Origin of the sequence: Sphingomonas sp., assembly GCF_045810705.1 — a bacterium.
In the GTDB taxonomy this organism is placed as follows: Bacteria; Pseudomonadota; Alphaproteobacteria; order Sphingomonadales; family Sphingomonadaceae; genus Sphingomicrobium.
This window is the reverse complement of record NZ_JBJMVI010000013.1, coordinates 1-56068: the sequence shown is the minus strand read 5'-3', so window position 1 is coordinate 56068 and position 56068 is coordinate 1. Positions and strand designations below refer to the sequence as shown.

General features: G+C 65.6%; 51 protein-coding genes, 1 tRNA gene and 1 pseudogene (1 of these 53 cut by a window edge). 32 read left to right on the top strand and 21 right to left on the bottom strand.

What is annotated here, in order from left to right:
• Window positions 1-2, top strand: a 2-nt sliver of a protein-coding gene (locus ACJ8FR_RS06920; protein WP_407827894.1) for a sulfotransferase. 1777 nt of this gene lie to the left of the window's left edge; only 2 of the gene's 1779 nt are visible here; the start codon falls outside the window, past its left edge; its stop codon straddles the left edge of the window (only 2 of its three bases are visible, at window positions 1-2).
• 143 nt (window positions 3-145) lie between these two features.
• Window positions 146-3448, top strand: coding sequence for a TonB-dependent receptor domain-containing protein (locus tag ACJ8FR_RS06915; protein WP_407827893.1), 3303 nt, complete (start codon window positions 146-148; stop codon window positions 3446-3448).
• A gap of 76 nt (window positions 3449-3524) precedes the next feature.
• Here ACJ8FR_RS06915 and ACJ8FR_RS06910 read toward each other — a convergent pair whose 3' ends face one another.
• Window positions 3525-4490: a 2OG-Fe(II) oxygenase gene (locus tag ACJ8FR_RS06910; RefSeq protein WP_407827892.1), complete on the bottom strand. Its 966-nt coding sequence runs from the start codon at window positions 4488-4490 to the stop codon at window positions 3525-3527.
• A gap of 98 nt (window positions 4491-4588) precedes the next feature.
• On the bottom strand, window positions 4589-8185 hold the full coding sequence (locus tag ACJ8FR_RS06905) for a TonB-dependent receptor domain-containing protein (RefSeq protein ID WP_407827891.1): 3597 nt from the start codon (window positions 8183-8185) through the stop codon (window positions 4589-4591).
• Between the two features lie 230 nt (window positions 8186-8415).
• Here ACJ8FR_RS06905 and ACJ8FR_RS06900 point away from each other — a divergent pair, with 230 nt between their 5' ends.
• Genes ACJ8FR_RS06900 through ACJ8FR_RS06880 form a run of 5 tightly spaced genes read left to right on the top strand, consistent with a single transcriptional unit; the run spans window position 8416 to window position 15805 of the window.
• Entirely contained in the window at window positions 8416-10770 is a 2355-nt protein-coding gene (locus ACJ8FR_RS06900) for an ATP-binding protein (RefSeq protein WP_407827890.1), read from the top strand.
• Window positions 10767-11201, top strand: coding sequence for a tRNA (adenosine(37)-N6)-threonylcarbamoyltransferase complex ATPase subunit type 1 TsaE (gene tsaE, locus ACJ8FR_RS06895; RefSeq protein ID WP_407827889.1), 435 nt, complete (start codon window positions 10767-10769; stop codon window positions 11199-11201). The genes ACJ8FR_RS06900 and tsaE overlap by 4 nt, the downstream gene beginning before the upstream one ends.
• Window positions 11186-12184: an aminoglycoside phosphotransferase family protein gene (locus ACJ8FR_RS06890; RefSeq protein WP_407827888.1), complete on the top strand. Its 999-nt coding sequence runs from the start codon at window positions 11186-11188 to the stop codon at window positions 12182-12184. The genes tsaE and ACJ8FR_RS06890 overlap by 16 nt, the downstream gene beginning before the upstream one ends.
• Window positions 12181-12939, top strand: a complete 759-nt coding sequence (locus ACJ8FR_RS06885) for a nucleotidyltransferase family protein (protein WP_407827887.1) — start codon at window positions 12181-12183, stop codon at window positions 12937-12939. The genes ACJ8FR_RS06890 and ACJ8FR_RS06885 overlap by 4 nt, the downstream gene beginning before the upstream one ends.
• A complete protein-coding gene (locus ACJ8FR_RS06880) occupies window positions 12932-15805 on the top strand; it encodes a PD-(D/E)XK nuclease family protein (RefSeq protein ID WP_407827886.1) in 2874 nt (957 codons plus the stop codon). Before ACJ8FR_RS06885 ends, ACJ8FR_RS06880 begins: the two co-directional genes overlap by 8 nt.
• A gap of 2 nt (window positions 15806-15807) precedes the next feature.
• Here ACJ8FR_RS06880 and ACJ8FR_RS06875 read toward each other — a convergent pair whose 3' ends face one another.
• Entirely contained in the window at window positions 15808-15957 is a 150-nt protein-coding gene (locus ACJ8FR_RS06875) for a hypothetical protein (RefSeq protein ID WP_407827885.1), read from the bottom strand.
• Window positions 15958-16004: 47 nt separating this feature from the next.
• Here ACJ8FR_RS06875 and addA point away from each other — a divergent pair, with 47 nt between their 5' ends.
• Entirely contained in the window at window positions 16005-19385 is a 3381-nt protein-coding gene (gene addA, locus ACJ8FR_RS06870; RefSeq protein WP_407827884.1) for a double-strand break repair helicase AddA, read from the top strand.
• A 67-nt stretch (window positions 19386-19452) separates the two neighbouring features.
• Window positions 19453-19806, top strand: coding sequence for a thioredoxin TrxA (gene trxA / locus ACJ8FR_RS06865; protein WP_407827883.1), 354 nt, complete (start codon window positions 19453-19455; stop codon window positions 19804-19806).
• Here trxA and ACJ8FR_RS06860 read toward each other — a convergent pair.
• Window positions 19803-20249: a GFA family protein gene (locus ACJ8FR_RS06860; protein ID WP_407827882.1), complete on the bottom strand. Its 447-nt coding sequence runs from the start codon at window positions 20247-20249 to the stop codon at window positions 19803-19805. The genes trxA and ACJ8FR_RS06860 overlap by 4 nt on opposite strands.
• A 118-nt stretch (window positions 20250-20367) precedes the next feature.
• On the opposite strand from ACJ8FR_RS06860, the gene secA reads away from it, so the two are divergent.
• Both secA and putA read left to right on the top strand, forming a co-directional pair.
• Window positions 20368-23100 (top strand): preprotein translocase subunit SecA, encoded by a 2733-nt coding sequence (secA, locus tag ACJ8FR_RS06855; protein ID WP_407827881.1) that lies wholly within the window; start codon window positions 20368-20370, stop codon window positions 23098-23100.
• Window positions 23079-26258 (top strand): bifunctional proline dehydrogenase/L-glutamate gamma-semialdehyde dehydrogenase PutA, encoded by a 3180-nt coding sequence (gene putA, locus ACJ8FR_RS06850; protein ID WP_407827880.1) that lies wholly within the window; start codon window positions 23079-23081, stop codon window positions 26256-26258. Before secA ends, putA begins: the two co-directional genes overlap by 22 nt.
• A gap of 205 nt (window positions 26259-26463) precedes the next feature.
• Here the strand turns inward: putA and ACJ8FR_RS06845 are convergent.
• Both ACJ8FR_RS06845 and ACJ8FR_RS06840 read right to left on the bottom strand, forming a co-directional pair.
• A tRNA-Asn gene (locus ACJ8FR_RS06845) sits at window positions 26464-26538 on the bottom strand.
• A gap of 115 nt (window positions 26539-26653) precedes the next feature.
• Window positions 26654-27418, bottom strand: a complete 765-nt coding sequence (locus tag ACJ8FR_RS06840) for an NAD kinase (RefSeq protein ID WP_407827896.1) — start codon at window positions 27416-27418, stop codon at window positions 26654-26656.
• A 229-nt stretch (window positions 27419-27647) separates the two neighbouring features.
• Here ACJ8FR_RS06840 and ACJ8FR_RS06835 point away from each other — a divergent pair, with 229 nt between their 5' ends.
• Window positions 27648-28478: an EAL domain-containing protein gene (locus ACJ8FR_RS06835; RefSeq protein WP_407827879.1), complete on the top strand. Its 831-nt coding sequence runs from the start codon at window positions 27648-27650 to the stop codon at window positions 28476-28478.
• Here ACJ8FR_RS06835 and mfd read toward each other — a convergent pair.
• Both mfd and ACJ8FR_RS06825 read right to left on the bottom strand, forming a co-directional pair.
• Window positions 28475-31960, bottom strand: coding sequence for a transcription-repair coupling factor (gene mfd, locus ACJ8FR_RS06830; RefSeq protein ID WP_407827878.1), 3486 nt, complete (start codon window positions 31958-31960; stop codon window positions 28475-28477). The two genes, ACJ8FR_RS06835 and mfd, sit on opposite strands and share 4 nt — an antisense overlap.
• Window positions 31957-32223, bottom strand: a complete 267-nt coding sequence (locus ACJ8FR_RS06825) for a succinate dehydrogenase assembly factor 2 (protein ID WP_407827877.1) — start codon at window positions 32221-32223, stop codon at window positions 31957-31959. Before ACJ8FR_RS06825 ends, mfd begins: the two co-directional genes overlap by 4 nt.
• A gap of 123 nt (window positions 32224-32346) precedes the next feature.
• Here ACJ8FR_RS06825 and ACJ8FR_RS06820 point away from each other — a divergent pair, with 123 nt between their 5' ends.
• The 4 genes from ACJ8FR_RS06820 to ACJ8FR_RS06805 all read left to right on the top strand — a co-directional run bounded on the left by ACJ8FR_RS06820 (window position 32347) and on the right by ACJ8FR_RS06805 (window position 36406).
• Window positions 32347-33375, top strand: coding sequence for a cupin-like domain-containing protein (locus ACJ8FR_RS06820; protein ID WP_407827876.1), 1029 nt, complete (start codon window positions 32347-32349; stop codon window positions 33373-33375).
• Window positions 33376-33394: 19 nt separating this feature from the next.
• On the top strand, window positions 33395-35455 hold the full coding sequence (recG, locus tag ACJ8FR_RS06815) for an ATP-dependent DNA helicase RecG (protein ID WP_407827875.1): 2061 nt from the start codon (window positions 33395-33397) through the stop codon (window positions 35453-35455).
• Window positions 35456-35467: 12 nt separating this feature from the next.
• Window positions 35468-35917, top strand: coding sequence for a DMT family transporter (locus ACJ8FR_RS06810; protein WP_407827874.1), 450 nt, complete (start codon window positions 35468-35470; stop codon window positions 35915-35917).
• Window positions 35918-35992: 75 nt separating this feature from the next.
• Window positions 35993-36406, top strand: a complete 414-nt coding sequence (locus ACJ8FR_RS06805; protein WP_407827873.1) for an SRPBCC family protein — start codon at window positions 35993-35995, stop codon at window positions 36404-36406.
• On the opposite strand, the gene tyrS is transcribed toward ACJ8FR_RS06805, so the two are convergent.
• Window positions 36403-37626 (bottom strand): tyrosine--tRNA ligase, encoded by a 1224-nt coding sequence (gene tyrS, locus ACJ8FR_RS06800; protein WP_407827872.1) that lies wholly within the window; start codon window positions 37624-37626, stop codon window positions 36403-36405. The genes ACJ8FR_RS06805 and tyrS overlap by 4 nt on opposite strands.
• Before the next feature lie 45 nt (window positions 37627-37671).
• Between tyrS and ACJ8FR_RS06795 the strand changes: the two genes are divergently transcribed.
• The 4 genes from ACJ8FR_RS06795 (at window position 37672) to ACJ8FR_RS06780 (ending at window position 41731) form a co-directional block, all read left to right on the top strand.
• Window positions 37672-38205 (top strand): DOMON-like domain-containing protein, encoded by a 534-nt coding sequence (locus tag ACJ8FR_RS06795; protein ID WP_407827871.1) that lies wholly within the window; start codon window positions 37672-37674, stop codon window positions 38203-38205.
• Window positions 38206-38214: 9 nt separating this feature from the next.
• The gene (locus tag ACJ8FR_RS06790) at window positions 38215-39414 is read left to right on the top strand and encodes an exo-beta-N-acetylmuramidase NamZ domain-containing protein (protein WP_407827870.1); all 1200 of its coding nucleotides are present in this window, start codon (window positions 38215-38217) and stop codon (window positions 39412-39414) included.
• Between the two features lie 78 nt (window positions 39415-39492).
• Complete coding sequence (locus ACJ8FR_RS06785; RefSeq protein WP_407827869.1) at window positions 39493-40890, top strand: methyl-accepting chemotaxis protein; 1398 nt, start codon at window positions 39493-39495, stop codon at window positions 40888-40890.
• 184 nt (window positions 40891-41074) lie between these two features.
• Window positions 41075-41731, top strand: coding sequence for a DUF6975 family protein (locus ACJ8FR_RS06780; protein ID WP_407827868.1), 657 nt, complete (start codon window positions 41075-41077; stop codon window positions 41729-41731).
• Window positions 41732-41766: 35 nt separating this feature from the next.
• On the opposite strand, the gene ACJ8FR_RS06775 is transcribed toward ACJ8FR_RS06780, so the two are convergent.
• Entirely contained in the window at window positions 41767-42057 is a 291-nt protein-coding gene (locus ACJ8FR_RS06775) for a PspC domain-containing protein (RefSeq protein WP_407827867.1), read from the bottom strand.
• A gap of 254 nt (window positions 42058-42311) precedes the next feature.
• On the opposite strand from ACJ8FR_RS06775, the gene panD reads away from it, so the two are divergent.
• Window positions 42312-42728 carry an aspartate 1-decarboxylase gene (gene panD / locus ACJ8FR_RS06770; protein WP_407827866.1) on the top strand — a complete coding sequence of 139 codons (417 nt, stop codon included), beginning with the start codon at window positions 42312-42314 and terminating at the stop codon, window positions 42726-42728.
• On the opposite strand, the gene ACJ8FR_RS06765 is transcribed toward panD, so the two are convergent.
• The gene (locus ACJ8FR_RS06765) at window positions 42712-43881 is read right to left on the bottom strand and encodes a hypothetical protein (RefSeq protein ID WP_407827865.1); all 1170 of its coding nucleotides are present in this window, start codon (window positions 43879-43881) and stop codon (window positions 42712-42714) included. The two genes, panD and ACJ8FR_RS06765, sit on opposite strands and share 17 nt — an antisense overlap.
• A 19-nt stretch (window positions 43882-43900) precedes the next feature.
• Here ACJ8FR_RS06765 and msrB point away from each other — a divergent pair, with 19 nt between their 5' ends.
• Window positions 43901-44395, top strand: a complete 495-nt coding sequence (gene msrB / locus ACJ8FR_RS06760; protein ID WP_407827864.1) for a peptide-methionine (R)-S-oxide reductase MsrB — start codon at window positions 43901-43903, stop codon at window positions 44393-44395.
• A 19-nt stretch (window positions 44396-44414) separates the two neighbouring features.
• Here the strand turns inward: msrB and ACJ8FR_RS06755 are convergent, their stop codons facing one another.
• Window positions 44415-45140, bottom strand: coding sequence for a hypothetical protein (locus tag ACJ8FR_RS06755; RefSeq protein WP_407827863.1), 726 nt, complete (start codon window positions 45138-45140; stop codon window positions 44415-44417).
• Between the two features lie 112 nt (window positions 45141-45252).
• On the opposite strand from ACJ8FR_RS06755, the gene ACJ8FR_RS06750 reads away from it, so the two are divergent.
• Window positions 45253-45765 carry an N-acetyltransferase family protein gene (locus ACJ8FR_RS06750; protein WP_407827862.1) on the top strand — a complete coding sequence of 171 codons (513 nt, stop codon included), beginning with the start codon at window positions 45253-45255 and terminating at the stop codon, window positions 45763-45765.
• Entirely contained in the window at window positions 45765-46922 is a 1158-nt protein-coding gene (locus ACJ8FR_RS06745) for an aspartyl/asparaginyl beta-hydroxylase domain-containing protein (RefSeq protein WP_407827861.1), read from the top strand. Before ACJ8FR_RS06750 ends, ACJ8FR_RS06745 begins: the two co-directional genes overlap by 1 nt.
• 7 nt (window positions 46923-46929) lie before the next feature.
• Here ACJ8FR_RS06745 and ACJ8FR_RS06740 read toward each other — a convergent pair whose 3' ends face one another.
• Window positions 46930-47610, bottom strand: a complete 681-nt coding sequence (locus ACJ8FR_RS06740; protein WP_407827860.1) for an aquaporin — start codon at window positions 47608-47610, stop codon at window positions 46930-46932.
• Window positions 47611-47731: 121 nt separating this feature from the next.
• Here ACJ8FR_RS06740 and ACJ8FR_RS06735 point away from each other — a divergent pair, with 121 nt between their 5' ends.
• Complete coding sequence (locus tag ACJ8FR_RS06735; protein ID WP_407827859.1) at window positions 47732-47854, top strand: hypothetical protein; 123 nt, start codon at window positions 47732-47734, stop codon at window positions 47852-47854.
• A gap of 304 nt (window positions 47855-48158) precedes the next feature.
• On the opposite strand, the gene ACJ8FR_RS06730 is transcribed toward ACJ8FR_RS06735, so the two are convergent.
• On the bottom strand, window positions 48159-48731 hold the full coding sequence (locus ACJ8FR_RS06730) for a hypothetical protein (protein ID WP_407827858.1): 573 nt from the start codon (window positions 48729-48731) through the stop codon (window positions 48159-48161).
• A 139-nt stretch (window positions 48732-48870) separates the two neighbouring features.
• On the opposite strand from ACJ8FR_RS06730, the gene ACJ8FR_RS06725 reads away from it, so the two are divergent.
• From ACJ8FR_RS06725 to ACJ8FR_RS06715, 3 genes are all read left to right on the top strand, one after another.
• The gene (locus ACJ8FR_RS06725; RefSeq protein ID WP_407827857.1) at window positions 48871-49173 is read left to right on the top strand and encodes a hypothetical protein; all 303 of its coding nucleotides are present in this window, start codon (window positions 48871-48873) and stop codon (window positions 49171-49173) included.
• Between the two features lie 129 nt (window positions 49174-49302).
• Complete coding sequence (locus ACJ8FR_RS06720) at window positions 49303-49464, top strand: hypothetical protein (RefSeq protein ID WP_407827856.1); 162 nt, start codon at window positions 49303-49305, stop codon at window positions 49462-49464.
• A gap of 15 nt (window positions 49465-49479) precedes the next feature.
• A complete protein-coding gene (locus ACJ8FR_RS06715; RefSeq protein ID WP_407827855.1) occupies window positions 49480-50208 on the top strand; it encodes a DUF3761 domain-containing protein in 729 nt (242 codons plus the stop codon).
• A gap of 56 nt (window positions 50209-50264) precedes the next feature.
• On the opposite strand, the gene ACJ8FR_RS06710 is transcribed toward ACJ8FR_RS06715, so the two are convergent.
• Both ACJ8FR_RS06710 and ACJ8FR_RS06705 read right to left on the bottom strand, forming a co-directional pair.
• Window positions 50265-50678 carry a cupin domain-containing protein gene (locus tag ACJ8FR_RS06710; RefSeq protein ID WP_407827854.1) on the bottom strand — a complete coding sequence of 138 codons (414 nt, stop codon included), beginning with the start codon at window positions 50676-50678 and terminating at the stop codon, window positions 50265-50267.
• Between the two features lie 77 nt (window positions 50679-50755).
• Complete coding sequence (locus tag ACJ8FR_RS06705) at window positions 50756-51241, bottom strand: hypothetical protein (protein WP_407827853.1); 486 nt, start codon at window positions 51239-51241, stop codon at window positions 50756-50758.
• A 410-nt stretch (window positions 51242-51651) separates the two neighbouring features.
• Between ACJ8FR_RS06705 and ACJ8FR_RS06700 the strand changes: the two genes are divergently transcribed.
• From ACJ8FR_RS06700 to ACJ8FR_RS06690, 3 genes are all read left to right on the top strand, one after another.
• On the top strand, window positions 51652-52035 hold the full coding sequence (locus tag ACJ8FR_RS06700; protein WP_407827852.1) for a hypothetical protein: 384 nt from the start codon (window positions 51652-51654) through the stop codon (window positions 52033-52035).
• Window positions 52036-52571: 536 nt separating this feature from the next.
• Window positions 52572-52865, top strand: a complete 294-nt coding sequence (locus tag ACJ8FR_RS06695; RefSeq protein ID WP_407827851.1) for a nucleotidyltransferase domain-containing protein — start codon at window positions 52572-52574, stop codon at window positions 52863-52865.
• Complete coding sequence (locus tag ACJ8FR_RS06690; protein WP_407827850.1) at window positions 52858-53250, top strand: hypothetical protein; 393 nt, start codon at window positions 52858-52860, stop codon at window positions 53248-53250. The genes ACJ8FR_RS06695 and ACJ8FR_RS06690 overlap by 8 nt, the downstream gene beginning before the upstream one ends.
• Window positions 53251-53279: 29 nt before the next feature.
• Here the strand turns inward: ACJ8FR_RS06690 and ACJ8FR_RS06685 are convergent, their stop codons facing one another.
• The gene (locus tag ACJ8FR_RS06685) at window positions 53280-54053 is read right to left on the bottom strand and encodes a DUF6602 domain-containing protein (protein ID WP_407827849.1); all 774 of its coding nucleotides are present in this window, start codon (window positions 54051-54053) and stop codon (window positions 53280-53282) included.
• Between the two features lie 45 nt (window positions 54054-54098).
• Window positions 54099-54201, bottom strand: a pseudogene (locus tag ACJ8FR_RS06680) (RNA polymerase subunit sigma-70); the annotation flags it as partial.
• A 74-nt stretch (window positions 54202-54275) separates the two neighbouring features.
• Between ACJ8FR_RS06680 and ACJ8FR_RS06675 the strand changes: the two are divergent.
• Complete coding sequence (locus ACJ8FR_RS06675) at window positions 54276-54818, top strand: hypothetical protein (protein ID WP_407827848.1); 543 nt, start codon at window positions 54276-54278, stop codon at window positions 54816-54818.
• Window positions 54819-54877: 59 nt separating this feature from the next.
• Here ACJ8FR_RS06675 and ACJ8FR_RS06670 read toward each other — a convergent pair whose 3' ends face one another.
• The 3 genes from ACJ8FR_RS06670 to ACJ8FR_RS06660 form a co-directional block, all read right to left on the bottom strand.
• The gene (locus ACJ8FR_RS06670) at window positions 54878-55105 is read right to left on the bottom strand and encodes a GDCCVxC domain-containing (seleno)protein (RefSeq protein ID WP_407827847.1); all 228 of its coding nucleotides are present in this window, start codon (window positions 55103-55105) and stop codon (window positions 54878-54880) included.
• Window positions 55106-55114: 9 nt separating this feature from the next.
• Window positions 55115-55537 carry an organomercurial transporter MerC gene (merC, locus tag ACJ8FR_RS06665; RefSeq protein WP_407827846.1) on the bottom strand — a complete coding sequence of 141 codons (423 nt, stop codon included), beginning with the start codon at window positions 55535-55537 and terminating at the stop codon, window positions 55115-55117.
• A gap of 21 nt (window positions 55538-55558) precedes the next feature.
• On the bottom strand, window positions 55559-56068 hold a 510-nt coding region (locus ACJ8FR_RS06660), incomplete at its 5' end, for a sigma-70 family RNA polymerase sigma factor (RefSeq protein WP_407827845.1).

The window sequence follows — 56068 nt, the reverse complement described above, 5'->3', positions numbered from 1 at the left end:
AATTCGCCTGGCCGCCAGCCCTGTGGCTTTAATGTTACAGCAACTGGGGATTTGAGTCCGAGCGCCGCGAAAGGGTTTTATTTTCAAGGTTCTCAAGTCACACCCTCCCAATAGAAATATTATCTTTTGGGAGGGCTGTTCACCCATGCGCCGCATCACCGCATCCATTTTCTCCTCTGTTTCTCTCGTTGCTTTGTCGACCACGCCGGCTCTGGCACAGGTCACCGGCGCCCCAGTGGAGACCACTCCCCAGAAGACGGCGGAGAGCAGCCAGCTGCCTCCTGCTACCGAGCTGCCAACCAACGCAAATGGCCAGCCGGTCACGAGTGGTGCGATTGTCGTCACCGGATCGCGCCTGCGCCGCGACAACTTCAACACACCGTCGCCGGTTACGATCGTCACTCGCGACGACCAGATTCTGGCCGGCGCGAGCGGCACGGCCGAAACCTTGCAGAATGCCTCGATTACCTCGGGCACGTCGCAAATCAGCAGCGCATTCCTCGGTTTCTTGAGCGAGGGTGGCCAGGGAGCCAATACCGTCGGTCTGCGGGGCTTGGGCTCGCAGCGGACGCTCGTCCTGCTGAACGGCCGCCGCCTGGCGCCGGCGGGCGTCGGCAGCCAGCTGGTTGCGGCCGATCTCAACGTGCTTCCGACAGCGGTGGTCCAGCGCATCGAAGTGCTGCGCGAAGGCGCCTCGGCCGTTTACGGGTCGGACGCGATCGCGGGCGTGATCAACGTCATCACCGACACCAAGCTGAACGGCGTTACGCTCGACGCTTATGCCGACCTTCCTCTGAACCTGGTTGGGGCCGCCGGGCGGACCTATCGCGGATCGGTTACCGCCGGCAAAACCTTCGATCGCGGGTATATCCTGGCGTCAGTGGAATATCGCCAGCGCAACGGCGTGCGCTTCCAGGACAACCCGGATTGGCGTTGCCCGCGCGCGCTCTATCAACAGAACGGTCATGAGGTCGGTCAGGTCGATCCGGCGACTGGTCAACTCGCATGCTTCGCGTTCGGGCCGAACGGCTCGGCCGGCAGCGGCATTGCCAGCGGTTACGGCCTTTATGGGACGTTCTTCCCTTATTACGGCAACATCTACACGCTCGGCCGTAAGTCGTACCGCAACGGCGACATCAATCAGCCCCTTGCCGTGAACAACTTCCTCCTCCGTCCGATCAAGAGCGGACCGCAGCTCGCGAGCAGCGTGATCTCTCCGGTCAGGACCATCACCGGCTACCTGAACGGCGCCTATCAAACCGATGTCCTGGGCAATGCCGAAATCTACGGCGAAGCCTTATTTACCCGCCGTAGGTCGGTTCAGAAAAGTGCGACGCAGATCAGCATCCAGACGGCGCAGCTCGACCCGAACATCGAGATTTACGGCGGCAACGCTTATTATTGCCCCAACGGCACGACAAGCTGCCCGATCACCAATTATGCCCCGCCTAGCCAACCGGGCGGTGCGGCGTTCCCGAATTATAAGAGCAGCCCGTTCTTCCCGAACTCGTTCCTCACCGCGACCACGCCTTACTCAGCCTGTTGCGGCATCTTCGGAATCAACCGGTTCAACCCGTTCATTCTTCCTGACCAGCTTCAAAGAGCGAGCCAGAAGGTCGATTTCTGGCGGGCTAATGCCGGTCTTCGCGGCGACATGGGCGTCGGCGACTGGCGTTACGACGCCAATGTCCAGCTCTCGCGCACCGATGCGAACGAGAAGCTGAGCAATCCGACAATTACGACGATGAGCAACGTCCTGATGACGGCGGTCGCCCCGACGGGGACGCCTTCTCAGTTCATAACGACGGCCATTCCGGGCGAGGCCCGGGCCGGCGTCAGTTTCACCTGCGCAAGCAATGTGACCAACGGCGCTTATAACGGCGGCACCTGCGTCCCGCTCGATATCTTCAACCCGAACATTCTCATCGGCGGCCATATTCCGCAGGCGCTGTACGACTATCTGTACGTCCCGCAGGTCCAGCGCACGAGGTTCAACCAGGATACGCTCTCGCTGAACCTCGACGGCACCGTGCTGGATTTGCCGGCGGGTCCGGTCAGGGCGGCGGTCGGGTTCGAATATCGCCGCGACAGGATCACTAACACGCCGTCTCCGGATGCCCAGGCGGGGCAATTGTACAATCGGACCAACGAAGGCATCACAGCCGGCTACGACAGCGTGAAAGAGGCCTATGGCGAGGTCAACATTCCGCTGCTCAAGGACAGGCCGCTCGCCAAGAGCCTAGAGGTTGCAGCGTCCGGCCGCTACACCGACTACAAATCGTACGGATCAGGTTTCGTCTATCGGTTGAATGCTCAATATGCTCCGACCGACCTCATCCGCTTCCGCGCGAGCTTGGGCACCAACTTCCGCGCGCCGAACCTGTATGAGCAGTTCGTCAACAATCAGACGGGGTTCTTTGGTGGCGGGAGCGACCCGTGCGACTCGTTCGGCACGCTTAGTCCGACAACGCCGACGTACCAGAATTGCTTGCGTGAGCTGACGCCCATCCTCGATAATCCGACCACGGCTGTAAACGAAGCGCTTACCTACGTGAACGCGAACAGCATTCTCGTGAACACGGCAGGCGGTCGCGCCAATTTGAAGGCGGAGAAGGCGAAGAGTTACGGCTTCGGCGCCGTGGTCACCGCTCCGCGCGAGGTTGCCGATTTATCGCTTGCGGTCGATTATTTCCACACCCTGGTCACGAACGAGGTGGGAACGCTGGGTTTGACGATCCTCAACCTTTGTTATGGGGCCGATCCATCGACCTTCCCCAACAACAATTACTGTCCGTTTATCAACGGGCGCTTCCCGGTTGGCTCAGCTTATCCGGGCACGATCATCAGCTTCCAGAACCCCTATCTCAACCTGGCTCGGCAGATTTCCGCGGGCATCGACTTCAATGGCCGCTACGCAACGCGGGTGGCTGGGGGCCGGTTCATCGCGGAGCTCCAGGCGACGAGGATGGTCCATCAGCAGCTCGAAATCTTCCAGGGCAATGGGCTGTTCGAGTATAACGGGACTCTCGGTTACCCAGGCTTCGGCTCAGGTCCGAAGTGGACTGGAAACCTTGACGCCCGGTACGAGAGGGGACCATTCACGTTCCGCTGGGGAGTCCAGTACATCGGCCGTTCGAGCGCGAACGAGCTGGTCCAACCGAATCTGCTCTATCCGACCAACGGCGGCACGGGCATAGCGGGCCAACCGTACCAGGAAGACCTCGTGGCCGAGGCCTATTGGGAGCATGGCGTGTCGGTGCGATACAGGTACAAGAAGCGCGCAGAGATCACGGTGGGCGTGAAGAACCTGTTCAACGAAAAGCCGCCAACGATCAGCGACTCTCAGGATCCGTTCGGTCAGTACTTCCGGATCGCGAACTACTTTGGCGGCGGCCCTTATGATTATCTCGGCCGCTCGGTCTTCATCAACCTGACGAGCAGCTTCTAAGCATCCAGACGAAAACCAATTGTTCGGGAGGGCGGGGGAGACCCCGCCCTTCTTTTTTGAGAGCAATCGCGTCAGATCATTCGAGCACCAGAGGCGCCGCGCGGATCCACCGTGAGGCGAGATGTTTGATGCCGCGGGTGACGGGAAGTCCCGCGTGGACCGAGCGCGGGTCGGGCGTTCCGTCCGGTGCGGCGTTGCGGAAGAGAAGCCCGTCGCCGGCGCGACCGCGGAACTTGACGCCCCCGGCGGGGAAGACAGTCTCACCGCCCTCATAATCCTCGTTCAGATAGACGAGAAAGGTCATCACCCGCTGCTGCGACGGCGCGATCCCGGGCAAGACGTCGCTATGCTCGTGATATTGCTCTCCGGGGGCGTAGTGGAGGACCCACATCGGCTCGCCCGCGCGGACATCGGATCCGCTGGCCGCCGCCAGCCGGCGATTAAGCGCGTGGATCGCGGGGTTTTCGTCGACGAAAGGAAAGACCGCGCCGCTCGAGGTGCGGACCGGGTTGGGAATATGTCGGCCGGTGTGCGGATCGATGACGATGCTGGGCTGCAGCATCGGCCCGGCGGTGCGGATCAGATAGTCGCACTCTGCCGGGCTGAACAAAGCGAGGAAGGCCTGCACTTCGGGGCCATCGCAGAGCTTTTCGGCGGCGAAGGTCCCGGCCGGTTCGCCGTCGGGTCCCAGCGTCATGGCTTCGATCAGCTGCAGCTGTGCCGCGGCTTGGGGATCGCCGGGCGCGGCCTGGCGAAGCATATCGATCGCTCGTGGCCAGTCAGCGGGGCCACCTACCCCTCCGGCAACGAAGGCGCGAACAACAGTTGCCGAGGTCGCGTCGCCGAGAGCGGCAGCGCGTTCAAACAGCGCGCGTGATGTGGCGAGATCGCGTCGGAGCAGCCGGCCCTCGAGATACCACAAGGCCAGCTCGCGCGCGCCGAGGGCGTCACCCGTCTGCTCCGCCTGCTCGAGAATGCGTGCGGCGCCGCGGACATCGCCGCGCGCTATGAGCGCGTGTGCTTGGCTGACCTTATTGCTCACGGAGCGTTTCTGGCAGGGGCGGGGCCGGCTTTCCAGTGCGCAAAGAAAAGGAGCCGGGAGTTTCCCCCCGGCTCCAATACTTACTCGCTCAATCCCGGTTAGTAGCGGAGCTTGATGCCGGCGTAGAAGTTGCGTCCGCGAGCATCGTAGATCGCAGTCTGGCCACCGGTGATACGGTCGCTCGCGAGCGAGCCGCCTGGCGGCAGGTTGAACGGTGGATGCTTGTCGAAGATATTGTCGACGCCGCCGTAGACCTGGATGTTCTTCAAGCGGAGTGCCGGCCCGGTGTCCCACTGGAAGCGCACCGAGTGATAGGACATCGCCGGGTATTTTTGAACATCGGCGAAGTCCGCATTGTTCGGTGGGCATCCTCCTATGCCGGGAGTCGTCTGCCCCGCGGGGCAGGCGGCCGGGAGCGGGTTCCAATCCTCGAACAGGTCGACCCACATCGGACCGATGAAGTGCGCCTGATAACCGAGGGTCACCTGGCCGATCTTCAGGTCAGCGTCGAAACGTGCCTCGTCCTGAGGATCGCCAAGCTCACCAAGGATACGGTCTTCAAACTTCGGATTGGTCGGATCGTTGTAGTTGCTGTTCTTGATCACGTGGCTCCAGATCAGCCCGGTGTCGAGAGTGACCTTGCTGCTGAGATGCGCACGATAATTGGCATTAAGGTCGATGCCCCGTCGAATCCGCGCAGCAAAGTTGCGCGGTATCTGCTGGAGGGAGTTGGAAAGGATTTGGCCCGGCTGGTCATTCAGCGTGCTGTTGCCCGGACCAAACCAGCGGGTGAACAGTCCGCAGAACGGATTGTTCAGCGACGGCAAGTCGTAGCAGAGGTTGGCAACCTGCTGAGCACCCAACCCGACAATCACGTCTTTGACCTTGATGTCGAAATAGTCGACGCTGGCCGAAAAGCCGGGAACGAAGCGCGGTTGGGCCACAAAACCGAGAGTCAGTGAGTGCGAAACCTCAGGCTTGAGCAGTGGATTGGAGGCACTGATGACGGCCAGCGACTGCGTAACGTTCGGCGGCTGGACGAATACGCCCGCTACCGTGAGGGCGGTTGTGCAATTTGTCGTCCGGTTTGCGTTGGCCCCGATATTTCCTGACGAACATGGGTCGGCGAAATTCGGGGAGAAGTTGGCCACCGGCGGGAATGCCGTTTCCGACATGTTGGGAGCGCGAACGGCCTTGCCGTAATTGGCACGGAAGCGAATGTCGCGAACCGGCGCCCACTCGCCGCCGAAGTTGTAGGTCCAAGTATCGCCGACGCTCTTCTTATAGTGCGAATAACGTCCCGCACCGCTGAGGGTCAGCTCATGGAAGAAGGGCTGATCCTTGATGATTGGAATGTTAAGTTCGCCGAACGCTTCAGCCACGTGGAATGGCGGCGGCACGAAGTCGGTGATAATGACATTGTTGGTCGCCTGCTGCGTCACATAGGGATCGTCCCTATATAGCCCGGTTTCCCGGCGGTATTCGCCGCCCAGCACGAAGCTGACCGGGCCGCCCGGAAGCGAGAACCACTGGCTCGTGTCCCCGTTCACGAAGCCGTTGAGGTCCAGCTGCGTCAATTTCGCCGTCTTGTGCGAGACAACGCCGATATAGGCTGCCGCAGCGCTATTGTCGGTCGACCCGAACGGATTGTAAGGCACGCAGGCTGCGATATCAGCGTTGAGGCGGGCCGCGGCCGCAGCGGCGGCCTGTGCGGCATTGAGTTCGTTCACGCCGGGCGCCGGATTCACAAAGTTGGTCGTATCAAAGAAAGGTGCCCCGACGGTCTGGTCGAGCGCGATCCGGGCGGCCGGGTCGAACTGTGCACGGCACTGGATCTGCCCCGTGGCGGGATTCCGGCCGGCATCGAGCGACAACATGAGCCGCTGGCGATCGAGGAAGCCGAAGACATGGTTGTCCTCGTGGAACTCGCCATAGTTGCCCGAGACTTCGTAGCTCCAGTCGTCGTTGAACGTGCCGCGAACGCCCAGGACGCCACGATAGGTGTTGCGCTTGAAATGCTCGTCGCGGATGCCGAGGTCATCGAGGAGGCGCGCCGTGGTGAAGCGGTACGTGCCGTTGGCGATCAGCGCGGCGTCGTTGACAACAGGTCCGGTCGCACTGCCGAGCCGCGCGGTATTGAGCTGACCGGTTACCGTCTGGACAGGCGCATAGGTCCCAAGGCCCCTCGTGACCGGAGTGGTCGCCGCGCCGAAAGAGGGCGCAGTGAAAAAGGCGCAGGACCCGCCGGTCGTCGGGGCGCAATTTGACTGGGTCAGCAAGGTCGTGATCTGGGTCCGCTGGGCGGACGTCAGGAAGGGGTTGTCGAGCCGGATTCGCTCGCGAATGTCACCGAGATTGAAATTGCCGCTGAGCGCCGATGGGCTGGCGTTATTGCCCTCGACTTCCTGGTGGGCCCACTTTGCCTCGAAGAAGGGTTCAAAGGCGTCGCTGATCGTATAATGGCCGACCGCGTTCAGGTTATACCGGTTGGTCTTCGGGAAGATCGACAGGAGGTCGCCTTCGCGGCCGTTAGTGTTGTTGCCGCCGATATAACCGCCGAGTGGGCCAGTGGTGTAACGCGCGCCGGTCTGGCGCGTCAGTGTGTCATCCGGCAGGAATATAAAGTTGCAGTTATAGGCTTGGCCAGCGTTGGCGGGCGCACCGTTGCTGTTGCTAATTCCCTGTCCGCAGCCGAACGTTCCTACAGAGCCCGTTCCCGCGGTAATCGATCCGTTATAAGAGAATGGAATCATGCCGTAGAGGCTGGTCGTCGCCTGACGGATGTCATGCGCGACGATGCGATCGGGGAAGCCATCGCTGCCGTTGGCAAGTCCGCCCGGATCGGCGTCGACGACAATTGCGTTGGTGACGTCGCGGGCCAGCCACGGGACTTCGGAGCCGAACACCCGGTCCTGGTGCGTATATTCGGCGGACAGAGTGATGTTGCCCCTGCCTCCGTCGAAATTGTGACCGAGCAATGCCGAGGTGAGATAGTTGGTGCCAAAGCCGGCGCCTGCCTCGGCGCCCTGCGCCCGGACCTGGAGACCGTCGAAATCGCGCCGCAGGATGAAGTTGACGACGCCGGCGATAGCGTCGGAGCCGTACACGGCCGAGTTGCCGCCGGTCACGATATCGACCCGGTCGATCAGGTCGTTGGGGATGGAGCCGACATCCGGCACGGAGGCGCTGGAGGTAATGTCGGCCGCGACGTGGCGGCGGCCGTTAACGAGCACCAGGGTGCGCTTTGGCGCGAGGCCGCGAAGGTCGAGGAGATTGAGGCTGGCGATGCCGATGCCGAGGCCCGAGTTCTGCTGCGCGAAGGTGCTGCGCAGCTGCGGGAGGTCGTTGAGCTCGTCGCCGACGCTGGTCGTACCCTGGCGGAAGAATTGCTCGCCCTGGATCGAAGTGACCGGAACCACCGATTCGAGGTTCGGACGGCGGATGCGTGAACCCGTGACGGTGATCGCGTTGTCCGAGCGCGGCGCAGTCTGACCGGTCGGAGTCGCCGGGATGACGTCCGCCGGATTGGTCGAATTGGTCGGGAGAGTCTGCACGTCCTGCGCGGTGACGGTCGTCACCGGGGTCGCGGTTTGCGTTTGGGGCGCGGTCGCGGCAACGGCGGGAGTCGCCGACGCGGCCATAAAGAGCGCGCCGGATGAAAGGGCCGTAGCGGCCAGCAGCTTACGATTGGTCACGATTGGTATCCCCTATTCCCCAGTGGATAGGGCTGAGTCCCGCATCTCGCGGGCCACTGCAACAGCCGGTACATCTGCCGTTCAGTTTTTCACCCGACCTGTCACTTTAATGTCACGCTAATCGGGGACGAACGGCGCCCCGCGATCGGCAGTGGACGGCGCCGCCCGGGCGGCCTTTCCTTTGACCGGCTTCGCCCTATGAATTGGCGCCAGGGGGTTCGCGCGCGATCATGGGGCCGTTCAGCGTTGGAAGGCTGGCAATAGCCGCACTTGCGCTGCTGTGGATCGTGCTCGCCGCGGCCATGTCAATCCTCGCGGCCCGCCGGTTCCGGCTCGCCCAGCAAGTGCTCGACAGCGCGCGCGGCAACGCCCGCCTCCTCGAGCTCATGCCGGCGCGACCGCTCGTCGTTCGGGCCGATGACCGCATCGAGGCGGACCAACAGCTGGTGCGGGATCTCGGCCTCAAGCGGGCGCCCGCAATCCTCGCCGAACTGGTCGCGGAAGATGGCGGGATCGCTCCCGAGGATCTTGAGAGACTCGCTGACTCAGTCTCGGCAGCGCGCGCGTCCGCGGGCCATTTATCCTGCGCCGTGCATGCGCGAGGGTCCGCGCGGGTGTTCGACATTCGCGGCGGGCCGGCGCCGGGTCAGCTCCCCGGAACGCTGCTGCTGTGGTGCGTCGACATCAGCGCCGCCGAGGAGGACCGGGCCAGGCTGGCGCTGCGGCTGCGGCAGGCCGAGGCGGCCGTCAATTCCCTGACCCAGGTCATCGAAGCCGCGCCCTTCCCGATGTGGTACCGCGGGCCCGACCTCAAGCTCGGACTGGTCAACAGCGCCTTCGTCCACGCGGTCGAGGGGCGCGACGCCGCGGCAGTCATCGAGCGCGGTGCCGAGCTGATCGACGCGGAGGGGGACGATAGCCCCGCGGCCAAGGCCAGCGAGGCGCTGAAGACCGGCCGCATCGTGTCGCGCATGCAGCCGGCGATCATCCGCGGCGAGCGGCGCATGCTGAGGATGGTCGACGTGCCGCTGTCGACCGGCGCCGTCGCCGGCTTTGCGCTCGACGTCCAGGATCTCGAGGAAGCCCGCGCCGAGCTCGCGCGCTACATTGAATCGCAGCGCGAACTCGCCGACCGGATGACCGCGGGTACGGCGCAGTTCGACGCCGATCGGACGCTCAGTTTCTTCAATCGTCCGTTCGCGGCCATGACCCAGCTCGATCCGGATTGGCTGGCCGAGCGGCCCGAGTTCGATCGCGTGATCGAGCGCATGCGTGACGAGCAGCGGCTCCCCGAAACCCGCGACTTTCCTGCGTGGAAGGACGAGCGCCGCTCATGGTTTGCCAGCCCGGACGAAGTGATCGAGGAGGAATGGATGCTGCCGGCCGGCGACCACATCCGGGTCGTTGCCCAGCCGCTCCCCGACGGCGGGCTGCGTCTGTTCCTCGAAGACCGAACCGAGCAGCTTCGCCTGGCGTCGGCGCGGGACACGTTGCTGCGCGTCCGGGCGGCAACGTTCGATAATCTGTTCGAGGCGATCAGCGTGTTCGCGCGGGACGGCCGGCTGTACCTGTGGAATCGCCGCTTCCTCGACGATTGGGAGCTCGACGAGGAGTGGCTTGCGACGCACCCGCGTGTCGATGAACTGGTCCCGGCCATGGCGCGCAAGCTGGTCAATCCGACCACCGCTGCGCAGATTCGCGAGATGGTCCGCCAGACCACGAACGAGCGGCAGTCGGCGACGGGCCGCATCTCGATGACCGACGGCCGCCATTTCCAGTTCGCCGCGGTCCCGCTGCCTGATGGCAACGCCTTGCTGACGATGGTCGACGTGACCGATTCGACGCGCATCGAGGCGGCGTTGCGCGAACGCGCGACCGCGCTCGAGGAAGCCGACCGGGTGAAGACCGACTTCGTCGCCAACATGAGCTACGAGCTGAGGACCCCGCTGACGTCGATCGGCGGCTTCGGCGAGCTCCTGGGCGGCGGATATGCCGGTGAGCTCAGCCCGAAAGCGCGCGACTATGTGAGTGCGATCCTTGAATCGGTCGAGCGGCTGTCGAAGCTGATCAACGACGTACTCGACCTGACGACCGGCGACACGCGTGGAGTGGCGCTCGAGAAGGAACGGGTGGACATCGGCGGGCTGTGCCGGGCGGCGGTCGAGACGGCGAAGCCGCGCGCGGCCGAGAAAGCGCAGAAGCTCGACGTCGAAATCGAGGGATCGGCGGGTCATGTCTTCGGCGATGCCCGTCGCTTGCGCGAATCGATCGAGCATGTGCTCCAGAACGCGGTCGCTTATACCGACCGCAAGGGCCGGGTTTCACTAACTGCGGAGGGCGACAAGAAGCAGGCCGTGATTCGCATCCGCGACAATGGTTCGGGCATCGACGAGGACGATCTCCCGCGCGTGTTCAACCGCTTCGATCGCGTCGCCGAGGCGGGTGTCCGGGGCGAGGCCGCGCTCGGCCTCGGCCTGCCGCTGACGCAACAGTTCATCGAGGCGCACGGCGGTACCGTCGAACTCGAATCGAGCAAGGGCAAGGGAACGACTGTCACCCTGACGATCCCGCGCGGGACTCGATGATCCTTGCGACGGAGCAGGAAACCGCCGCCGCCGGCGCCGCTTTGGCGCGAGTGGTTCGGGCGGGCGACGTGATCACGCTGTCCGGTCCGCTCGGGGTGGGCAAGACCGCGCTCGCCCGCGGCATGATCATGGCGTTGGGCCATAGCGGGGAGGTGCCGAGTCCGACCTTCGCGATCGTGCAGCCGTACGAGGATCTCGATCCGCCGCTGTGGCACGTAGATTTGTATCGGATCGAAGACCAAGCCGAAATCGACGAGCTCGGGCTGGATGCCGCCGCCGACGCCGTGCTGCTGGTCGAATGGCCGGAGCGGGCAGGGGCCCATGCGTGGCCGGACGCGCTCGGCCTGTCGCTCGAGTTCGCGCAGGACAGCGACAGAATCTTGACAGCCAAGGTGCCCCCGTCATGGGAGGGCCGATGGCCCCCAAGATGAGCTTGCCGCCCCATGCGCCTGATTTCCTTGCCGCCTCGGGCTGGGAGGGAGCGGAAATCCTGCCGCTTGCGGGCGATGCGTCGTTCCGCCGTTATTTCCGCGTGATCCACGGCGACCGCCGTGCTGTCCTGATGGACGCGCCGCCGCCACAGGAAAATCCGCAGCCGTTCATCGCGGTTGCCGAGTGGCTGATTGGACGTGGTCTGAGCGCGCCGGAAATCCTCGCCCGCGACCTCGACAAGGGTCTGCTGCTGCTCGGCGACTTCGGCGACGCGCGGCTGCGCGAGACGCTCGACGCGGACACGAGGCGAGAGCTCGAGCTGTACGGGCTGGCGACGGACCTGTTGGTCCATCTGCACGGACATCCGCCCATGCCCGGACTGAAGCCCCACGGGGTTGACCAGTGGCTCGACGAGCTGATGCTCTTCACTGACTGGTATTGTCCCGCGGTCGGCGCGGACGTCGACGTCGGTGCCTACCGCGATGCCTGGACCCAGGTTCTGGCCTCGGTCGCGAGCGACGGCCTCGGACCCGTCACGGTGCTGCGCGACTATCATGCCGAGAACATCATGCTGGTCGAGGGGCGGAGCGGAATCGCCCATTTCGGACTGCTCGATTTCCAGGACGCGGTGGCCGGGCACCCCGCCTACGATCTTGCCTCGGTGCTCGAGGATGCGCGCCGCGACGTCGCGCCCGAGGTCGAGCGTGCGATGATCGACCGCTATGCCGCCGCGACCGGTCACGGCGAGCCGTTCGAGCGCGCTTACTGGGCGCTCGCCGCCCAACGCAACACCCGGATCCTCGGCGTCTTCACTCGGCTGTGGAAGCGCGACGACAAGCCGGGATATCGGCGTTTCCAGCCGCGCATGTGGGGCCTCGTCGAACGCGACCTCGCGCACGCTCACCTCAAGCCGGTTCGCGATTGGTTCGATACGAACATTCACCCCGAACATCGCCGCGAGCCGTGGAGCGAGGCGGCATGAACGCCCGCCGTGCGCTGCGCCTGCGCGCCGAGGTCGCGGCCGAAGTCCCGACAACGGCGATGATCATGGCGGCCGGCCTCGGCAAACGCATGCGGCCGCTGACCGCGACCAAGCCCAAGCCGCTGATCGAGGTCGCCGGCAAGGCGCTCCTCGATCATGTGCTCGAAAGGTTGCGCTTGTCGGGCGTCGAGAAAGTCGTGGTCAACGTCCACTATCTCGCCGACGCGCTCGAAGCGCATCTTGCGACGCGCGACCATGGGCTCGAGGTCGTGATCTCGGACGAGCGCGGGTTGCTGATGGAAACCGGCGGCGGCCTGGTCAAAGCGGCGCCGCTGATCGACAGCGATCCGTTCCTGGCGCTCAACAGCGACAATCTGTGGATCGACGGGCCTGCCGACACGATCAAATTGCTTGCCTCCCAGTGGGACGGGGAGAAGATGGACGCGCTGCTGCTGCTGGTGCCGCAGGCGCGCGCGCTGGGGCACAAAGGCATGGGCGATTTCCACATGGACCGCGCCGGTCGCATCCGCCGCCGCGAACGCAGCCATGTCGCGCCATTCGTCTTCACCGGCATCCAGATGGTGTCCAAGCGCCTCCTGCGCGACGCGCCCGAGGGGCCATTCTCGACCAACCTGCTGTGGGATCGGGCGATCGAGGAAGGCCGGGCGTTCGGTGCGGTGCACCAGGGCCTGTGGTTCGACGTCGGTACCCCGCAGTCGATCCCGATGACGGAAGCGGCGCTCGAGAATGCCTGACGCGCCGGCGCGCCCGGCCGTCTTCACCATCCCGTCGCACCGGAGCTTCGCCGATGCGCTCGCGGCAGGCCTGATCGCGCGGTTCGGCAAGGACCCTTTGGGCCTGGCACAGGGGCGTATCCTGCTGCCGAACAACCGCGCGGTCCGCGCCGTGACCGACGCATTCGTGCGGCAGAGCGGGAGCGGCCTGCTGCTCCCCCGGTTGATCCCCGTCGGCGACCCGGAGCTCGACGAGAGGATCGGCGGCGCGCTTGATTCTGTCGATGAGCCGCTGCCGCCGGCGATCGACCCGACCGAACGCCTGTTGCGGCTGGCATCGCTGGTCCGCGGAGAGGGGAGTGCCGAAAGCCTGCGGCTGGCCGCCGACCTCGGGCGGACGCTCGACGCATTGTTGGTCGAGGAGATTGATCCGCTCCAGCTGAAGGGCGCGGTCGCGGAGACTGCCGACCTTGCGGCGCACTGGGAGAAATCGCTGCTCAAGCTCCAGCTGATTTACGACCAGTGGCCGCACCTGCTCGCGGACGGCGGCGCGATCGACCTGGCCGACAAGCGTAACCGGCTGCTCCGCCAGCTCGCCGATCGCTGGAAGGTCCAGCCGCCATCGGGATTCACGATCGCCGCGGGCATCAACACGGCAGCGCCGGCCGTCGCGGCTTTGGTCGGGCGTGTCGCGCGAATGCCGCAAGCAATGGTCGTGCTTGCAGGGCTTTGGTTGCCGAACCTCTTCCCGGACGAAGAGTGGGATGCGCTCGGCCCCGATGAGGACGGGCGAGGCCAGCCGACGCACCCGCAATTCCACTTGAAGCTCCTCCTCAACCGCCTCGGCGTTGCGCGCGGCGAGGTGCAGCGATGGCGCTGGACAGGCGGCGCGGCTTCATCGCCGGTGCGTTCGCGGGCGGTCGCCAACGCGATGGCTTCCCCCGATTTTTCGCACAAATGGGAGACGCTGAAGCCGGTCGACCGGCGGCTGAGCGGCATCCGCCTGGCCGAGCTGCCGGATCCCGCAACCGAGGCGCAGGCAATCGCGCTCGCACTGCGCGAGGCCCTGGAGACGCCGGGCAAGATCGCCGCACTTGTAACCCCCGATCGCCAGCTCGCCGGCCGTGTCTCGGCGCTGCTGGCCCGTTGGGGAATCGAGGCCGACGACAGCGCCGGCAAGCCGCTGTCCGGAACCGCGGCGGGGACGCTGCTGCTGAGCATCTTGGCGGCGGCCGGCGAGGCGTTGGCGCCGGTATCGTTGCTCGTGCTCCTCAAGCACCCGTTGGCGGGAGCCGAGGGCGACGAGCGCCTGGCCTGGCTCGAAGCGGCGCGCGTGCTCGACCTCAAGCTGCGCGGTCCAAGACCCGCCGCCGGCATCGCCGGCCTCGACGCTTATTTCAAAGGCTTGCGCGAATGGCAGGCGGTGCGCGAGCGGGTGCGCTCGATCGATGGCCTGTTGCTCGAGCCGCGGTCGCTGGCGCAGCTGGCCGTCGCCCTCGCGGCCGCCGCGCAGGCGCTTGCCGGCGATCGCGCGTGGCGCGGACCGGATGGACGCATGGCGGCGGAGCTGCTGGCCGAGCTGCAGGCGTCCGGCGCCGCGCGGCAGCTGATTGTCGCGGCGGAGGACGCGGTGCCGTTGCTCCGCCAGCTGCTCGACAGCCGGGCGGTGCGGCCGCCCTACGGCGGGCATCCGCGCATCTTCATCTGGGGCCTGCTCGAGGCGCGGCTCCAGCGTGCCGACCTGGTCGTACTCGGGGGGCTCAACGAGGGCGTGTGGCCTGCGCTGCCGACCCCGGATCCGTGGCTGCCGCCGAAGGTCCGCGCGACGCTAGGAATGCCGACGTTGGAAAGCCGCATCGGGCTTGCCGCTCACGATTTCGCAAGCGCATTGGCGGCGCCCGAGGTGTTGATCACGCGCGCCCGGCGCGATGCCAGGTCGCCGACCGTCGCTTCGCGCTTCCTGCTTCGGCTTGACGCGATCAGCGGCGGGCTGCCGCGCGACGTCAAGCTCGAACGGTTGGTGCGGGCGCTCGACGACCCGGGCCCGGCGCAGCCGGTCCAGCGCCCCGCGCCGTCGCCACCTCAGGCGCAGCGTCCGGAGAAGATCTCGGTTACGGCGGTCGACCGGCTGAAGGCCGATCCGTTCGCTTTCTACGCGCAGGCGATCCTCAGGCTGCGCGCACTCGATCCGGTCGACGACGATCATACGGCGCGGTGGAAAGGCATTGCCGTTCATCAGGCGCTGCAGGAGTGGCTGCAGCACGACAATTGCGACCCCGACAGGCTTCGTCCGCGCGCCGAGCGGCTGCTCAAGGACGAGGCCATCCATCCGATGCTTCGCGCGCTGTGGGCGCCGCGGCTGCTCGAGGCGATCGACTGGATCGCGGCGATGGAGCGCGACAACCAGGCGGCCGGCCGCCGGCCGCTTGCCGCCGAGGCGACCGGCGAAACGCCGCTCGCCGGAGTGACCGTGCACGGCCGCGTCGACCGGATCGATCGGCTTGCCAACGATGCGCTCGCAATCATCGACTACAAGACCGGCCAGCCGCCGAGCCAGAAGACGGTAACCGAGGGTTTCGCGCTCCAGCTCGGCCTGCTCGGCCTGATCGGCCGCGCCGGCGGGTTCGAGGGCGTGAGCGGCGACCCGCGGGCCTTCGAATATTGGTCGCTGGCGCGTTACCGCGGCAATTTCGGCAGGCTGATGTGCCCCGACAAGGACATGGCGCCGGGCGAGTTCCTCGATCATGCCTATCGCAACTTCGCCGAAGTGGCGCGCAAATGGCTGACCGGCAGCGAGCCGTTCACCGCCAAGCTCAATCCGGCTTATGCGCCCTACGGCGATTACGATCAGCTGATGCGGCTCGAAGAATGGTACGGCCGCAAATGAGCCTAGCGCCTCGGCTTCTTCTTGACCTTGGACGCATAGAGCAGTGCCGCGACAATCGCGGCCGAGCCGACCCCGACCGCGACTCCGGCCTTCACCAATTTGCCGCGGCGCTGTTCGTTCGCCTTGTCCGTGTCGTCGTTGCTGTCGCTCATGACCGGCCCTCTATGGCGTCGTGCGCGGGATGGGAAGCCGTATGAGGATGCGGTTCAGAACTCTTCCGGAGCTCAAGGGAGAGCAGGCGTTGGCGTCCGACCCGGCGGTCCACGCGGCGCTGTCGGCGTCGGCTGGAACGGGCAAGACTCAGGTGCTGACGGCGCGCGTGCTGCGTCTTCTGCTGCAAGGCGCGCGGCCGGAATCGATCCTGTGCCTGACCTTCACCAAGGCCGCCGCGGCGGAGATGGCCAACCGCATCGGCGCCCGGCTCGCGGCCTGGGTGCGGCTCAAGGACAGCGAACTCGCGACCGACCTCGACCATCTCGGCGAGTCGACGGACCCGGTGACTCGCGAACGTGCGCGGCAGCTGTTCGCGCGGGTGCTCGACTGCCCGGGCGGCCTCAAGATCCAGACCATCCACAGCTTCGCCCAGGGCCTGCTCGCCGCTTTTCCGGCCGAGGCCGGGATCGTACCGGGCTTCCAGCCGATCGAGGGCAGGGCCGAGCAGGAGCTGGTGCGCCGCACGCTCGCCGACCTGATGGCCGACGCCGAGGCCGCTGGGGACGAACCGCTGATCCGCGACGTTCAGTGCCTCAGCCGCCGCTTGGGCGAAGGCGGGGCTGTCGAATATCTCCAGGCCTGCGCCCGCCGCCCGGAAGCGCTCGACGCGCTCGGCCCCCGCGAGGGCATCGAGCGCCAAATCCGCCACTTGATGGAGCTTCCGGACTCGGTCGACGACTATCTCGCCGCCCATTGCGCGGACGACGGCTTCGATTGCGACCTGCTGCGCGCCGTCGCCAACGCCAACCGTCTTTGGGGGAAGGCGACCGGGCTGGGCGTGGTTGAAAGCATCGAACGCTGGCTCGCCGCCGACCCTGTCTCGCGCGCGGCGGCGCTCCCCGAGCTTGCCGCGATCGTCTTCACCGGCAAGGGCGAGCTGCGCAAGCCGCAGGCCGGCCAGGTCCAGGCCGATCCCCACTATGAGCAGCACACGCAGCGGCTGGCGGAACGCCTCGACGAGCTGCTCCGCGTCCAGCGCGGTGCCAGGCTCGCCGCCGACATCGCCGCGGGGCTGCGCGCGGGCCAGGCGTTCGCCAGCGCCTATACGCAGGCCAAGCGTGCAGCGGGCGTCGCCGACTTCAACGACCTGATCGAGTGGACGAGGGCGCTCCTGCGGCAGCCCGGCATGGGCGAGTGGGTCCGCTACAAGCTCGACCGCCAGGTCGATCACGTGCTGGTCGACGAGGCGCAGGACAGTAACGCTGCGCAATGGGAGATCATCGAGCGCTTGGTCGAGGAGTTTTTCAGCGGCTCGAGCGAGACCGAGCGGCGTACGCGCACCTTGTTCATGGTCGGCGATTTCAAGCAGGCGATCTACGGCTTCCAGGGGACGGACCCGGCGCGGTTCAGCGAAGCGCGCGAGCATTTCCAACGGCGCGCCGAGAGCCTGTCCGAATCCGAAGCGGCGACCGAGTTCCGCGACCTGTCGATCGCCGCCAGCTTCCGTTCGGCGCAACCAGTTCTCGACGTCGTGGACGCGGTGATCGAGACCGTCGGGCCGGCTGCCCTTGCATTAAGGGAAGCGCCGCCACCGCACCGCGCCCACCATCGCGAGCGCGCGGGCTCTGTCGAACTGTGGCAGCCGTTCGCGGTCGCCGAGAGCCCCGACGACAGTGACGAGGGTGAGGAGCGCTGGGCCTCGCTCCGTGACCGCCAATATGCCGAGGCTCTTGCCGAGCGGATCCGCGCGATGCTCGAGGACGCGCCGCTGCTGGCGTCGACTGGGCGGCCACTGGCGCCGGGGGACATCCTCGTGCTGGTGCGCAGCCGCGCCGAGCTCGCCTCCCTGATCGTCGCGCGGCTGTTCTCGGCCGGCGTTCCCGTTGCCGGCGTCGACCGCCTGCAATTGCACGAGCCGCTTGCGGTGCAGGACCTGCTCGCGGCGATCAAATTTGCGGTCCAGCCGAACGACGACCTCAGCCTCGCCTGCCTGCTGGTTTCGCCGTTGATCGGCTGGGACCAGGACCAGCTTCGCGCCCTCGCGTATGGGCGAAAGTCATCGCTGTGGCGTGAGCTCCGCCAGCGCGCCGCGGAGTTCTCCGACGCGTACGACGCTTTGGCCGAACTGCTGCGAATTGCGGACTTCACTCCGCCGTCGCGCTTTCTCGAGACGATCCTCACCGGCCCGCTGCAGGGTCGGCGCAAGCTCTATTCGCGTCTCGGCATGGCGGCGCGCGATGCGATTGACGAGCTGATGAACAGCGCGCTGGAATTCGAGCGCAACGAGACTGCATCGCTCGACCGGTTTCTCGCCTGGTTTTCGCGCGGCACGGTCGATGTGCAGCGCGACCCTGGGGCGCCTGCCAACGACGTGCGGGTGATGACCGTCCACGGCGCCAAGGGGCTGGAGGCGCCGGTCGTCATCGTCGCCGACGCGACGGCCGACCCGGCGCGGCTCGGCCGAACGCCGCTCACCGTCGACATCGATGTCGAGGGCGCCGGCACCGCGCCCTTGCTTCGTCCGAAGAAGGATGAGCGCGTCGCGCCCTTCGAGGCGATCATCGTCGAGCAAGAACAGCGCGACATGGAAGAGCATCTGCGGCTGCTCTACGTGGCGCTGACCCGCGCCGCCGACCGGCTGATCGTCAGCGGAGTCATGCCCAAGGCAAAGAAGGACGGGTCCGACCCGCGCCCGGCCAATAGCTGGCACGTGACGGTCGAACGGGCGATGGCCGCGATCGGCACCCCCGGCGAAGGGCATGTCGCGCTGCAATACGGCTCGGATCGCGCCGAACCGGGTAAGCGGAAGAGAGACAGGATCGAGCACCCTTCAATCGAAATCCCGGACTGGGCGAAGCAATCCGCTCCGCCCGAAACCCGGCCGCCGCGGCCCCTGGCTCCGTCGGCGATCGCGGTCGACGACGAGACGGCGCCTCCACCGAGCGAGGCGATGCGCGCGGCGGCGCAGCGCGGGACGTGGATCCACCAGTTGCTCGAACGCTTGCCGGCCGTCGAACCGTCGGCCCGGGCGGCGGCGGCAGGGCGCTGGCTCGAGCGGTCCGCGGGCGTGACCGATCCCGTCGCGCGTGAGGAAATCGTCGCGCAGGTGTGCGCCATCCTCTCGGACCCGCAGTTCGCCCCGTTGTTCGGCCCCGGCTCGCTGGCCGAAGCGCCGCTCGCCGCAACGCTTGCCGATGGGCGGGTCATCGCCGGCACCGTCGACCGGATCCTGATCGACGATGCGAGCGTAGCCGTTATCGACTTCAAGACGGGCAGGGTGCCCGCCTCAAATGCCGAAATCCCCAACTCCCACCGTGCGCAAATGACCGCTTACGCCGAGGCCCTTCAGGTCATCTTTCCGCGCCGCCGGATCAGCGCGTCACTTTTGTACACAGCCGGCCCGAAACTCATCGAACTGATACCTTGAGAGCGCAAAACCGAACGCCCATATGCTTGTTAACCTTTGACCCCCCACGCCAGGAGATTCGCCCGCCATGGCCACCAAGACCGTCACCGACCAGAGCTTCGCTTCCGATGTCCTGGGTGCGGAAGGCCCCGTCCTCGTCGACTTCTGGGCCGAATGGTGCGGCCCTTGCCGGATGATCGGCCCGGCGCTCGAGGAAATCGCCGGCGAGCTCGGTGACAAGGTCACCGTCGCCAAGCTCAACATCGACGAGAATCCGGATACGCCGAGCCGGTACGGCGTCCGCGGAATCCCCACGATGCTGCTGTTCAAGGGCGGCCAGCCGGTCGCGCAAAAGGTCGGCGCCGCGCCGCGCAGCCAAATTCAGCAATGGCTCGAGAGCAATCTCGACGTTCCTGCCCAGTCGAAAGCAGGCCAGGCCTAGATCGCCCGTTCGGGCGGTTCGGTGCTTTCGAGGCCGCGCGTGCCCGGCCTGAACCTGCCGTGCCGCGGCAGCGCGTCCTTGGGTTCGAACCAAGCGATCCTGCTCCCCCAGAAAATGTGGAAGCCGGGCGCGATCGCGTTCGGATCGTCGAGCGTGGCGACGCTGAAGTCGACCGTCTCGGGCTGGTGATCGACCTTCATCAGGAAGGGCGTGCCGCATTCGCCGCAGAAGGCGCGATGGCCAAAGCTCGACGAGGCCACGGATTTCACCTTGTCCGCGCCTTTGGTCCAGACGAGGTCGCCGTCGGGCACGCTTGCGAACACCGTTGCCGGCGCCCCGCTGCTCAGTTGGCACGTGCGGCAATGGCACCAGCCGGCGTCGAACGGGTCGCTGTTGAGCTCATAGCGAACCGCGCCGCACATGCACCCGCCGGTCAGTCCCATACACTGCCCTTTAATTGACTACGGCTAGGGCGCTCCTTACATCGCCCGCGACAGTTTCCCAGCGCGTCGGCGAGAGGTTCCGCCCAATCCTGAACGCGCGGGTATTTAAGGGATTTCCATGATCGCCGCACTGGCAAAAAGCATCTTCGGATCGGCCAACGACCGCTATGTCCGCGGGCTGGGCAAATATGTCGACGCGGTCAACGGCTTTGAGCCCAACATTTCGGCGCTGAGCGACGACGAGCTGCGCGGCCAGACCGACGTCTTCCGCCAGCGCCTGGCCAGCGGCGAGAAGCTCGACGACCTGCTGCCCGAAGCCTTCGCCACCGTACGCGAGGCGGCGATCCGCACGCTCGGCCAGCGCCATTATGACGTGCAGCTGGTCGGCGGCATCGCGCTTCACCGCGGCGAAATCGCGGAGATGAAAACCGGCGAGGGCAAGACGCTGGTGGCGACGCTCGCGGTCTATCTCAACGCGCTCGAGGGCAAAGGCGTCCACGTCGTTACCGTCAACGACTATCTCGCCCGCCGCGACGCCGACTGGATGGGGCAGATCTACCGTTTTCTCGGCATGAGCGTCGGCGTCATCGTCCCCAATCTCACCGACGACGAGCGGCGCGACGCCTACAATTCCGACATCACCTACGCGACCAACAATGAGCTCGGCTTCGATTACCTGCGCGACAACATGAAATATACGCGCGAGCAGATGGTCCAGCGGCCGTTCAATTTCGCGATTGTCGACGAGGTGGACTCGATCCTGATCGACGAGGCGCGGACGCCGCTGATCATTTCCGGCCCGACCGACGACAAATCCGACCTCTACATCTCGGTCGACGGGCTGGTGAAGACGCTGGTCGAGGCCGATTACGACAAGGACGAGAAGCAGAAGAGCGTCGTCCTCACCGAAGACGGGACCGAGAAGGCGGAGCGGATGCTGGAGGAGGCGGGTCTGATCGAGGGCCGCAACCTTTACGACGTCGCCAACACCCAGGTCGTCCACCACCTGAACCAGGCGCTCAAGGCGAACGTCATGTTCAAGAAGGACATCGACTATATCGTCAAGGACGGGAAGGTCGTCATCATCGACGAGTTCACCGGCCGAATGATGGACGGGCGGCGCTGGTCCGACGGGCTCCACCAGGCGGTCGAGGCCAAGGAGGGGGTCCAGATCGAGCCCGAGAACCAGACGCTCGCCTCGATCACCTTCCAGAATTATTTCCGCATGTATCCGAAGCTGTCGGGCATGACCGGCACGGCGATGACCGAGGCGCCGGAATTCTTCGACATCTACAAGATGAACGTGGTCTCGATCCCGACCAACGTCGAGGTCCTGCGGATCGACGAGGACGACGTGTTCTACAAGTCGCTGCCCGAGAAGTTTGCGGCGATCACCGAGGAACTGAAGGTCAAGCAGGAGCTCGGGCAACCGGTCCTGGTCGGCACGGTCTCGATCGAGAAATCGGAGATGCTGTCCGAATTCCTGGAGAAAGAGGGCGTCAAGCATTCGGTGCTCAATGCCCGTTTCCACGAGCGCGAGGCGCATATCGTCGCCCAGGCGGGACGCATGGGCGCGGTCACCATCGCCACCAACATGGCCGGCCGCGGGACCGACATTCAGCTCGGCGGCAATATCGACTTTCGTATCCAGGACGAACTCAGCGACGCCGAGGAAGGCCCGGAGCGCGAGGCTGCGATCCAGCGCATCCGCCAGGAAGTCGCCGAGGAGAAGGCGCGAGTGCTCCAGGCCGGCGGGCTCTACGTGCTCGGCACCGAGCGCCACGAGAGCCGCCGCATCGACAACCAGCTGCGCGGCCGCTCAGGCCGCCAGGGCGACCCGGGCCTGTCCAAATTCTACCTCAGCCTCGACGACGATCTGCTGCGCATCTTCGGACCGCAGACGATGTTCTCGCGGCTGATGAAGAGCAATCTCGAGGACGGCGAAGCGATCGTCAGCCCGTGGATCTCGAAGGCGATTGAGACCGCGCAGAAGAAGGTCGAGGCGCGCAACTACGATATCCGCAAGCAGGTCGTCGAATTCGACGACGTGATGAACGACCAGCGCAAGGTCATCTACGAGCAGCGCGCCGACATCATGGATGCGGAAAGCGTCAGCGAGACGATCGTCGACATGCGTGCCGAAACCGCGTCGGCGATCGTCGCGGTCAGCTGCCCCGAGGGATCCTACCCCGAGCAATGGGACATTGCCGGCCTCAAGGAGGCGATCGACGAGGTGTTCGGCCTCCAACCCCCGATCGATAAGTGGATCGAGGAGGAAGCGGTCGATCCGGAGATGATCGCCCAGCGGCTCCAGACGCTCGCCGACGAAGCCATGGCGTCGAAGCTCGACCAGCTCGATGCCGACCGCTGGGTCGAGGTCGAAAAGCAGCTTCTGATCCAGACGCTCGACCATCATTGGAAGGAGCATCTCGCGACGCTCGACGCGCTGCGCCAGGTGATCCACCTGCGCAGCTACGCGCAGAAGAAGCCGATCGACGAATATAAGCAGGAAGCCTTCCTGCTGTTCGAGCGGCTGCTGGTGGCGATCCGCGAGGACGTGACCTCTAAGCTGATGAGGGCGCAAATCCAGCTGGAGCCGCTGCCGCTGCCCGAGCTGCCCGACTTCATCACGCAGCACCTCGACCCGTTCTCCGCCGACGACGATACCGCCGATATCGACGCCGGCGCACGCGGGCTGATGACCAACCTTCCGCCCCTGCTCAACATCCCGCAGCTGCCGCTGCCGCAGCGCGGGGACGGCAATGTCGCCGAGGCGCCGATCAGCCGCAACGCGCCATGCCCGTGCGGGTCGGGCAAGAAGTACAAGCATTGCCACGGCCAGCCGGCCTAGCCGCGGACGCGGCGACCGCCGCGCTGGCGAAGGCCGGGGTCCAGGGGCCAATCGACCGGACCGAGCTGAGGCGCGCCTACCGCCCCGACGAGGAAAGCGTCGCGGCAGAGCGCATCGGCCAGGCGCGGCTGAGCTCGGAAGAGCTGGGCGAGGCCGGCGCAACCGCCCGCGCGCTTGTCAAAGGGGTGCGCGCGCACAAACCCTCGGGCGTCGATGCCTTTCTCCACGCCTACGATCTCGGCTCCGACGAGGGCATCGCGATGATGTGCCTCGCCGAGGCGCTGCTGCGCATCCCCGACGCGCACACCGCCGACGAGCTGATCGCCGACAAGCTCGCCGGGCCGGATTGGTCGGAAAAGCTCGGGCGGTCGGATTCGAGCTTCGTCAACGCCGCGACCTTCTCCCTCCTACTGACCGGCAAGGTGCTGGAGGGCGCGCAGGATCGCTCCGACAATTGGAAAGCCGCGCTTGGCCGCGCCGTCGGCCGATTGGGTGAGCCGGTAGTTCGCACCGCGATCCGCGAGGCGATGAAGATCCTCGGCCGCAATTTCGTGTTCGGCCGGACCATGGACGAAGCACTGAAACGCGCGGAGCCGGAACAGCGCCAGGGCCTGAGCCACAGCTTCGACATGCTCGGGGAGGCGGCCAAGACCTTCGCCGACGCCGAGCGCTATGCCGACTCCTACCGCCGCGCCCTCGACCGTATCGCAGGCCAAGCGAAGGGCGGCTTCAAGACGTCGCCCGGCATCTCGGTCAAGCTCACTGCGCTTCACCCGCGGTTCGAATATACCCAACGCGACGAAGCGGTGGCGGCCGTCTTCCCGGTCGTCCGCGAGCTCGCGCTGAAAGCCTCCGCGGCCGACGTCCATTTGACCATCGACGCCGAGGAAGCCGACCGGCTCGAGCTGCAGATGGATGTGTTCGAGGCCTTGCTCGCCGACGAGGCGCTGTTTGCGAAGGGCTGGGCCGGCTTCGGGATCGCCATTCAGGCCTACCAAAAGCGCGCCGCGCCTCTATGCGACTGGGTCGCCGCCGCAGCGCGCGCGCATCGCCGCAAGCTCATGTGCCGGCTGGTCAAGGGCGCCTATTGGGACACGGAGATCAAGGCCGCCCAGGTCGCGGGCCTGCCCGATTATCCGGTGTTCACGCGCAAGGTCGCGACCGACGTCTCCTATCTCGCCTGTGCGCGCAAGCTGCTCGCCGCGAGCGATGTCATCTATCCCGCGTTCGCGACGCACAACGCCAACACGATCGGCCAGGTGAAGGCCCTCGCCGGCGGCAGCCCGTTCGAGTTCCAGCGTCTCCACGGCATGGGCGAGGAGCTCTACGCCGAGCTTGCCGAGCTCGAGCGCCACATCGGCGACGCGCCGACCCCGGTGCGCATCTACGCGCCGGTCGGCAGCCACAAGGAGCTGCTCGCCTATCTCGTCCGCCGGCTGCTCGAGAACGGCGCCAATTCGAGCTTCGTCAACCGGATCGCCGACGAGCAGGTGTCGATCGACGAGCTCGTCCGCGACCCGGTTGGCGAATTGGAAGCGCTCGAGCCGAAGCGCAACCCGAAGATCATCCTGCCGCGCGACGTGTTCGGCAGCGAACGTCATAACAGCGCCGGCCTCGACCTTTCCGACCCGCTGGTGCGTGAGCCCCTGCTCGAGCGTCTCAAGGCGCTCGAAGCGCGCACCTGGATTGCGAAGCCGGGCCTTGGAAAGGGAGAGGGCAGGCCGATTGTGTCGCCCCATGACCATCGGATCACTGTCGGAACGACGTTCGAGACTAGTGCCGCCGAGGTCGATCGGATGGCTCGCGCCGGCCATTCCGCGCAGGTCGGTTGGAATGCGGTTGGTGGCGAGGCGCGTGCCAAGCTCCTCGACAGGGCGGCCGACCTTTACGAGGACCATCGAGAGGAATTCTATTCGCTCTGTATTCGTGAAGGCGGAAAGACTCTGCCCGACGCGGTTCTCGAAGTGCGCGAGGCGGTCGATTTCCTGCGCTTCTATGCATCGGAAGCGCGCCGCCAGTTCACGAAACCCATGCCGCTTCCCGGCCCGACCGGGGAGCAGAACGAGCTGCGATTGCATGGCCGGGGTGTGATCGCGAGCATTTCGCCGTGGAACTTCCCGCTCGCGGTCTTCACCGGCCTGGTGTCCGCGCCGCTGGCTGCCGGCAATGCCGTAATCGCCAAGCCGGCCGGGCAAACGCCGTTGATCGGGGCTCTGGCAATCGAGCTGATGCATCGGGCGGGCATTCCCAAGGATGTGGTCCAGCTCGCACCCGGTTCAGGCAGGGTGGTCGGCGGGACGTTGACCGCACATCCGCTGGTTGCGGGGGTCGTCTTTACGGGCTCGACCGAAACGGCGCGCATGATCAACCGCACCCTGGCCGAACGCGACGGGCCGATCATCCCGTTCGTCGCCGAAACCGGCGGGCAGAACGCAATGATCGTCGATTCATCGGCGCTGCCCGAGCAGGTGACGCGCGACGTCATTTCATCGGCGTTCCAGAGCGCGGGCCAACGCTGCTCGGCCTTGCGAGTGCTGTTCGTCCAGGAGGATGTCGCCGACGGCATGATCAGGATGATCGCCGGCGCGATGGAAGCGCTGAAGGTCGGTGATCCGTCTGACCTGTCGACCGACGTCGGCCCGGTCATCGACGAGCCCGCGAAGAAGGCGCTCGATGAACACCTCGACTGGCTCGACAAGAATGCGAGGAAGATCTGCAGGCTGAAGCCCCCCAAGGAGGCGGCGCACGGGTGCTTCGTTGCTCCCGCTTTCTATGAGATCCAGTCGTTAAGCCAATTGAATCGTGAGAATTTTGGCGCGATACTTCACGTCATCCGCTTTGCCGGCGACAAGCTCGACAAGGTGGTCGAAGACATCAACGCCACCGGCTACGGCCTGACCCTGGGGCTCCAGAGCCGCATCGACACCGTCCGCGATTATGTCGAGGAGCACGCCCGGGTCGGCAATTTCTACGTCAACCGCAACCAGATCGGGGCCGTGGTCGAAAGCCAGCCGTTCGGCGGCGAAGGCTTGAGCGGCACCGGGCCCAAGGCCGGCGGCCCGCATTATGTCGCGCGCTTCGCGACTGAACGCGTCACCTGCATCGACACCACTGCGGCGGGCGGAAACGCGAGCCTGATGGCCGCGCTCGAAGGATGATGCCGGTCCGACCGTCCCCCGGACGGTCCGCGTGCGGCATCATTGTCCCATCCTGAAACGGCCGGAACCGGGGTCTGGAGCCGACGCGGAGCAAAGTGGTTGAAGAAGGTGCGGGGCGGTCCACGATGGCGGACACGAACACGTCTCGCCGGAGCGGTCGGGTTGCACGCAGTCCGGCCGCTTCGTCATGCAGGTGCTGGAATAATGGCTCCCCGGGCCTGATTCGAACAGGCGACCATTCGATTAACAGTCGAACGCTCTACCGCTGAGCTACCGGGGAGCAGTCCCGGACCTGATCCTGGACGCGCGGGCTAAATAGCGGAGCAGACCTTAAAGGCAAGTGATCCCGACGGGTAGTCTGTGCTCGGAATGCCCACAGCAATCCTGCGCGCCGGCTAGGTGGCGAATTGCTCCATCGCGATGCGCTCGTCGAGCGCATGCTCGGGATCGAACAGAAGGGTCAGCGAGCGCTCGCGGTCGAGCCGGACTTCCACCCGCGCGACGTCGCGGACTTCGATCTGGTCGGCGACCGCCGACACCGGCCGGTTGTTGGCCTCGAGGATCGCGAAGCACACCGCAGTATCGTCGGGCAGGATTGCGCCCGACCAGCGGCGCGGCCGGAACGGGCTGATCGGGGTCAGCGCCAGCATCTTGGCCTGCAGCGGCAGGATCGGACCCCGCGCCGAGAGATTGTAGGCCGTCGACCCCGCCGGCGTCGCCACCAGCACCCCGTCGCATGCAAGCTCGGGCAAAGCGACCCGGCCATTGACCGAAATCTCGATCTTCGCGGTCTGCCGAGTTTCCCTCAGAAGCGAGACTTCGTTGATCGCGGCATAAGTGAACTTATCGCCGCCGACCGTCGTCGCGCACATTTGGAGCGGCGCAACCCGGATCGCCTTGGCCCCGGCGATCCGCTCGGCCAGCTGATCGATCCGCCAGTCGTTCATCAGGAAGCCGACGGTGCCGCGGTTCATCCCGAACACCGGCTTGGTGCAACCCCCTTCGAGCATGGCGTGCAACGTCTGGAGCATGAACCCGTCGCCGCCGAGCGCCACAAGGGTCTCGGCCTCGTCGGCGCCGGCGAATCGATATTTGCGCCGGAGCAGGGCCTCGGCCGCATCGGCGACGTCGGTGCCCGACGAGAGCAGGCCAATGCCCAGGCTCCCGAGGTCGACCGGCCTGGATCCGCCGGAAGTGGCCGCATCGGCGTTCAATCCGTCGCTCCTCGTCAGCTTCGCTTGGCCACAAGATAGGGGCTTCAAAGCGCAAGGTCACTGTCCCGTTTCGGACCGTGGCATGAAGACCGTGTTCCAGCGCCAGCGCCCCACCGCTACCTCGGCAGTCGTGTTGACCCGGGGAATGCATCAGTGAGTGGGATTGAGTGCAGATATGCTGACCTGGGATAACATCGGTAAGTGGGGTCGGCGGGCGTCGGACACAGGGGCAACACCGCCCGCCGCCCCACGGCGTGACCTCCTGCTCGAAGGCGCCATTTCGCACGAGCAGGTCGACGTATTGTTTCAGCCGCTGATCGAGCCGATCACGGGACGGGTCATGGGCGCCGAGGCGCTCGCACGCTCGCCCATCGCGGACGGCCAGCTGTTGTTCGCCCGCGCTTCCGCCGGAGGCCTCGAGGAACGGTTGTCCAGGCTCGTCCAACGCAAGGCGCTGCGCAATGCTGCGGCCTGGGAAGGGCCGCTCAAGGGGCTCGGCCTGTCGATCAACATCCTTCCCGCGGACATCTCCCGCGACCGTTACGACGACTGGCTGCTCGACGAGATCAATGCGGCCGGAATCGATCCCAGGCGCATTACCGCCGAGATCACCGAGAGCGTGCTCCTGGTCGACCAGGAAGCCGTGGCCGAGCGCCTGACCAGGCTTCGCGACGCAGGGGTGCGGATCGCCGTCGACGATTTCGGTACCGGCTACGCGAGCCTCGCTTACCTCACTTCACTGCCGCTCGACGCGATCAAGATCGACCGCGGCCTGGTCGCGGACCTGGTCGGCGGCGAGCGCGACCGCATCGTCGTCAGGGCGCTGATCCACCTCGCCCGCGAACTCGACTTGAGCGTGGTCGTCGAAGGGGTCGAGACCGCGGCCCAGCTCGCGCTGATCGCAGAATGGGGTTGCGATCTTTACCAGGGTTTCCTTGGCGCCGGCGCGCTCACGCACGACGAGCTGATGCGCTTCGTCGCCGCGGCTAATGCCGAGATGGTCTAGGCGGCGACCAGCTCCTTCTCACCGGCCGCGGCGACCCGTGCCAGCCCGCGCGACAGCTGAAGCGCACCGTTGAGCCGGGCGTCGGGCGTCGGCCAGTCGCGCGAGACGATCATCTTGCTGTCGGGCCTGAGCTTGGCCGAACCCTTGAGCCGCTCGATATAGCCGAGCAGCCCGCGAAGATCGGGGAAGCCGCCGTCGGCGAAGGTGATCACCGCGCCCTTCGGGCCGATGTCGAGCTTGGCGACCATCGCCTGCCTGAGGCTCAGCTTGACCTCGACGATCTTCATCAGGTTCGCGGTTTCTTCCGGAAGCGCGCCGAAACGGTCGATCATCTCGGCGGCAAAGGCGTCGATCGCCGGCCGGTCGTCGAGATCTCCAAGCCGGCGGTACAGGCCCATGCGCAGGTCGAGGTCCGGAACGTAGGTCTCCGGGATCATAATCGGCGCATCGACGCTGATCTGCGGCGTGAACTCGTCGCGGGTTGGCACCCCGCCGGCCTTCTGTTCGATGATCGCGTCCTCGAGCATCGCCTGGTAGAGCTCGAACCCGACCTCCTTGATGTGCCCGGACTGCTCGTCGCCGAGCAAATTGCCGGCGCCGCGGATATCGAGGTCATGGCTGGCGAGCTGGAAGCCGGCGCCGAGGCTGTCGAGATCGGCGAGGACCTGCAGGCGCTTGCTCGCCGCTTCGGTGATCGAGCGGTCGGCCGGCATGGTGAGATAGGCATAGGCGCGGGTCTTGGCCCGGCCGACGCGGCCGCGCAGCTGGTAGAGCTGGGCGAGGCCGAAGCGGTCCGAGCGATGGACGATGAGCGTGTTGGCGCTCGGGATGTCGAGTCCGCTCTCGACGATCGTGGTCGATAGCAGCACGTCATATCTGCGGTCGTAGAAAGCGCTCATCCGCTCCTCGACCTGGCTCGCGCTCATCTGGCCGTGAGCGGTGATCGACTTCACTTCGGGCACCTGTTCCCGAAGCCATTCTTCCATGTTCGGGAGGTCGGCCACGCGCGGCACGACGAAGAAGCTCTGGCCGCCGCGATAATGCTCGCGCAGCAGCGCCTCGCGCAGCACGACCGCGTCCCATGGCGTGACGTAGGTCCTGATCGCGAGCCGGTCGACCGGCGGCGTCTGGATCACCGACAGCTCGCGAAGGCCGCTCATCGCCATTTGCAGCGTGCGCGGGATCGGCGTCGCGGTGAGGGTGAGCACGTGGACATCGGCCCTCAGCGCCTTCAGCCGTTCCTTGTGCGCAACGCCGAAATGCTGCTCCTCGTCGACGATCACCAGCCCGAGCCGCTTGAAGTCGATGCTTTTCGCCAGCAGCGCATGCGTCCCGATGACGATATCGACCGTGCCGTTGGCGATACCCTCCTTGGTCTTCTTGACCTCGGCCGCCGGGACCAGGCGCGACAGCCGCCCGACGTTCAGCGGGAAGCCGTGGAGCCGGTCGACGAAATTCGAAAAATGCTGGCGTGCGAGCAGGGTCGTCGGGCAAATCAGCGCGACCTGCCGCCCGGTCATCGCCATCACGAAGGCGGCGCGCAACGCGACCTCGGTCTTGCCGAAGCCGACGTCGCCGCACACCAGCCGGTCCATCGGCTTGCCCGCCTCGAGATCCGCAAGCACGTCGGCGATCGCGCGCTCCTGGTCGTCGGTCTCCTCGTAAGGAAAGCGGTCGACGAACGCCGGGTAGCTCGAATCGGGCTCGGCAACGACACCGGGGCGGGTGGCCCGCAGCGCGGCGACCTTGATCAGCTCGCCCGCGATCTCGCGGATTCGCTCCTTCATCCGCGACTTGCGCCGCTGCCACGCCTCGCCGCCGAGGCTGTCGAGGCTGACGCCTTCGCTCTCGTTGCCGTAGCGGCTCAGCAGCTCGATATTCTCGACCGGCACGTAGAGCTTGTCGCCGCGCGCATATTCGAGCGCGACGCAGTCGTGCGGGACCTTGCTGACGGGGATTTGCGTGAGGCCCTCATAGCGGCCGATGCCGTGGTCGGCGTGGACGACGAGGTCGCCCGGCGACAGCGTCGCCAGCTCGGCGAGGAAGGCGTCGGCCGCCTTGCGCTTCCGGCGGCGGCGGACGAGGCGGTCGCCGAGCATGTCCTGCTCGGTGAGGACGGCGACATCGGGCGTGGTGAAGCCGTGCTCGAGCGGCAGCACGAGCATGGCCGGCTGGGTCTTGGCGCCGAGCGCCTCGTGCCAGCTGTCGACGAGCTTGTGGGCCTTCAGGCCATGGTCTTCGAGCAAGCCCGACAGCCGCTCGCGAGCACCGCGCGTGTAGCTCGCGAGCACGACCTTGCGGCCGGTCCTGCGAAGCTCCGCGACATGCTTGGCCACCGCCTCGTAGACGTTCGCTTGTTGCGCGCGCTCGGGCGCGAAATCGCGCGCCGCCTGGACGCCGAAGTCCATTACCCGATCCGATTGCGGTTCGGGGAAGGGCGAGGCGAGATGGATCGGGCGCTCGGCTTCGGAAGATTCCCATTCCTGCTTTGAGAAGTAGAGCGCTTGCGGCTCGAGCGGGCGGTAACTCCCCGGCTCGCCCTCCATCGCCCGGACCCGGTTTTGGTAATAATCCTCGATCGATTCGCGCCGCGCATCGAGCGCCTGGTCAGCCAGTGAGTCGCGGATGACGAGATCGTTCTCGCCAAGATGATCGAACAAGGTCTCGAGCCGCTCCTCGAGCAACGGCAGCCAATGCTCCATCCCGGCCATTCGGCGGCCCTCGGACAGCGCCTGGTACAGCGGGTCCCGGGTCGCGGTTGCGCCGAACTGCTCGCGGTAGCGCGAACGGAAGCGCTTGATCGTGTCCTCGTCGAGCAGCGCCTCGGACGCCGGCATCAGCACGAACGCGTCGGCCTTGTCGGTCGAGCGCTGGTCGGCCGGGTCGAAGCGGCGGATGCTGTCGATCTCGTCGCCGAAAAAGTCGAGCCTCAGCGCCATCTCCTCGCCGGCGGGGAACAGGTCGATGAGCGAGCCGCGCACCGCATATTCGCCATGTTCGGCGACCGTGTCGGCGCGTTGGTATCCCAGCGCGTTCAGTTGCCCGATCAGGGTCTCCCGCTCGATCCGCTCGCTCGTCGCAATGCGCCGCGTCAACTGCCGGATTCGGAACGGCGTCAGCAGCCGCTGCGTCGCGGCGCTCGCCGTCGCCACCAGCAATTGCGGCTTGTCGCTCATGGCTTGCAGCGCGCTTAGCGTCGCCAGCCGTTCCGCCATGATCCGCAGCGCAGGGGACGCGCGGTCGTAGGGCAGGCAATCCCAGCCGGGCAAGGTCAGCACTTCCACTTCCGGCGCGAACAGCGGCACGGTGTCGGCGAGCGCGCGCATCGCGGCCTCGTCGGCGACGATCGCCACGGCCCTTCCGCCATTGGTATGGACGGCGCGCGCGAGGTCGGCGGCGAGCAGCGGCAGGAAGCCGGTCGGAACGCCGGCAAGCGTCAGCGGATGATCGGCGCGAAGGACGCGCTGCAGCGGCTCGCTCATCGCGCGATCCGGATGTAGTCGAGCATCCTGAGCGCCTCGATCATGGGACCTGCGAACCGCTCCGGGGCTTCGGCGGTTCCGTGCGCCCAGGCCATCAAGTCGACGTCCTGCTCCTCGAGCATCGCCTCGAACAGCGCGCACTCATGCGGCCCCCATTGCGCATGGTGAGCATCGAAGAAGCCGCCGACCAGCAGGTCGGCCTCCCTCGTGCCGCGATGGTGCGCGCGCCATGCAAGGCGCTTCAGGTCCGGGTCGGAAGGCATGGGGGCCATTTAGACATGCTCGCCTGCGGCTGCCAGTGCCGTTGACAATTAGCATTGGCGGTCATCCGGCGGCTGCTATGAAACGGCATGCATGACGCTGGGCAACCGAGCGGGGAGGGGGCCGTGGATCGCGATCGTCCGGTCGCTGTCGCCCCACTTCCCGAGTGGCGCGCTTCGGACCGCATTTCGCCCAGCGAGATTCTTGAGTGCCGCCAGCCGGTGGTCCTTCGTGCGCTGGTCGACGATTGGCCGGCGGTTGCCTGCGCGAGGCGTGGGGCCACCGAAATTGCGGCCTATCTCGAGCATTTCGACCGCGGCACTCCAATCGAGCTCTTCGTGGGTGAGGCGGCAATAGACGGCCGCTATTTCTACAACGACGATGTGTCCGGATTTAACTTCCAGCGCGCGTCGGCCGCCTTTCCGCAGTTCATCGCGGCGCTGCTGTCTGAGCAGTCAGGGCCGGGCGGCCGTTCGGTTTATGCTGGGTCCCAGCCGGTTCGGGCGCTCCTTTCGGGATTCGAGAATGAGAATCCGCTGCCCCTCATGGCGAGCAGGCGCACCGAACCCCGGATCTGGATCGGCAACCGCAGCCGCGTCGCGCCGCATTTCGATGAGGCCGACAATCTTGCCTGCGTCGTCGCCGGCACTCGCCGCTTCACGATCTTTCCACCGGATCAGGTTGCCAACCTCTATATCGGCCCGCTCGACTTCACGATGGCTGGCCAGCAAGCAAGCATGGTTGATCTTGCCCGTCCAGACCTGGAGAGATTCCCGCGCTTTGCCGAGGCGCTGAGCCACGCTTTCACTGCCGAACTAGAGCCGGGCGATGCGATCTTTATTCCGGCCTTGTGGTGGCATGGTGTCGAAGCGCCCGGCGGTTTGAACGTCCTCATCAACTATTGGTGGCAGGATGTCGCGCCGGACCTGACGTCGGCATTCGCTTCAATGGCTCATGCCAGCACGGCGATCCGTGAGCTCCCATCGGAGACGCGCGAGGCGTGGAGGTCCTATTTCGACTATTTCGTGTTTCAGAGAGATGGCGATCCGGCGGCGCACCTGCCGCTTGGCCGCCGTGGAATCCTCGGTACGCCGTCGCCCGATCTACGAAGGAGGATCCGCCAATTTCTCCTCCGCGTATTGAGCAGCGGCTGATTCGTCGCTTAACGGGAGCATGCGGCCGGAGATCCTCAACCCGCTGTTCACCGAAGTGGAGGCGCTGAAGGGCGTCGGCCCGCAGCTCGCCAAGCTGCTGAAAAAGCTCGGCATCAGCCGCGTCGTCGACCTGCTCTATCACCTGCCGACGGGCGCGATCGAGCGCATGAGAGCTCCCGCCGCCTCCGCCGCGCTGCTTGGCCGCAACGTGATCCTCGACCTGAAGCCGTTCGAGGTACGCGAGAGCCGGTCGGGCCGCGGGCCGATGCGAGTCTTCGCCTCGGACGGCGACGGCAACACGATCAGCCTCATCTATTTCAACAATCCCGGCTGGGCGAAGCGTAGCCTGCCGATCGGGCAGCAGCGCACCGTCTCGGGCAAGCTCGAGGCTTACGGCGACGAGTGGCAGATCATCCATCCGGAAGTGACCGAGCCGGGGAAAGGGCCGCAGCCCGCCATTCGCGAGCCCGTCTATCCGTTGACCGAGGGACTGACCAACCGGCGGGTCGGCGAGCTGGTCCGCGAGGCGCTCGAGCGCGCGCCCGAGCTGCCCGAATGGGTCGAGCCGGGGCTCCTCTCCCGCGACGGTTGGGGCGCATGGCGCGGGTCGCTCGCGCTGATCCACCGCGAGCCGAGCGCCGACACCGCGAGGAAGCGGCTCGCCTATGACGAGATCTTCGCCAACCAGCTCGCGCTGTTGCTGCTCCGCCAGTCGCAGCGGCGTCACCGTACCGCGCCGCTTCCCGGCACCGGCGAGCTAACCGCGAAGCTCCGGCTGCCGTACCAGCTGACCGGCGCGCAGCGGCGTGTGATCGAGGAGATCCGCGGCGACATGGCCCAGTCCGCGCCGATGCTCCGCCTGCTTCAGGGCGATGTCGGCTCAGGTAAAACGCTTGTGGCAGTGCTGGCGATGCTCGCCGCGGTCGAGTCCGGCGCCCAGGCGGCGCTTCTCGCGCCGACCGAGATCCTCGCTCGCCAGCACCACGCGACTTTGCTCGGCCAGCTCGACAGCATCGGCGTTCGCGTCGCCATCCTCACCGGCCGCGAAAAGGGCCGCGCGAGAGATAGCGTGCTCATGGGTCTCGCCGACGGCTCGGTCGACGTGCTCGTCGGCACGCACGCGATCTTCCAGGAAAAGGTCGCCTACAAGAAGCTCGGCCTCGCCGTTGTCGACGAGCAGCATCGCTTCGGCGTGTCGCAGCGGCTGCTGCTCGCGTCCAAGGCCGAGCACCCGCCGCATCTGCTGGTGATGACCGCGACGCCGATCCCGCGAACGCTGACGCTCACCCAATATGGCGAGATGGACGTCAGCCGGATCGACGAGATGCCGCCTGGGCGATCACCGGTCGAAACGCGGGTAATTAGTGAGGAAAAATTATCGGACGTCGTCGACGCGCTCGGCCGGCACATCGCCGCCGGCGGGCAAGCCTATTGGGTCTGCCCCTTGGTCGAGGAGAGCGAGAAGAGCGACGCTGCCGCGGCCGAGGAGCGGGCGCGGGTGCTTAAGGCTCGGTTCGGCGAGGACAAGGTCGGCCTGGTCCACGGCCGGATGAAGGGACCGGACAAGGATGCGGTCATGGCCCGGTTCGCCGGCGGAGATCTGGCGGTCCTGGTCGCGACGACCGTGATCGAGGTCGGGGTCGACGTGCCCAACGCCACCTTGATGATCGTAGAGGGCGCCGAGCGCTTCGGCCTCGCCCAGCTCCACCAGCTGCGCGGGCGTGTCGGCCGCGGCACCGGCAAAAGCACGTGTTTGCTGATCCGTGGGGCAACGCTGACCGATGTCGGCCGCGCCCGCCTCGCGCTCATGCGCGAGACCAACGACGGCTTCCGCATCGCCGAGGAGGATTTGCGCCTGCGCGGTCCGGGCGAGATCCTCGGCACGCGCCAGTCGGGCGAGGAGGCATTCCGCGCCGCGACCGCCGAGCTGGTCGCCGAGCTCGCACCCATCGCCCAGAGCGACGCCTTGCTGCTTCTCGACCGCGACGGCGGCCTCGCCGGGCCGCGCGGCCAGGCGGCGAGGATTTGCCTCTATTTATTCGAGCGCGACCAGGCGGTTGGCTTATTGCGATCGGGATAGGGAGAGACGAGGATGAATCCGACAACGATGGTGCCGGCCCTGCTCGTGCTCGTCGCCGGGGGACTCATCGCGCTCCAGGCGCCGACCAACTCTCTGATCGCACGCGCGGGCGGATCGGCCGTCCTCGCGGCGCTGATCTCCTTTGCCGTCGGCACGGCCGCCTTGCTTGTCGTCTGGCTTGCTGGCGGTCACCGCCCGCGCGGCGCCGCCTTCGCCGGGCTTCCGTGGTACGCGTGGATCGGCGGCTTTTACGGCGCAACCTTCGTCGCGGTTGCGGCTTATGCCGCCCCGCGGATCGGTCTCGCCTCGCTGATCACGATTGGAATCGCCGGACAGATCGTCGTCGCCATGTGTCTCGACCAGGTCGGCGCCCTTGGCCTTCCGCGCGATCCGATCAGCGCCGTCAAACTGCTCGGCGCGATGCTGGTGATCGCGGGCGTTATCCTCGTTCGCATCGGCTAGCGAACGAGCAGCCCTGCTGCCGTTCCAGGCCGTCGGGCTGATTCGCAGCGGCTGATCTGCTATCGGACACGGACGATGGTCGATGTGACTGCTTCGCGTAAGATCGCGGCCAGGCCGGGCCAAGTCGCTGCCATCATGTTCGATCCGCGGCGCGATCCCGAATGGATCGGCGGCGCCAAGTCGGTCGATCCGCCCAAAGGCGATCCAACCAAAGTCGGGGCGCGGGTCACCCGGCACGGCGGCTTTATGGGCAAGAAATTCTCCTGGACCACCGAAGTCCAGGGCTTTGATCCCGACCATTTGCTCCACATGCATTTTATCGCCGGCCCGATGAAGGGCGGCTCCGTCACCTATCGGATCGAGCCCGATGGGGCCGGATCTCGCGTGTCCGTCCGCAATACTGGGCCGGGTCCGCAAATCATGGGCTGGTTCGTCAGGCGCTCGGTCGGCAAGGACCTCGATCGCCTCGCCAGGCTTGTGAGCGCCTAGCGCACCAACAGCCCGTGGCGTTTTTTGCCGAGGCTGAGCTTCATCGGTTCGTCTGACGCGACCAGCACGAGCCCCGGATCGTTCACAGTCACGTCCTCAAGCCGCACCGCGCCCTCGGCGATCTTGCGCTTGGCTTCCTTGTTCGACGAAGTGAAGCCGAGCGCGGTTAGCGCGTGGGCGATGTTCATGCCGTCTCCCAGCGACAGCGTCGGCAGGTCCTCCCCAAGCCCGCCTGCGCCGAAGGTTTCCGCCGCAGTTCGCGCAGCCGCTTCGGCAGCTTCGCGGCCGTGGAGCAGCGCCGTGGCTTCGGTCGCGAGCACGATCTTCGCCCGGTTGATTTCCGCGCCCGTCAAGCTTTCGAGTTTGCCGATGTCCTCCAGCGACAGGTCGGTGAACAGCTTGAGGAACCGCCCGACATCGCCGTCCGCCGTGTTCCGCCAGAACTGCCAATAATCGTACGGGCTGAGGAGCTCTGCATTGAGCCACACCGCGCCCTGCGCCGTTTTGCCCATCTTGGCGCCATCGGGGGTGGTGATCAGCGGCGTGGTCACCCCGAACAGATCGGTCCCGTCGATCCGCCGCCCGAGCTCGATGCCGTTGACGATATTGCCCCATTGGTCCGACCCGCCGAGCTGGAGGCGGCACCCGGTTCGCCGCGTGAGCTCGAGGAAGTCATAGGCCTGGAGGATCATGTAGTTGAACTCGAGGAAGGTCAGCGGCTGCTCGCGGTCGAGCCGCAGCCGGACGCTGTCGAAGGTCAGCATGCGGTTGATGGTGAAGTGCCGCCCGACGTCGCGCAGGAACGGGATGTATTCGAGCGTGTCGAGCCATTCGGCATTGTTGACCAGGATCGCGTCGGTGGGTCCATCGCCAAAGGTCAGCAAGCGGTCGAACGCGCGGCGGATCGACGCGATGTTGGCTTCGATCCGCTCATTGTCGAGAAGCTGCCGTGCCTCGTCCTTGCCGCTCGGGTCGCCGACCTTGGTCGTGCCGCCGCCCATCAGCACGATCGGCTTGTGCCCGGCTTGCTGGAGCCGGCGAAGCAGCATGATCGAAACGAGGTTGCCGACGTGCAGGCTCGGGGCGGTCGCGTCGAAGCCGATGTAACCCGGCACGATTTGCTTCGCCGCCAGTGCGTCGAGCGCCGCGGCGTCGGTCACCTGATGGATGTAGCCACGCTCATGGAGCAGCTTCAGGAGCGAGGAATTGTAAGCCGTCATGCGAGCGGCTTAGCGTCGTTAACCAGCTCCTGCTACACTGTAGCGGTGCAGCTGAATCTCGCCCATCATCCGGCGACGCCGCCGACCGAGCCATTCAAGCTATGGGTGAACGTCGAGCATTCGGCGGCGTTCGGCGTCACGGCCACGACCAACATCTGGTTCGGGATCGGCGCTCCGGCGGGCCGCTTCCTGATCGCCGAGCCGGTCGAGCCGAAGCGCGTGGACGATCTGTGGAAAACGACCTGCTTCGAAGCCTTCCTTCGGGTGCCCGGCGTGCAATCCTATCGCGAGTGGAACTTCGCGCCTTCGGGCGAATGGGCCGCCTATGATTTCGCCGGCTATCGGGAAGGCAGGACCGACGCGGACGTGACTGCGCCTTACCTTCGCCTTGAAGACAATTTCACCTGGTGGGCGTTCGGCGCGACGATCACGGTCGAAGCGCGTGGCGCCTGGGAACTCGGGCTTTCCGCGGTCCTCGAGGAGACGGACGGCACCAAATCCTATTGGGCGCTCGCCCATCCCGAAGGCGACAAGCCCGACTTCCACGACCCGGCTTGCTTCGCCGCGCACCTTCCGTAAGCAACGCACATGACCCTGTTCGGTATCGATCGGCTGCTCGCCGAGCCGGAGCTGCGCCGTCCGCTCGAGGGCCGCAGGGTCGCGCTTCTGGCGCATCCCGCGTCGGTGACTCGGGACCTCACCCACAGCCTCGACGCGCTGATCGCGGCGGGCGTGAACGTCACCGCCGCCTTCGGCCCGCAGCACGGGCTGCGCGGCGACAAGCAGGACAATATGGTGGAGTCGGATGACTTCACCGACCCGGTCCACCGCATCCCGGTATTCAGCCTCTACGGCGAAGTCCGGCGCCCGACCGGCCAGTCGCTCGGGACCTTCGACACGATCCTGGTCGACCTTCAGGACCTCGGCTGCCGGATCTATACCTTCATCACGACATTGCTCTACGTGCTCGAAGCCGCTGCCGAGCAAGGCAAGAGCGTCTGGGTGCTCGACCGGCCCAACCCCGCCGGCCGCCCGGCCGAAGGGCTGACGCTTCGCCCCGGCTGGGAGAGCTTCGTCGGCGCGGGGCCGCTGCCGATGCGCCACGGGCTCACGCTCGGCGAGCTCGGCTCCTGGTTCATCGACCGGTTCAAGCTCGACGTCGATTATCGCGTGATCGAGATGCAGGGCTGGGAGCCGGACACAGCGCCCGGCTTCGGCTGGCCGTCCGAGCGGATCTGGATCAATCCCAGCCCCAACGCCGCCAACCTCAACATGGCGCGCGCCTATGCCGGCACCGTGATGCTCGAGGGCACGACGCTGAGCGAGGGCAGGGGCACTACCCGCCCGCTCGAGATGTTCGGTGCGCCCGACCTCGAGCCCGCGCGGATCATGGCCGAGATGGAACGCCTCGCGCCTGCCTGGCTCGCCGGCTGCAAGCTGCGCGAGGTGACCTTCCAGCCGACTTTCCACAAGCATATCGGCGAGATGTGCCGCGGTGTGTTCATCCACGCGGAAGGGCCTTTCTACGACCACGACGCGTTCAAGCCGTGGCGGCTCCAGGCGTTGGCCTTCAAGGCGATCCGTCGCCTGTATCCGGACTATGCGCTGTGGCGCGACTTCCCCTACGAATATGTGTTCGACAAGCTCGCGATCGACGTGATCAACGGCTCCGAGCTGCTGCGTGAATGGGTCGACGATCCCAACGCCGCGCCCGGCGACCTCGACGCGATCACCATCCCCGACGAGCGCGGCTGGGAAGAGGGGCGCAGGCCGTTCCTCCTCTACTGACCGCTCAGCGTGGTTAACGAAGAAGTAGGAGCTTCCCCGTATCCCCGCTCCTGAATTGATCGGGGATGGGGCTCTTCAATGGCCAGTGCGGGAATCGAGGAAGTCACCGAAAATGCGATCCGCGCGGTCGCCCGCGATTGCGGTTCGCTATCGATGGAGTGCAGCGATGTCGCCGGCTACGTCCAGGGCGTCGCTGGCCGCATCAGCGAACATCTGAAGATGCTCGACCAGCTCGAGGAAGTGACCACCCGGCTGCTCAGCGACCAGGGGCGGGTGTCCGATTCGACCGACGAAGCGCGGCTTCTTTCCGAGCAGGCCAAGGCCAAGCTCGACGCAGGGCGCGAGGCGATCGAAGGGACGATCGACGGCTTCAAGGGCCTGACCGACCTCATCGTCCAGCTCGGCGAACGCATGGCCGGCTTCGCTTCCGCGATGGCCCAGGTTCAGACGGTCTCCTCGACCATCGAGGCGATCGCGCGCAAGACCAACATGCTCGCGCTCAACGCGACGATCGAGGCGGCCCGCGCCGGCGATGCCGGCCGCAGCTTCGCCGTCGTCGCGGCCGAAGTGAAGAAATTGGCGCACGACACCCGCGCCGCGACCAGCCAGATCGGCTCGACCATCGGTGAGCTGACCCGCGAGGCCAGCGCCGTGACGACCGAGATCAAGACCGGCGTCGAGCGCAGCCGCGCCGCGCAAGGCGGCTTCAGCACGATCAGCGAGACCGTCCGCGAAGTCAGCGAGATCGTCGGCATGGTCGACCGTCAGACCGAGGGCATCGCCCACTCGACCAGCATGATCCAGACCAGCGTCGACCGGGTGAAGGCCGGCCTCACCGAATTCGCCGCCGACGCGCGCGACAACGGCCAGGAGCTGCTCACCGCGCAGAAGCGCCTTGGGCACCTCGAGATGCTGTCGAACACGATGCTCGATACGCTCGCCAATTCAGGTGCCGAAATCGACGACACGCCCTTCATCCTCAAAGCGCAGGAGACCTGCGGCCGGATCCAGGCGGCGATCGAGCGCGCGATCGATGCCGGGGAAGTGACCGTCGACGACGTGTTCGACCGCGACTACCAGCTGATCGAGGGCACCAACCCCGTCCAGTACGACGTCCGCTTCAACGACGCCGCCGACGTCCATATCCGGCCGATCCTCGACCAGACCAAGTCGGGCGACAACCGGATCATCGGCTCCGCGATCGGCGACATGAACGGATACCTCCCGACGCACCTTAGCGAGCGCAGCCATCCCCAGGGCCCCGATCCGGTGTGGAACGACGAGCATTGCCGCAACCGCCGGATCCTGATCGACGATACGACGCGGATGGCGCTGGCGAGCGAAAAGCCGACGACTCTCGCGACCTACCGGATGGAGCTTGGCGACAAGTTCATCCCGGTGAAGAACGTCTTCGTCCCGCTGTGGATCAAGGGTCGCCGCTGGGGCAATTTCGAGCTCGCCTACCGCGACGACTGAGTGATCGCCGCGCCGGCAAGTCCTCACGAACAGGGTTCAGGAAAGCTTACCTCGCCATAAACCTCGTCTTTACGCCCTTGCGTTAGTGACCATCGGACAAGGATTCGCCGAGATCATGACGAGGGGTTCAGGAATGGCGATCAATCGGTCCGTCGGCCGGCAGGGTTCCCATCAAAGCAATGCTTTGAAGGGGTCCCATGCGGTCAGCGTTGCCGATAGCCAGCTCGCCCGCATCGCCGGCGACGGAACGGGGCGCCACGATTACCTCAACACGCTGCTCGAAACGTCGGGGCGCCACTCGGGCCGCGACCTCGCCGATGCCGTGCACCTGCTGTGCAACCTTCATGGCCGCTATCCCGGGCTGATCGAAATGGCGCTCCAGCGCTGCCCCAAGGGCTCGCCCCAGGATTGGCTGCTCCGCGCTTCCGATGCGTTCGAGCGCGAACGGCTCTATGTCGTGCGCCTGACCTCCGCCGTCGGTCCAATGCCAAGCACGCCGGGCGCCGCCGAGACCGAATCGAGCCTGGTCGCTGCGCGCCACGCGCTCGAAACGCTGGCGATGTCGGAACGTGACGGCTGCGCCCTCGGCGCCGCGACCGCTCTGGTCGGCGACTGGTGGCCGGTCCGCCGCTTGCTCGACCGGGCGGCAGCTCGTGCCGGGATCGAATCTCCCGCGCCCTCGCTTCCGGACGAGGCGTCGGTGGTTGCGGTCATCGAGCAGGGCGCCCCAACGCCGGCCAGCGCTCGCGCTCTCGCCTTTGGCGGAGAGCAATTGCTGCTCCAGCACCGCGCGCTGTTCGACCTGCTCGAAGCGCGCGCCGAAGCCCGCGGCGATTACTGAGCGGAGCTAGTCCGGGGGACTAGCGTGCACAGGAATTAGGCCGCGTTCGCCAGCTGGCGCTGCTCGTTCGCCGCGCTGAATTCACGCGCCGACGCTTCTGCCTGAGCCGGCCTGACCCGCGGGAACAGCAAGCGCGAGGCCAGCACCACCGCGCCAAGCGCGAAATAGATCGCCAGCGTCAGCGTCGGGCTCCACAGCACGGTCGCGGCGAAGGGGACGCGCAGCAACACGGGGTTGAAGCCGAAATCCTCACCGATGGCTTCGCACACGCCGAGAATTGTATGCGCCCTCATCGGCAGTGCGACCTGATTTCCTTGCGCGTCCATCATTCACTCCGTTGGCAAATCTCTGTTGCCATTTACTGAGCAAGAGCCGTGCCAAACGCGAAAACCGCTATCCGCCAATGAGTTACCCGTCTGGCCGGGCCTTCGCGTAGCAAAAGCCGCCAACTTCGCCGCCCATCAGTTGGGAATTCCCACCTTATGCTGCAAGTGCGATGCCGCAGTGCAGCACTTGAAGTCTGTCCGTCGATCGACAATCTGTTAAAGGCGCCCCGCCAGTCGAAGGAGCCGGTCGCTTGATGCGGATCATGATGAAGTCGAAGATCCACCGCGCGACGGTGACTCAGGCCGACCTCCACTATGTCGGTTCGGTCACCCTCGATGCCGCGTTGATGGAGGCGGCCGACCTTCTCGAAGGCGAGCAGGTGGCGATCGTCGACATCACCAACGGCGCGCGGATCGAGACTTATGTCATCCCCGGCGAGCGCGGCAGCGGCGTCATCGGCATCAACGGCGCCGCGGCCCACCTGGTCCACGCCGGCGACCTCATCATCATCATGAGCTATGCGGTGCTCGACGACGTCGAGGCGCGCGCGCTGACGCCGCTCGTGGTCCATGTCGACGATCAGAACCGGGTGGTGAAGATCGGCAACGACCCCGCGGAGCCGGTGCCGGGCTCCGATCAGCAGCGCGGCGACTTCATCGCGGCGAAATAGGCCCGGCCACTAGTAGCCGCCACGGCGTGGGCAGATAATCCGTCGACATATAATAATAGAACAGGCACTGGCCGCCGCCGGAGCGGTTGACACCCTTGGCGATCCCGAACGCGACCTCGCCGCTGAACACCGGCCCGCCGCTGTCGCCGGGAATGCAGGTCGGTCCTTTGACCGTGACCCACGTCGGGGAGCACGGGCCACCGCACAGATCGCCGGGGGGTGCGTAGTCGGTCAGCTCGACTGTCGCGCAGCTGTAGCCCGAGCTTTCGCCATAATGGCAGACGAATTCGCCGGCGCGGGTGGTCGCGACATTGCGCCAGCTGACCAGCCGCCGAAGCGTCCCGGCGCCGCGGTTGCTGTAGAAATATGGCGACGGCGAATCGGGGCTGCCGTTGATCTGCACGTCCTGGTAGCCGGCGCCCCACGATCCGATCATCGGCAGCGTGACCGTGCTCCCGTCGCGGTCGACGTAGGTGAGCTGATCGGGACAATGCGCGGCGGTCGTGATCGCGCTCATCTCGCCGTTGGTGACGACGAAAGCCGTCGTGCACAGGTTGCGGCGGTTGGTCTGCAGGTTCAGGCCCTCGACCCGCCCGCCGCCATCGACCGAAAGGTTGGATTCGTTGAGCGCGTTGATCGCGATCCGGACCGGAACGCCGCTGACCTGCTCGGCCCGGGTGCGGATGGCGTCGAGCCCATATTTGTCGGCGTCGGCGCGGGTGACCAGCAGCACGACCTCGCCGGTGCGCTGGTCGTAGCCGGCGCCGCGCGCGTTCGGCAGATCGGTGCGCAGGTCGATGAGGTGCTTGCGCATCGCGTCCACCGCCTGCGCGTGGGTCGCTTTCGCGCCGGTCGTGAAGACGATCGGCACGCCGCCCGAGGCGCGGGTCGCGACCGGCTCCGTGCCGGTCAGAAGTACGACGATTCGATATTCGGGCGTGTGCTCGATCGAAATGCCCGCGAGCCGGCCGGCAAACTCGCTTGCGATTCCATCGGTCGCGGCGACGCTCGCCTGCTGTGCCTCGAGCCGCCGCGTTGCTTCCTCGGGCGTGACTCCGAATTGCGCGGCATATTGCACCGCATCGTCGGCGAGCGCCTGCGCCTGCGTTTGGACCGGCTGCGCTCGAGCCTCGGCCGTGATAGAGGCCGCCACGGCCACAAAGGACCATAAGATGCCCCAGGACCTTGCTCTAGACCGCGCCACGTTCGACCTCACTCCTCCGACCCCCGAACAGTTCGATGCCTTGGCGGCTGACCTCAGTGACGAGGAAAAGCACGTTTTGCTCGAGCATGGCACCGAGGCGCCGTTCTGCGGCATATTCCTCAACGAAAAGCGTCCGGGCGTGTTCACCTGCCGCCTGTGCGGGCTGCCGCTTTTCCACGGCGGCACCAAGTTCGAAAGCGGCACTGGCTGGCCGAGCTTTACCCAGCCGTTCGCCGAGGGTCACCTGAAGACCATCCGCGACACCAGCTATGGGATGGTGAGGACGGAGATCGTCTGCGCCCGCTGCGGCTCGCACCAGGGCCACGTCTTCCCCGACGGCCCGCCGCCGACCGGCGAGCGTTATTGCATCAACTCGGTCAGCCTCGATTTCACTCCGGGCGGTGAGCCGCTGCCGGACAAGCTCGGCCGCGGGGCGCCCGAAGGCGAACCCGTGGAGGCTTGAGGCCGAGCGCATCAATCGCTCACTCGGTGCGTGATTCCATCTCGATAAGGATGCGCACCCACGCCCCGACCAACGCGCGGCCGCCCTTGCGCGGCGGGCGGACGCGAAATTGCCACGCGGCCTGGCGCACCGCAGACGCGAGATGCGATCCGCGCGGGCTCTGGTCGAGCTCGACGCAGTCATCGACGCGGTCTTCGGCGATGGTCCTGCACGCAACCAGCCCCCAGCCGGTGACGTTGTGCGGCCAATAGCCGCCGATCTCGGCATCGGACGGCTCGCGCGCCCATTGCGCGGCATATAGGGGATCGCCGTTCGGCCCGCGCCCGACGACCTCGCTGTCGCCTTCGCCGCCCGCGCCCGCGGCGGGCAGGTTGGAAATGTCCGCGGCGGCAAGCTCATCCTTGCTCATTTCGATCCACGGCTTCTTCGACGGCCTCGGTGGCGGCGTGATCGTCGGCTTCGATGGGAGCACGATCGGCGGCGGCTTGGGCACCGGCCGGGTCGACTGGACATGCGGCTGCTTGACCTGCGTCTTGTCCGTCCGATTGGCGGACGCGCGGCGGCTTTCGGGCATGAGATCGAAGGTCAGCGTGCCCGGACGCCGGGGTGCGGGCCGAGGAATGAAGCCAAGCCCGAGGAGGACAAGCAGCAGGACGAGGTTGATCGCCAGCGCAAGCGCAAAGCCTGATACGCGCCGCTGCAGAGGCGGCCGGTCGTACGGCGAGGGGAGGCGATAAGCTGGCAAGGAATGGCGGATTGATGGGTCGCGTCGACCCGACCTAGCGGGTTTGCGCGTGAACGGGGAGTGAAGTCTTGACCTTGCTCCACGCTTCGCGCCGATGCGAGGGAGCAGCGCGATGGATGCAGTGGCAATCCGCGATGCGACCCCCGAAGACGCCGAAGCCGTCGCGCTGATCTATGCCCACCATGTGCTCCACGGCACTGCCTCCTACGACCTCATTCCGCCGGAAGCGGGCGAGATCCGTGGCAAGATCGAGCGCGTCGTTGCCGCCGGCTGGCCGTTCCTCGTCGCCGAGCTGGACGGAGCGGTCGCCGGCTATGCCTACGCAACGCAGTTCCGCGATCGCGACGCCTACCGCTTCACCGCCGAGGACAGTATCTACATCCATCCCGAGCGGATGCGCCGCGGACTCGGCAAGGCGCTCCTCCAGGCGCTGGTAGACGCCTGCGCAGGCTACGGTTTCCGCACGATCATTGCCGTCATCGGCGGCGCCGAGCCCTCGTCGATCGCCCTGCATGAAGGCTTCGGCTTCCGCGAGGCCGGGCGGTTGACCGGGGTCGGGTGGAAACACGGGCGCTGGCTCGACAGCGTCTACATGCAGCTGGAGCTACCGAGCGGCGCTGGTTAATGATCGCGCCCATGCCGCTCGACCCGCAACAGGAACAGGCGTTGCTGCACCAGGCCGTGGCCGCGCTCCAGCAGGGGCGCACGGGCGAGGCGCGCACCCGGCTCGAGCAGCTGACCGCGGCCGGTTCGGCCAATCCGGTGACCTGGCTGCTGCTCGCCATCGCGCTTCATGGGCTCGGCGACCCCGAGGCCGAGGAAGCCGTTCTCAACCGGCTGCTCGAGCTTGACCCGAGGTCGCTGCGCGGCCTGATCATGAAAGCCGACTGCCGCGCCCTTGCCGGGGACAGGTTCGCCGCCCGTCAATTCTACCGCACCGCGCTCGGGCTCGCCGATGCGGGGCCGGTCCCGCCCGATGCCGCGCCGGAAGTCGACCGCGCGCGGCAGGCGCTCGCCAGCCTCGAAGAGCGCGCTTACGCCAAGCGCGAGCAGCTGATGAGCGCGCGCGGCTTCCCGCCTGAAAGCTGGACCCCGCGCTTCCGCCACGCGCTCGAGCTCGCGGCGGGCAAGCGCCGGCAGTATCTGCAGCAGCCGACGGTCTTCAATTTTCCCGAGCTGCCGCAGGTCCAATATTACGACCCGGCCGCGTTCGACTGGACGCCCAGGGTCGAAGCGGCGACGTCCGAGGTCCGCGCCGAGCTGGTCGAGTTGCTCAAGCAGGGCACCGAAAATTTCCGCCCGTACATGCAGGCGAGCGACGGCGACGTCCGGCTCGACGCCAACCAGGCGCTGGTCGAAAACCGCGACTGGAGCGCCCTGTTCCTGTGCGAGAACGGCAAGCCCGACGCGGCGCTGCTGGAGCGCTGCCCGAGGACCTGGGAGGCGGTCAACCAGGCCCCGCTGGCACGGATCCCCGGCTTTGGCCCGACGGTGATGTTCTCGCTGCTCAAGGCCGGCGCGCGGATCGAGCGGCATACTGGCATGTTCAACACGCGCCTCGTCTGCCACCTGCCGCTGATCGTCCCCGAAGGCTGCCGTTTCCGCGTCGGCAACGAGGTCCGCGAGTGGCGCGAGGGCCAGCTCCTGATCTTCGACGACACGATGGAGCATGAGGCGTGGAACGACAGCAATGAGGACCGCGTGGTCCTCATCTTCGACATCTGGCGCCCCGAGCTCGGCGAGCAGGAGCAGCGCGAAGTCACCGCGCTTCTGACAAGCTGACCGCGTCCTAAGGCCGGTCGAACAGCCAGCGCGCCACGACCGCCGCCGACCCCGCGCCGAGCAGCTGGGCAACGATGAACAAGGGCACGTCGTGCGGCGCGATCCCGGCGAAGCTGTTGGTCAGGCTGCGCGCGACGGTGATCGCCGGGTTGGCGAAGCTAGTCGACGAGGTGAACCAATAGGCCGCGACGATGTAGCAGGCGACCGCCGGCGCCACCCATTCGCGGCGCGAACGCACCGTCCCGAGGATCGTCAGGATGAGGCCGAAGGTGGCGATATATTCCCCGGTCCACTGGCCAAGCCCGGTCCGCGCCTTCACCGACAGCTGCAGCGTCGGCAGGCCGAACATCACATGCGCGGCCCACGCGCCGAGGATCCCGAACGCCAATTGGGCGAGGATGTAGGCGAGGGCGTCGCGCCACGCGAGCTCGCCGCGCGCGGCGGCGACGAGGCTCACCGCGGGGTTCATGTGCGCGCCCGAGATCGGCCCGAGCATAGTGATCAGCACGAACAGCATCGCCCCGGTCGCCAGCGTGTTGGCAAGCAAAGCGACGGCGTCGTTACCCTGGCTCAAATTCTGCGCCATGATCCCCGACCCGATCACGGTCGCGAACAGGAAGAACGCGCCGAGCCCCTCGGCGGCGACGCGGCGGACGAGGGCGGGCGTGCTGGCTTGATCGTCGGTCATGCGGCTCCCCCACGGCCGATCTAGGAAAGGATTATGACGGTTCGGCGACAATGCACGGTGGACCGCAGCGCCGCGGCCGTTGGAACCTCTGTCGGACAGCCGACGTTTCCCTCGCCGCCCCATGGACGACAAGACCCTCAACCTCTGGCGCCAGATCGAAGCATCGCGCCGCGCCGAGAAGCGGCAAGCGCCCGGCCGTGCCAAGTCCGCAACCCCGCCGGAGCGCGAGGCGGTCGGCAACTAAGCTCCGACGCCGAACAGGCGCACCGAACTCACGCTGCGCCAATTAGCTGTGGACGAAAATTTCTTTCTAGATGACAGCGACTTAGGTCGGGCGCACCATTACGGTTCAGTTTCTTAGGGGAGGGCTGGACATGATTGCGAACATCTTGCGCACCGAGTGGGTTCGAACGGCACTGCCGCTGGTCCTGACCGCCGCGGTCATCGGCGCCGGCCTGGCGTTTGCCTTTTCGGGCGGCTGAGCGAAGCATAAGGGGACATCCTGCCGGATCCGCTCGCGGGTCACGCTGAACCGCCGTCCGAGCCGGCTATGCGTGCTCGGCCTGCTTCTGCTTGCCCTCTTGCTGCGCCTGCTCCAGCTCCTCGTCCGAAAGCAGCCGGACGTCGGCGTCGGCGGTGCCGCCGCTGGGCGGGGTGAAGCGCAGCTTCTCCATGTACGGCGTCGGCTTCTTGCGGCGATAGTCGGCGAATTCCTTCGCATAATAGTCGCGCGCCTGCTCGACGGTCCTGGCGCCGGTGACGATGTCGTGGGCGAGGTTGAGGGCGAGGCGGTTGGCTTCCTCGTCGTGGCAGCGCGCCGAGAGCTCGCCGGCGGTGCGCTCGGCGATGATGCTGCCGTCGAACCGGGCAAGGTCGGCGAAGCGGTCGGGCGGGACCCGATAGTCGATGAAGCTTTCGACGCTGTCCTGGTGCGGGGCGGGGAAGTCGTGCTGGAAGAAGGCTTTGGAGGCAGTGATCCGCTTCCACTCGCCGCGCCGGTGCCAGATGAGCTGGCTGTCGGTCGCCTCGTCGGGCTCGCCATATTTGTCGATGACGAGCTTCGCGGCCTCCTGCGATTCCTTCGGCCAGTTGCGGATGATGTCGGAGCCGGCTGCTGGCATGGTCGGGTGTCCTCTGGAGCGCCCCCCGCGAGGTGAACCGCGGGCAGGCGAGAGGGTTCCGCCCTCGCTGTCCGACAGCGCGCCGACGCGCTACAGGGCGATCGACACGTCGACGTTTCAACAGCGGAGGAGATTTGCGATGAGCCTTTTGAACGGCATCCTTGGCCAGGTTTCCGAAACGGCGACGGTCCAGAACCTCGCGGCGAAAGTCGGGCTCAGCCCGGAGCAGGTCGAGCAGGCGGTCGCCGCGCTTGGCAAGGCGCATTTTGCGGAGAGCGACACGGTCACGACCGCCGCCGAGCAAACGGGTCTGCCGCAGGACAAGCTCAACGAGATCGTCGGCCACATCGGCGGCGAAGGCGCGCTCGGCCGCTTCGCCACGCTGCTTCAGGAGGACGGCGCCGCCGGCGGCATCCTCGGCTCCATTTCGAAGATGTTCTGAACATTGCGGCCCAGATTTGGGCTGCATCGAGAGTTCATGCTGCTGACAGCTGTTTGTAATGCCATTGGCTGGCGCATCGCCTGCAGCTGCGCCTATGATTTCTGCTCCCAGTGCCGAGGGAGAGGAAGCATGAGGAAATTCGTTTTCGCATTGACGGCGCTCAGCCTGCTGGCGGGCTCGGCCCCATCGCTCGCGGCTCCGTGCAAGGACAAGCACGGCAAATTCGTGAAATGTCCGGCCAAGCCGAAGCTGTGCCGCAACGCGAAAGGCCATTTCGCCAAGTGTAAGTAAATCGGGGAGCTCATGATGAACCGTCTGATCCTGGCGGCCGCGCTCGCGGCTGGATGCATGTTTTCGACCAGTACGCCCGTGCTGGCGGCGGCAAAGAACTACGATTGTTCGAAACCCGGCAACGCCAACAAGGCGGTGTGCAAGGGCGCGGCCAAGTCGGCGACGGCGGCGGCTGCCAAACCGGCGCCCGCGGCCGCCAGGTCGGCGCCGGTCAAAGCGGCCGCCACCGCGCCCAAGCCAGCGGCGACCAAGGTCTCCTCGACGACCGCCACCAGGACGGTGACGGAGAAGAATTACGATTGCTCGAAGCCCGGCAACGCCAACAAGGCGGTGTGCAAATCGGCGGGGGCGGGCCCGGCCAGGCCGGTCGCCAGGCAGACGACGGTCGCCACGACGACGCGCCACTATGATTGCACCAAGCCGGGCAATGCCAACAAGCAGGAATGCAAAGTTTCGACCTCGTCGAGCCAGACCGCGTCAAAGCCGGTTTCGGCGCCTGCCCCCGCAACCGCCCAGCCCGGCATGTTCCAGCGGATGAAGAATGCGATGACCGGCGCCAAGCCCGCGCCAGCTCCGGCGGCAAAGCCGGCACCAGCCCGGCGCAGGACCGCGGCCGCTCCTGCAGCGGTTGAGGATCACAACCCCTCCGGCGCGATCGCGCAGTGCAAGGACGGCACCTATAGCCACGCCAAGGGCCGCACCGGGGCCTGCTCGAGGCATGGCGGCGTGGGCAAGTGGATGTAGGCTGAGCGAAGCACGGGGACCGTCACGGGAGCATGCGCCGCTGAGCGCCCGAGCCCTCAGGCGTCGGCCCTGTTCTCCGCGAGATATTCCTCGTCGCTCACCTTCTCCATCCACTCGACCATCTTGCCGTCGAGCGCTTCCTGAAGCGCGATGTGGGCCATCGGGCTGTCGGGCGTGGCGCCGTGCCAGTGGCGGCGGCCCGGTTCGCAAAAGACGATGTCGCCGGTGCGGATTTCCTGCCTCGGCTCGCCCTCGCACTGGTGCCAGCCGGTGCCGGAGACGACGATCAGGGTCTGGCCGAGCGGGTGGGTGTGCCACGCCGAGCGCGCCCCCGCGGCGAAGCGCACCAGCGCCCCGGCGAGCCGCGCCGGCTCGTCGCGCGAGAACTGCCATTCGATGGTGACGTCGCCGGTGAAATATTCGGCGGGGCCTTTGACCGGCGCCTGGCTGCCGCTGCGGATGATGGTCATGGGGGTTGCCTTTGCAGTGCCCCAGGTGAGCGCGCGGGCAGCGGATTGGTTGCGTGAATTGCGGCGGCAAGCGCGCCTCAGCAGAGATACCAAATGTCGTCGGGGCCCATGACGGCGTGATCGCCATGACATTCTAGCCTGGTCGACACGTTGCGATAGGCGAGCATCCGCTTCATCGGGTCGCGGATGCTCTCGTCCCGGTCGAACATGGCGATGCTGTGGGTTCCGCGCGCCCCCGCGTTGCAGGAGTTCATATAGGCCATGCCCCAGGTGATCGCCTCCCAATCCGCCTTGGCGCCGGCCTCCCACACGGCCCGGTCGATGAAGGCGCGGTGGTCACTGATGTCGACATGATCTTTCTTCGCGATTGCCGCGAGCCGCGCGGCATGATCGGTGCACTCGCGCGACTTCGGGTCGATGCGGTCCTTCATCGGCACATGCTTGATCCAATCCGGCCCAGGTCCCGTGACGACGATCAATTCCGGTTTCGGTGGCTGGCGCGCGCCCGACGCGGGCGAGCAGGCGTCGAAAGCGGCGAGGGCGAGGAGAAAGACCGCGCGCATGGCGCGGGTTTTAGCGCGGCGTGGTTGGATTGGCATTAATGGGGCGAGTTGCCGAGCGCCGCGCCGGTTGGCGAGTTCCTATCGTCGATAGGATGTTGGACATTGGCGATCTGCCGAGCGCCGCGCTGAAGCGTGTGAGGGCGGTTGATTTCGGGATTAGTAAACTGTCACCGAAATCCCCCGGAATCCTGACCGGAATCCCACCGGAATTCCCACCGGAATTCCTGAGTCACCGGAATCTCTGACATGATCATTGGAATTCCTATGGGCAAGATTGCTGACATTGTTAGCACCATCATTTGTTTGAATATTAGATATTATCGAAATAAAAAATCATGTCTTGACACGCATATGGTGGACGCGTAGCGGCCGCATGGCGCTCATACTGGCGCGAGACAGGCAGGCAGACAATGGCGTTCACAGTGGAAGTTCAGACAGGCCCGAACGGACCTTGGACACCCGAATTTCGTGCGCGGGTCGAACGGGCGAAGGACCAGTTGGGCTATAGCCTAGCTGATGTGGGAGACGCTTTTGGCTTTTCCGGATCGTTCATTCACGGTCTGATGAACGGAAAGAGCGGCTACAAAATGGCAAGCAAGCACGCCACTAGAGTGCTGCAGGCGCTGGAAGGTCTTGAAGTTCAAGCGGGTATTCGCAAGGCCGCGCCGAAGGCGGCTGTTTCAACACCAGCGCTAACGACTTCGACCGGTGGGCGGCCCGATCTCGCGCAGCTCGTCCGGCAGATTTACGAGCTTGGCTTCACGGTGGAACTCAAGCCGCGGTCGATTGCGTAATCATGTTCTTCGCCGGTTTGAATCAGTGCATCCTTGCGCTTCGAAGTAGCGATTTATCGAGCTGTAAACCGCTTGGCTTTAGTATCCTTGATTGGATAGCCGTTCTAACCTTCGGGGGAGGGCTCACAGTTGCCATCTTCAAAGGGGCTGCAGCGCTAGCTGGATGGTTCCGGCGTCGCAAAAGGTCGGTTAATACATTCGGCGATCTGCGCAAACGAGTACGGCCATTCGTTCGCGACAACTCGAGAATATTCAAATCATTTGGGCCAAACTCGAGCGCCTCGGCTGCCAGCGATCAGTTGCGCGTTGATGTGTCGGCTTGGCGGGGGGTCCGACAGAGAATTGTCGAAAATAATACTTGTATTGCCGAGCTAATAAGGGATCACTGGAAGGTCATTCCAGGGGATAAGACCGACCTCTTTGCTGCTTGGCTGTCGCATATCGACGCATTTCGTGCACACGTCGCGGACCCAGCCGTTGATTATCGGCAGTACCAATTTCCGTCCGAAATCTTGAACGTCATCGAGCAACGCTGAATGGATTTATCTGCAGTTCGGTCCTGGCTTCGCAACGAGCTTGGAATTGCAAACGGCGTGACGGACGTGCATCTATTCGGTTCGGTCCTTGCAAATACAGCCACCTGTTCGGACGTGGATTGCATTATTGTCTTCGATAGATGGGAAGTGAGAGCCGCTGTGGGGGAAATAAGGGCCCGCTTCGCTACTGAGTTTGGGCGATCACTGCACGTCCAAATGTTCCATGAAAGCCAGAGGCCGATGCTGTCAAAATTCCTAGAAAGAGCAGCGGCATGGGAGAGTGTACTTGAGTAAGGACCTTCACCCATCAATCCTGCAGTTTTTTCAGGAAAGAATGAGCTCGCATAGCAATGTGCTCAATTTAGCCGACGTCAGCACGGCCGAAGACTATCTCTTCAAAATTTCACGGGCGAAGCAGGGCGATTCGCTGCTGGTTTGGATGTCCGACGCATATTTTTTCACGGACATGGATTTCCACAATCGTCCAGCTGTGCTCACAACTGGTGATTTCATTCTCGTCGCTAAGCCCGAGGCAGGATTTCACGTAGACGACGGCCTGATTGAGCTGGAGGGAATCGGCGTTGGTCAAATTGGGAAGCTGATGGGCGCGCTCAATCTGGCAAAGCCATGGGAATATCTCACGCCGCAAGAGCGTGAAGAACGACAAGGGCGGAGATGACGACCCGCGTGCGGCCGCCCAGCGGGCGGTCAAATCAATTTGGGCTTACACGCATCCGTTGTTAGGTAGTTGCCGAACTGAGGTCGCCCCTTCGAGAGCATGAGCTGCGGAAGGGTATTAGTCGTTCCCGCCAAGAAACCCATGACTTCACCAATATCATCGTCAGCGTCGACATGCTTCCATCCCTCAGACGCTGAATACCAATAACCGCGACCAGCGATGCAAAGAACTTGAATCGCAGAGTGACCCATCGCGCTCTGATCGAGTGCACAATAGCGTTCAAATTCAGCCGACACTGGGCCGCCTAGGTCGCTGCCAAATGCGAAAAGGGCGTTGATGGCGCTCGGAGTTCCCGACGTAAACTTTGTCACCGGTGGATTTGCGTTTGCATCCGGCAGCCAGTGATCAGTGGCCATGAGTTTGAGGGACCGCGTTTTCACCGCGTTGCTTATCGCTCGTTTCAGTTCGGCTGCGGTCAAAGTGGATTTGACCTCAATCGCATAAAGCGCCGATTCAGCTGGAAAATATCCATTCTTATCGTCGAAGAGTACTGGAGGAAGGATGGCGGGCGCGTAGAGAATTACATCGGTTTCGGGTGAACTAGCGCCCTCCGCGGAAACTAGCTTCCCGGTCCCAATCCTGACTTCGGGAGGCAGAACTGGTTGAAATAACTCGCCGACTAGGAGCTCTCTGAGCTTACCTTTGATGCCGCTATGATTCTCAAGGCGCAGCATTTCCGCCTTAAGAAGAGCCGCTTTGGCTTTGGCCACCATAGACGACTGGAAGAGGTTCTTGCCGCTCACGCCTTGACAGTGACCTCACCGACGTAGTTTCGCTCCACCGCTGGCCTATTGGTCTAAGAATGACCGCATCTTCCGGCTTCGGCTCGGATGCTTGAGCTTCCTGCCGGATGCGCTCGCGCGTCACGCTGAACTGCTGCCCGACTTCCTGGTCTGGTTCAAGGTGTATCCAACGATCGAGTCAGCTATCCTGCGCGAGAGGCCGGATGATGGGGGAGCGCGACGATGTTCGAAGGCTGGGAGAACTTCTTCCTGATGGCCGGCGGGGCCGCAGCGGTGCTGATCGGCCTCATCTTCGTGGTCATCGGCCTGATGGGAGACCGCCCCCGCGACAGCGTTCTTGCCGGATCGTGGCTCTACATGGGGCCGATCGTACTCGGAGTGAGCTTCGTCCTGGCGCTGAGCGCCGCGGCCCTGACCCCCGACATCTCGCGCCCCACTTTCGCGGCGCTCGCCACGCTGGCCGCCGCTTGGGGGTTGGTCCGCGGAATCATGTCGGCCTGGGGGATCCGGAAGCGGACGATGATCGGCCATGAGAATATCCACTGGACCGATCTGTGGTTCTACGGCGTCTTCCCGGTCCTGATCTATCTCGCGATGGCCGTCGATGCGCTCGCCTTCTGGAAGTCGTGGGACTGGGCCAAGGACGGGCTTGCGATCGTGATCACGGCCGGCCTGCTCCTCGCCATCCGCAACGAATGGGACCTCATCACCTGGATCACGCCCAGGGGAGAGGCCAAGGCAAAGCGGGCGAATTCACGAGACTGAGAACGACGGAAGCGCCTCGATTATTGCGCTCCTCGCGCGGGGTTAGCGAGGCAGGGAGGCTAAGCCGGGCAGCAACCGCCGCTCTGTCCGGCTGCTTGCGCTTCCTGGATCGGCGGGCAAGGCACGTCGCCATACGAGCAGAACACGCAGCAATCGCCCTTGAGCGGCTTCAGTACGGCGCCGCAGTGGCGGCAGTCGTAGAAATATTGGCAGGCATCGGTCGGCATCGTCTCGGTCGAGACGCCACCGCACTGGGGGCAGGTTAGAGTTGATTGAAGTTCGGCCATGTGTGCGCGTCAACCTGTCGGCTTTGCGGGATATCCGACATGAGCCGTCCCATTCGTCTTCAAGTCCCAGATGGCGATCACGATCATGAGAACTAGGCCAGGGTAGAGCAGCCATTCTGTCGCCATGCCATAAGTCGCCATCAGCAGCGCTGCAGCCAGCACGAGCAAGGGTCCGATGATTCCGAGAACCATCCGCACCCAACCCCGGCGGCGGAGTCCCCCGATGACGTTTGCGGCCAAACCGATGAGGGCAAACAGCGGCAGTATGTAACGGATTGAGATGCCCTCGAACTGACTGAGAAAGCCTAAACCGAGCGCGGAGGCGAGGCTGGCCAGGGCGGGAAAGCACGCGGTACAGCTCATTGCTGCGAGGACGGCGCCGATGGTGCCGGCGCTCCCCGCAACGCGTGTGGTACGGTCTTGGGTGGACATGCGGGTTCGGAGCTTGCCGCTCTATTGGTCCAAAAAGCTTCGCATCTTCCGCGACCGGCTCGGATGCTTCAGCTTGCGCAGCGCCTTCGCCTCGATCTGCCGGATGCGCTCGCGCGTCACCGAGAACTGCTGCCCGACTTCTTCGAGCGTGTGATCGGTGTTCATGCCGATGCCGAAGCGCATGCGCAGCACGCGCTCCTCGCGCGGGGTTAGCGACGCCAGCACCCGCGTGACCGTTTCCTTGAGGTTGGACTGGATCGCGGCGTCGACCGGGATGACCGCATTCTTGTCCTCGATGAAGTCGCCGAGGTGGCTGTCTTCCTCGTCGCCGATCGGGGTTTCGAGGCTGATCGGCTCCTTGGCGATCTTGAGGACCTTGCGGACCTTCTCGAGCGGCATCGAGAGGCGCTCGGCGAGCTCCTCGGGCGTCGCTTCGCGGCCGGTCTCGTGGAGGAACTGGCGGCCGGTGCGGACCAGCTTGTTGATCGTCTCGATCATGTGCACCGGGATGCGGATGGTCCGCGCCTGGTC

Coding starts and splice junctions, on each gene's coding strand:
- ACJ8FR_RS06915 (WP_407827893.1), top strand. CDS start 146: ATGCGCCGCATCACCGCATCCATTTTCTCCTCTGTTTCTCTCGTTGCT.
- ACJ8FR_RS06900 (WP_407827890.1), top strand. CDS start 8,416: ATGGGGCCGTTCAGCGTTGGAAGGCTGGCAATAGCCGCACTTGCGCTG.
- tsaE (WP_407827889.1), top strand. CDS start 10,767: ATGATCCTTGCGACGGAGCAGGAAACCGCCGCCGCCGGCGCCGCTTTG.
- ACJ8FR_RS06890 (WP_407827888.1), top strand. CDS start 11,186: ATGGCCCCCAAGATGAGCTTGCCGCCCCATGCGCCTGATTTCCTTGCC.
- ACJ8FR_RS06885 (WP_407827887.1), top strand. CDS start 12,181: ATGAACGCCCGCCGTGCGCTGCGCCTGCGCGCCGAGGTCGCGGCCGAA.
- ACJ8FR_RS06880 (WP_407827886.1), top strand. CDS start 12,932: ATGCCTGACGCGCCGGCGCGCCCGGCCGTCTTCACCATCCCGTCGCAC.
- ACJ8FR_RS06875 (WP_407827885.1), bottom strand. CDS start 15,957: ATGAGCGACAGCAACGACGACACGGACAAGGCGAACGAACAGCGCCGC.
- addA (WP_407827884.1), top strand. CDS start 16,005: ATGCGGTTCAGAACTCTTCCGGAGCTCAAGGGAGAGCAGGCGTTGGCG.
- trxA (WP_407827883.1), top strand. CDS start 19,453: ATGGCCACCAAGACCGTCACCGACCAGAGCTTCGCTTCCGATGTCCTG.
- ACJ8FR_RS06860 (WP_407827882.1), bottom strand. CDS start 20,249: ATGGGACTGACCGGCGGGTGCATGTGCGGCGCGGTTCGCTATGAGCTC.
- secA (WP_407827881.1), top strand. CDS start 20,368: ATGATCGCCGCACTGGCAAAAAGCATCTTCGGATCGGCCAACGACCGC.
- ACJ8FR_RS06835 (WP_407827879.1), top strand. CDS start 27,648: ATGCTGACCTGGGATAACATCGGTAAGTGGGGTCGGCGGGCGTCGGAC.
- mfd (WP_407827878.1), bottom strand. CDS start 31,960: ATGAGCGAGCCGCTGCAGCGCGTCCTTCGCGCCGATCATCCGCTGACG.
- ACJ8FR_RS06825 (WP_407827877.1), bottom strand. CDS start 32,223: ATGCCTTCCGACCCGGACCTGAAGCGCCTTGCATGGCGCGCGCACCAT.
- recG (WP_407827875.1), top strand. CDS start 33,395: ATGCGGCCGGAGATCCTCAACCCGCTGTTCACCGAAGTGGAGGCGCTG.
- ACJ8FR_RS06810 (WP_407827874.1), top strand. CDS start 35,468: ATGAATCCGACAACGATGGTGCCGGCCCTGCTCGTGCTCGTCGCCGGG.
- ACJ8FR_RS06805 (WP_407827873.1), top strand. CDS start 35,993: ATGGTCGATGTGACTGCTTCGCGTAAGATCGCGGCCAGGCCGGGCCAA.
- tyrS (WP_407827872.1), bottom strand. CDS start 37,626: ATGACGGCTTACAATTCCTCGCTCCTGAAGCTGCTCCATGAGCGTGGC.
- ACJ8FR_RS06790 (WP_407827870.1), top strand. CDS start 38,215: ATGACCCTGTTCGGTATCGATCGGCTGCTCGCCGAGCCGGAGCTGCGC.
- ACJ8FR_RS06785 (WP_407827869.1), top strand. CDS start 39,493: ATGGCCAGTGCGGGAATCGAGGAAGTCACCGAAAATGCGATCCGCGCG.
- ACJ8FR_RS06775 (WP_407827867.1), bottom strand. CDS start 42,057: ATGGACGCGCAAGGAAATCAGGTCGCACTGCCGATGAGGGCGCATACA.
- panD (WP_407827866.1), top strand. CDS start 42,312: ATGCGGATCATGATGAAGTCGAAGATCCACCGCGCGACGGTGACTCAG.
- msrB (WP_407827864.1), top strand. CDS start 43,901: ATGCCCCAGGACCTTGCTCTAGACCGCGCCACGTTCGACCTCACTCCT.
- ACJ8FR_RS06750 (WP_407827862.1), top strand. CDS start 45,253: ATGGATGCAGTGGCAATCCGCGATGCGACCCCCGAAGACGCCGAAGCC.
- ACJ8FR_RS06745 (WP_407827861.1), top strand. CDS start 45,765: ATGATCGCGCCCATGCCGCTCGACCCGCAACAGGAACAGGCGTTGCTG.
- ACJ8FR_RS06740 (WP_407827860.1), bottom strand. CDS start 47,610: ATGACCGACGATCAAGCCAGCACGCCCGCCCTCGTCCGCCGCGTCGCC.
- ACJ8FR_RS06735 (WP_407827859.1), top strand. CDS start 47,732: ATGGACGACAAGACCCTCAACCTCTGGCGCCAGATCGAAGCATCGCGC.
- ACJ8FR_RS06730 (WP_407827858.1), bottom strand. CDS start 48,731: ATGCCAGCAGCCGGCTCCGACATCATCCGCAACTGGCCGAAGGAATCG.
- ACJ8FR_RS06725 (WP_407827857.1), top strand. CDS start 48,871: ATGAGCCTTTTGAACGGCATCCTTGGCCAGGTTTCCGAAACGGCGACG.
- ACJ8FR_RS06720 (WP_407827856.1), top strand. CDS start 49,303: ATGAGGAAATTCGTTTTCGCATTGACGGCGCTCAGCCTGCTGGCGGGC.
- ACJ8FR_RS06715 (WP_407827855.1), top strand. CDS start 49,480: ATGAACCGTCTGATCCTGGCGGCCGCGCTCGCGGCTGGATGCATGTTT.
- ACJ8FR_RS06710 (WP_407827854.1), bottom strand. CDS start 50,678: ATGACCATCATCCGCAGCGGCAGCCAGGCGCCGGTCAAAGGCCCCGCC.
- ACJ8FR_RS06705 (WP_407827853.1), bottom strand. CDS start 51,241: ATGCGCGCGGTCTTTCTCCTCGCCCTCGCCGCTTTCGACGCCTGCTCG.
- ACJ8FR_RS06700 (WP_407827852.1), top strand. CDS start 51,652: ATGGCGTTCACAGTGGAAGTTCAGACAGGCCCGAACGGACCTTGGACA.
- ACJ8FR_RS06695 (WP_407827851.1), top strand. CDS start 52,572: ATGGATTTATCTGCAGTTCGGTCCTGGCTTCGCAACGAGCTTGGAATT.
- ACJ8FR_RS06675 (WP_407827848.1), top strand. CDS start 54,276: ATGTTCGAAGGCTGGGAGAACTTCTTCCTGATGGCCGGCGGGGCCGCA.
- ACJ8FR_RS06670 (WP_407827847.1), bottom strand. CDS start 55,105: ATGGCCGAACTTCAATCAACTCTAACCTGCCCCCAGTGCGGTGGCGTC.
- merC (WP_407827846.1), bottom strand. CDS start 55,537: ATGTCCACCCAAGACCGTACCACACGCGTTGCGGGGAGCGCCGGCACC.